The organism is Streptomyces sp. NPDC089799 (assembly GCF_040684755.1).
Taxonomy (GTDB): Bacteria; Actinomycetota; Actinomycetes; order Streptomycetales; family Streptomycetaceae; genus Streptomyces.
This window is the reverse complement of sequence record NZ_JBFBGR010000034.1, coordinates 1-55420: the sequence shown is the minus strand read 5'-3', so window position 1 is coordinate 55420 and position 55420 is coordinate 1. Positions and strand designations below refer to the sequence as shown.

Here is a 55420-nt window from a genome sequence, read left to right as displayed (position 1 = left end):
CACGGCGCCCGCTCTGCGTCCGACGGCCTCGATCTCGTCGAGGGTATCCTCGCAGATGTCACCGAGAACGTAGGCAGGTGGGATACTCCCGGCGTTTTCGCTTCCGGCTGCGAAGATCTCGGATTCGGCGGCGTCGACGATGCGGTCGACGAACTCCGGGGTGCCGTTGGCCGCAAGGTCGTGGATGTTGGCGGCCGCGGCCTGCAGACGGCGTAGCCTGGCGGTCGATTGGATCCGCTCGGCCTGGGCGCTCCAGGACTTCCCGGAGGGTTTGCTGCCAGCGAGGGCATTGATGTACTCCGCGCCGCCGGCCGCCTCGAGTTCTCCTGACTCGGTCAGGTGCTCGCACACGCTGAACGGGGTGGGCGTCTGATTCGCCGCGTAGACGGCCAGCACAGCGTGGTAGATGAGGCTGTGGGCAGGCCGGTGGAAGTCACGGCGACGGAGGATCTCCACGACGTCCGCGATGGCGTCGGTGGAGAACAGCATCGCGCGCAGGACGGCCCTCTCGGCCTGCAAATCGTTGGGCTGGACCTGCTCGATGCCGTCCTCGGCCATGTGAATCCTCCCGCTGTCCGGCACCTTCCGCAGGTCCCCCGTCAGGGTAGCCAGCCAGCGCACCAAGCCCCGACGCTTGTCAAAGACCCCGCCACGCACGGGCGCGCCGCCGCGCCAGGGCACGGACCTTCTCCGATACCGGCCGCTCGTCCGATGCCTCCACCGGGGCGTAGAACGGTGCTGGCGTCGTTTCCTCACCGGGCTGTGCCGCCACGGCCGACATGAGGGGTGTCCGCCCGGCAGGCGGATGTCCGGCTCTCGGAGATCCATAAGCCCGTTCCGCCGGCAACTGGGCATCCTGGGGGGTCAGTACCTGCATACACCGCACCGCCTCATGACCCAGATGCTGGTTCAGCTGCGTAACAAGATGTGGCTCGAGGAGCCGAATCTGAGCCGCCCACGCCTTCGAGTCAGCACGCACCACCAGCTGGCCGCCGTCAACAGCGACGACCAGCAGATGCCCGGCGATCTCCGGCCCGACGATGTCAGCCCAGGCTGCGGCAAGCGGATGCCGGGTTGGCATCCTCCATCCGCGCTCAGCAAGCAGCTCCGACAGCGCCGCTTCCACGGGGACCGCGCCCGACCGGTGCCGTGCCCGGCGTGGCAGAACGCCTCCACCGCGGCGCCGCCGGGCGTCCTCCCGGGCCTGCTGCAGCACAACCCGGGCAAGGTCCAGGCGCTGCTCCACTCACCCTCCTGCCATAGAGCACTGGCAATCCTCCTCAGATCCACAATCATGCTGTACGTGACGGCCGTTGTAGCCGTACAAAGGAGCCTGTGAGCACGCCTGCCCCGTGGGACAGCACCAGCCAGCCGTCGCAGTCCATGCGCCTGCACCCGCATAACCCCTCCAAGGCACTGCGGCGCGACAGCGTGGGCCGGTGTTTGTACTGCTACAACACCATCTGGTGGTACGACCGGGCCGATGGCGGTCGGATCCCGCTGCTGCCCCGGGAGTTCCCGACCGCTCGTGTTCCTGAGAACGTGCAGTGGAGCGTTGATGCTGGCCTCGCCCGGCAGGGAGCCGTGGGCGACTTCTGCTGGATCCCACATCCGGTCGTCTGTCCGGGAATCGAGCACGATGAGTTCAAGGATCCGGGCCTGGCTGACCTGTACCGCCAGTCGTCCCTGAACATGCAGGCCGCAGTTCGCGAGGGGCGCTTCAGCGCTCCCCTGATCGAGACGCCGGAGGAAGAAGGCCCCGAGGCAAGGCCGGTCAATCGGCAGTGCCGGGACATCATCGCTTACCACTCTGTGCACATGGTGGTGCCCACCACTGTCGGCGAACTCCGCTGTGTAGCCCTGTCCGAAGTCACAGGAGAGCGCTGCAGTGGCCTCGTTCTTGATCCGGATGCCATTTACCAGGGCGAATGGGCCGAACAGCAGATCCCCTACCCCAGGGGCCGTCTCGACGAGCCAGCTCTGTGGGAGGGCCAGACCATGTGGGTCTGGAGCCTCAACAACGTCACCTACCAGGACAGTGTCCGCTGGCGCAGCCAACGCTGCCCGTCGCACGGCACCGGCAGCACTGCGCCCGACGCCCACCCCCGTGAATGCGAGCATTTCGACCCCATCGGCCATGGCTTCTGCATCCGCTATATCAAGCCCGTCACCGCGGCGACCTTTACCCCGGAAATCCGCCAGGCTCAGCGCACACGCTGTGCGGAGAAGGGCTGCCTGAATGGCAAGACGGGGCGGGTGCCGGAGCAGGAGCTCGTCGCGGGGGTGGGATGGCTCTGCTGGAAGTGCCGGCCCAAGTACACCAAACGGCGGATCACGCACCGGCGCTGGCAAGCCGATTCGGACGCCTGACCAAGCCAAGCCAGGAGGCGTCGGGCCGCCTACGACCAGGTTCGCCCGCCGGTAGCCGATTGAGGAACCCTCTCCGACGCTGCGCCCGCCCCAAGCGCGCGGAGAAGTGTGCAGCAACCAGGTCACCCGTGCTAGTACTGGGCTGCGGTGGCCTGGTGCGGTAAGCGGGTGAGTCCAGCCTTCTCGCTGCGGGCCCGGGCCAGCGCGCGGGATTCTGCGGTGTTCGTGGCCTTGTTCCGTTCCGCCTGCTCGCGCAGGTGCTCGGCTTCAGCGAGCCCTTCGCGGAAGGCGTGTTCTGGTTCGAGGATCCTGGTGCGGATTTGCTCGCGTGCGGCTTGAGCGATGTGGGCGTCTGCACGATGGGTGAAGCGGTGGGCGTGGTGCAGCGCGAGAGCCTGGCGGTAGCCGGCGGGCTGCTCGTAGTGCGGGGCCTGCTGGACGGGTACTGCAGGTTCTGGGGTGGCGGGGGTTGTGTCGGCTGGGTACGGAGCGGTGGGGGTGATGCCGGGCGGCAGGATCCGGAGAGTGCGGACGGCAGTGGTGGAGCGCATGACGTGGTTGGCGGCGTCGATGATCTGGCGGGTGTGCAGCCGGGCGGCGGTGGCGTACGGGGCGGAGACGGGGCGTACCGCGAGTTCACCGGTGGCCGCGTCGTAGCCGGCGAGAGCGACGTGTCCGGCGAGATCGGTGGCGATGGTCGGCCACTCGTCTACGAGGGAGCCTCCGGCTGCGGGGAGTTCCCAGGCGCGGTCGGTGATGAGGTTGGCCAGGAGCTGCTGGAAGCCGATGGGCTCGCGGCCGTCCGGTTGCCTGGTGGCGCGGGTGCGGTGTGCCTTGCGGGATCCGCTGGGACGCGCGCCTCGCTGCTTGGCTGCGGCGCGGGCGGCGGCGAGGGCCTGGCGGGCGAGGTCGACACCAGATTCCGGGGCCTGAGGGGCGCTGGCCGAGTTGTTGATCACGAAAGGCTCCCTACCGGCGGTGGGCGGTGGTCGTCGGACGGGTGGGTCGGGGGATATTGAGGGCGCGGTGGACGAGCTCCGCACCGAAGATCTGCTCGGCGGCGGGCCGGCCGGAGCTGGTGACGATGGAGCGGACCAGGCTGTTCTGTCCCTGGCGGTACTCGCTCCAGCCCAGGACCCGCATGTCCGCGGCCTCCTGGGCGCTCAGCCCCAGATCGGTGTGCTGGTCGACCACGGTGCCCGCGGTCTTGTCGTAGTTGGCGGGTAGGGCCTGGCGGGCGGTGAGGTAGGGCAGCCAGGCGGCCTGCGCGGCCCGGCTGCGGGGCCCCTGAGGAACTGCTTCGAGCTCCTGGTGGCGCCGGGCAGCAGCGATCCTGGAGTCGCGCCACTCCGACACCATTGAGGCCCGGGCCTCCGGCGTCCGGACGACCTGCTCGGCGCCGTGCAGCAGGGTCGCCAGGAGTCCCGAGGCGCGGTGAACGGTGTCGGCCTCGCCCCGGACGTGCAGCCACGCCTGAACCTCGGATGCGCTCCAGCCCGCATCAGCGACGTGCCGGGCCACCCAGGCGATCCGAGGAATCGACGCGCGGCCCAGCCAGGGGACTTCCCGGATCAGTTCGGTAGCCAGCTGGAAGCGGCGGCCCACGCCGTTGAGGTTCCGGCGGCTGCGCTTGCCCTTCTTCGGGGTGGAGCAATCGCTCTGCCCGCTGGCGAGCTTGCTCTCAGGGGGAAGCGAAGTAGTACTGGTAGAGGGACAGCTAGAGGTACCCACCTGCTTTGGGGTGCAACGGGTCTCACCGGAAACGGCAGTCACAACCGACTGCTCAGCACCCTGGCGGGCACCCTTCGCCGGGGTCCTCGAGGACTTCTTCGCCCGCGGCCGCCGCACCTTCCGGGACGCCTTCTTCGCCAGCTTCGCGATCAGCTCCCGGCCGGACTCAGCGATCCCGGACACCGCCCGCGTGTACGCCGGATCCGCCTCATCCCGCTGCACCGTACGGATCCCCAGCGCGATGTCGAACTCCACCGGGATCATCCGCGCGAACTCGCTCGCCTGGGCCGGACCGCCGGACACCCGGGTGCCCTTGACGATCCACGCGAGTAGCCCGGTCTCCCGCAGCATCTGCAGGTGGTACTCCACCGTCCGCTCCGACAGGCGGGTACGGCGCACCAGGTACTCGATGCCCGGACGGCATGGGAACAGCTCCGCCAGTTCCTGGGCGACCCGCACCGTTGATACGCCGAAGGAGCGCGGCCCGTGTGACTTGTGCTGGCGCGGGTTGTACAGCCCGGACCCGGCGACCCAGTGGACCGCCTGCATCCAGCTGTAGCCCTCGCCCGCGATTCGGCCCGAAGATGTCGAAAGCCACTGCGACGCCTCGGCTACGAACAGCTGGCGCATCACGGCGACCGTGTGGGTGTCGTCGACGGCGCGGCGCGGCGCGGGCAGCATTACGGCGGCCGGCGCCGCCACGGAGCTCACCGGCCCGCCCGGAAGGACGAGATAGAGATCATTCGGGCGGGCCGGTGAGCTCCGTGGCGGCGCCCTGTGGACAGAGCCCGCGAACTGGCGAGAGCCCTGTTCGCTCCCGCCCGGCGGGCAAGAATCTTGAAGCGCGTCCCGCAGGACGGGACGCTGTCGGCGGGCACAAGCAATGCGACACCGGTCGCGTTGTCGCGAGACCAGGCTGTGAATCTGATCAAACTGAAGCCCGACAATGCCTCAAACGGGATGAAACGGGCATCGGTCGGCTTTTCAGTGAACGCCAGATCGTGCACTATGACGGGGACACCAACTTCCATATGCAACCTGACACAGTCCGCGAAGCGGCCTGGTAGGTGAGTGGATGTAGGTGGCAGCCCCCTCCGGGAGGAGCGGGCGGACACCGAACGGCGGGTGGAGATGTCGCCTCTCGTCTCGGTGGAGCTGAAACGCAGAGCCCCTGTGGTGGGGGCGCCGCGGTGAAGCGCGCGTAGCTGGTGCTGACGCGGCTGTGGTGGCCGTGGTGAGTGGCCGGTGTAGCGGTGGCCCTGGTTAGGGGTCGAGTGAGAAATGAGCGGCTCGGTGAGCCGCGGCTCAGGGCCAGCTGTCACTGGGACCTGAGTGGCCGACGCGGGTGGTTAATCCGGTCGGTAGACGGGCCGCGCGAGGAGCGGGTGGTTAATCCGCCTGGCGTGCGGTCGATGGCCTTTAGGTCATCCCGATCCCCTCTCGGAGATCGGCGTCGGCATGCCCTCATCCAGCTGTGCGGCCTCAGGGAAGCGGTCTGCGAGCCGCTTGAGCAGGTGGATATAGACGGCGCGGTGAGGCCGGCGCGGTTGGACCTGTCCCAGCTCCCAACGAGCAATAGCGAGGCGTTGGACGCCCACAGCTTCGGCGACCTCAAGTTGGGTGAGGCCCGCGGCGAGGCGTAGCTGCTGCCGCACCCACGGCGGCGGCAGGACGTCGTCCAGTAGAGCGTTCACCCGCTGCAACGGGTCCGCGTCGGCCATGATCCAACCTCGCATGATCGATGTTGCCCCGAAAGATACACCACGGGAGCGGCCTTTGTGGGCGTCAACCAAACCATCGATAGGGTGGGTTGCATGCTCGCCCTCTTCGACCTGGACGGCACGCTGATCGACCGTCAGGCCGCACTCAGCGACGCCGTAACCGCGCTGTGCCGCGCCCACACCTTCGACACCTCCATCGAGCAGTGGCTGCGCGGGGTGCTGGCCGACCGCGCCAACCCCAGCGACTTCGCCCGCCTGCGCACCGACTTCGGACTGACAGAGCCCGCCGAGCAGCTGTGGCAGGAGTACGTCGATCTGATCGCCGGGGCTGTCACCTGCCGACCGGAGATCCTCGGGGGCCTGAGTCAACTGCGAGCGGCAGCCTGGACCATCGGCATCGTCACCAACGGGGCCGGTGACATCCAGCGGGCCAAGCTCGCCGCAGCCGGCATCGCCAACCTGGTCGACGGCGTCGCGGCCTCCGGCGACCTGGAGATCCGCAAGCCGGCCCGCGAGCTCTTCGAGCTCGCGGCGAGCAGCTGCGGCCGAAGCCTGGCGGATGGCGGCTGGATGATCGGCGACAACCCAGCCGGAGACATCGGCGGCGGACACCACGCGGGTCTGCGCACCATCTGGCTTTGCGGCCGGCCCTGGCCCGACGGCCTTCGCGCCGCAGACCACACTGTCGACGACGCCACCGACGCCATCGCCATCCTGCTCAACGAAACCTCGGAGTAGCACTGTGGACCAGCCCACCGTCGGCATCCTCCACCCCGGCAGCATGGGTGCCGCAGTGGCCGCATGCGCTGCAGCCAACGCCGCCGCGGTCCTCTGGTGTGAGGCCGGGCGCAGCAGCGTGTCGGCAGCGCGCGCCGAACAGTTCGGCCTGACGCCGGTAAGTACGCTGTCCGCGCTGCTCGACTGCAGCGACATCGTCATCAGCCTCTGCCCGCCATCAGCAGCCGAGTACCTCGCCCGCGACGTCGCCCGGCACGGCTTCGCCGGAGTGTACGTGGAGGCGAACGCCATCAACCCGGAGCGGGCGCAGCGCATCACTGCGCTGCTTGAACCAGATGCGACCGTCGTGGACGGCGGTGTCGTCGGCTCCCCACCGATCGGCAGTAAAACACCGAGCCTGTACATGTCCGGGCCGAACGCGGCGACCGAGAGGATCGAGGCCCTCTTTGCGGGCACCGCCGTCCGGACCGTGGTGCTGGGCACGGAGGTCGGGAAGGCGTCCGCGCTGAAACTGGCGTACACGAGCTTCCAGAAAACGTCACGGGTCCTGGTGGCACTCGCGGTCGGGATGGCGCGCGAGCACGGCGTGGACCAGGAGCTCCTCGAGGTCGCCTCGAAGCGCACCGACTCGTACCTCTCCGAACCGCAGTACATCGCCAAGACCGCAGCCCGCGCCTGGCGCTGGGGCCCGGAGCTGGAGGAAGCCGCCGACACGCTCGCCGCCGCCGGCCTTCCGCCGGAGTTGCTGCGGGCGGCCGCATCCACGCTGGCACGGTGGCACGACGTCCAGGACAACGGCGAGCTCACGCTCACCGATGCCCTGGACCGACTTGCCCAGCCGTAGCCCGCGCTCATGCTGTCGATACCCCCGCCTGCAGCAGCTGGTCGATGAGCCGCGCCGCCTCCTGCGGCGACGCCATCGTGGTGTCCACCGTCAGGTCCCAGGCCGTCTCCGGGTGTGCGTCCAGATCCTCGCGGGTTGCATCCCACGCCGTCAGACGCGCCGCGGTGTCCCTGTCTCCCCGGCCGACGGACCGCTCTGCCGTAGCGTCGCGAGAGCACCACAGCAGCACCACGGACCAGCTCGCTGGGTAGCCGTCGACCAGGGCCCGGACACCGTCGACCTGCCCGAGGTGCACCACCGGGACGCCAGCCGCGAACGCGTCGTCCAGCCCGGGCGCGTCGATGACGTAGGTGTTGCCGTACCGGCTGTTCGCGTAAACGACGGCGCCCGCAGCGTCCAGCTCGCGGAGCTGCTTGGCTGTACCCATCCGGTACCCAGCGGACTTGCCCGTGCCGACTTTGAGCCGCGCGAACTGCGCGTACGCCGGACTCAGCTCGGTGAGCGCGGTGGTGACGGTGTCCTTGCCCGCTGCTGGCGGACCGTAGAGGATGACTCCCCTCTTCGAGATCATGCGTACATGGCCCCCATCGCCTGGCGTGCCTGGTCCGCAAGCGTCACCGCGGTGCCCAGACGGTTATCGACGACCAGGTGCGGAACCGCTGGCCGCAGGTCCAGGTCGATCGTCGCCATGTACTCCTCCCACCGGGCGAGTTTCCACGCGTCTCGGGCTGCCGAGCGGAATCCGATGTACTCCCGCATCGACTCCTCGTCGCAGCGCACCCACACCGGGAACACGTCGACGCCCATCGCGTTCGCCCGATTGGACAAGCGCTGCATCCAGGCAGAGTCGGTCATCTCCGCGATGAATGGTGCGGAAAGCACGGTGCTGATCCCGCACCGGATGTTGGCCATGGCCGACTGCATCAGGCAGTCGTACTCCACGGGACGAACCTGGTCTTTGTAGAGGTCGGTGTGGCGGTCGTTCGGGTCGCCGCCAAGTGCAACCAGCAGTTTCTCCACCAGAGGGCGAGTGAGGGGGTCCTTGTCGAGCAGCGGCCAGCCGGTCAGCTGGACAAAGAAGCGGGCGAGCTCCGTCTTCCCCGACCCGGCGTACCCACCCACCAGGATCAGCACCGGACGGTGCGGGTCGCCGCCGGTGTGCCGGCGCTTCCATGCGTCGATAATGCGCTGCTGCAGTGCGAAGTGGTCAGCCTCATCTGTGCCGGGCCCGATTCGGTGGATTGCCCGTTCGACCGCCAAGACATGCGCGCCGTTGACGCGGTCATCAATCGGCGTCAGCTTGAAGGAGGTCTCTTCGCCCGGCAGCGCGTTTCGAAAGCCCAGGTCCGGCTCCGTCGCCCGGTACAGGAGGCAGTAGGCCCGCCGGTAGTGCGGTCCGGGATATACCTCACCCTGCTCGTGCTGCCACAAAGTCTGAGGGTTGGCAGCGGGGATACCTCGGAGCTTTGCCTGCTCGGCGACCTCACGAAGGCGCTCGCCGGCCTTCTCCAGGGTCAACCCATGGGCCTCGCGCTGCTCGCGCAACCGGTCTGGCGTCCACCCCGCTCGATATTTGCCCACCCTGTCCCCCTCCGTCGTCGTCATGCTCGCGAGCCTATGGCGCGGTCCTCAGAACTGGTGTGTACGCAGATGTTGAAAACCCGTGCATGAGGTCGCGTACGTGCTTCGACAAGGCGTTGTGATGTTCCCGCCGCGACTCTCGGGGTGTGATTACTCCAGAGACAAGCAGTCCACGGATGAGGAGGTGACCCGGTGAACCGCGAACTTGCCTCACCCGGCGCACGCGGTCAGCTCTCTCGCTCGCGCTCAAGCGCTTCCAGTCGAGCGGCCATGGCATCAAGCCTGGTCTCGAGCCTCTTGACAGTGGCAACGAGTTCGGCCGTGGTCGGTTGCCCTTCGGTGGGTTCGACGGTCGCTGGCCGGGCCTGTACGAACACGCCCTTCCCGGCCTGTCCGTACAGGAGACCTTCGGCTGTGAGCTCGGTGACGGCTCGTCGGACCACGGTGCTGGAAACGTTGTACTGCGAGCCCAGTTTGGCTGTGGAGGGGATCGGGTCTCCGACTGCGAGATGGCCAGCGGCAATCTGTCGGCGGAGGTCCTCCATGACGCGCTGGTACTCCGGCTGACCATTGCCCACCGCTGCTCCTTCCCTATGTGACTGCTCGCTTGAGCTGCTCCTAGTGCAGCACATGCGCTCGGAGAGCAGTGGGTGCAGGGTCGGGGTCGTCATTGGGAACACCTCCTTGACAACCTTATACACATAGTGCACCTTGTACGTAAAGCTCGTGGCTTTCTGAGAGCAGCGAGTGAGTACCACCGTGAAACAGCGGGAGTCTCTGCCCTCCGGGGCGGGAGGCAGTGGGGTGAGCCGAGCTCCCCCGGCCGAGACGCCTGTACCGAATAGCTCCACCTGATCCACCTCGAACGGCGCTGCTGCGCTGTCTGTCCGCCAGGACCAACCGCCAAAGGTTGGCCTGGCGCGGCAGAGAAGGCAGCACCCGCACCCGATCCACGTCAGGAGGATTCGATGCCCCGCAAGCGTCCCGGCCGCGTCCGGACCAAGAACACGAACCGCCGTGAGGCGCTCAGGCTCAGCAGCATGGCCCCGGAGGACTACAACGTCCGACCCGGCGAAGTGAAGTCGATCGCCTGCCCTGACTGCCGCACCTGGCGCCGGATCACGGGCGACACGGTCCTCAAGATCCGCGAGCACTGCATCTCCGACAAGCTCGCCGAGGGCGAGAAGCACACCCTCTGCCCCGGCACCGACCAGGTCGTCGTCATCGACATCGACGTACAGCGCTGGCAGGCCCGGCAGAACCGCCTGCTGCGCGACGCGATGCCGCAGGAGAACCGGCGCGCCGCCCAGCAGTTCTACAAGCCCCTCCCGGCCCCGGCCGCTCCGGTCTCCCGGATCAACACCGAGGTCACGCTGGAGATGTCCCGCCAGTCCTACCTCGCCCACCGCAAGGGCTGCACGCTCTGCGTCAAGGGCCAGCACTGCACGGACGGCGGCATCCTGGCTCGCCGGTACGTCCTCGCGCTCAACCAGGAGCCCGCCCGCCGCGAGGCCCGCGACGAGCAGGAGCGCCGGGAGCGCCGCACCGTGCGGAAGCTCACGGCGCCGGCTGTCCGCAGGGCGCAGTGGGCCAAGCGAGGCGGCGAGGAGGTCGAGACGGCGAACAACCGCTGTGCGGAGCGCATCGCGGGCTCGCTCTCCGAGTTCCGCGGCCCTCAGCTCCCGCTGGCACCGCAGGACGCCGAGGCGCACGACCGGCGGCAGGCCGAACTGGGCAAGCGGTACGAGCAGAGGAACTCGGCCCCGTCGGCCGCCTGACCCGCAAACCGAGACGATCGACCACGGCCCCGGCCGCCCCGCATGACAGGGCGGCCGGGGCCGTGGCTGCTCGTACAGCAGTCAACTCCCCAGCCGGGGAGTGAACAGCGACAGCCCCGAGGATTGCGCCCCCGGGGCTGTCCAGGACCTGACTCGGAGGACCTGATGCTCGACATGATCGCACGCCCTCTCCCCGTGGACCCGTCAAACGGCGTCTACAGCGACATGGAGGAGGAGGACAACCAGCTCGGCCCGGAGCGGGACGAGACCGACCGCTTCTACCAGCTGGTCCGCCCCCTGATGGCCGACGACCCCGACGAGCTGAGCAGGAAGCTCGCCGAGGTCAACAAGCGCTCCTCACAGGGCAGCGGCCGATGACCGCCCGCCCGACCGACGACCTGTACGTGCGGTACATGAAGGCGTTCGAGGACTCCACGACGCACCTCGGTGCCTGCGCGGCCTGCCAGGCCGAGCAGCCGTGCGAGGTCGGGGCACCGATCCACGAGCGGTTCGCCAAGCTCCAGGACGCCTACAACAACCGCTCCAAGAAGCAGCGCTGAACCCGGCCCTGCCCGTCGTCCCCGCGCCGTCCGGCCGGGGCCGGCGGAGAGCGCCGGGAGCTCCCGCCCGCTCCGGCCATCCGGCCGCCACAACACGCAACAGCCCCGGGGCGGCTACCCCGGGGCTGTCTCTTGCACTGGACCTTCTGGGAGGCCCTGATGAATCGCCCCACCATCGTACGCACCAGCTACGCCCCCTCCGCCGACGCGCCGGTCAACAAGAACTGGCGGGACCGCAGCGCGTGCCGCGAGGAGGACCCCGACCTGTTCTTCCCCATCGGCAACACCGGCCCGGCGCTGCTCCAGATCGAGGAAGCCAAGGCCGTCTGCCGCCGCTGCCCCGTCATGGAGACCTGCCTCCAGTGGGCGCTGGAGCTCGGCGAGGACTCGGGTGTCTGGGGCGGGCTCAGCGAGGACGAGCGCCGCGCCATGAAGCGCCGCGCAGCCCGCAACCGGGCCCGCAACGCGGCCTGACCCCTCCCGCCCGGCGGGAGCGCCGGCCAACTCGCCGCCCGCCCCGCAGCACCACCGCACATCGGCGGCCCGCTCCCCGGGCCGCCCCGTTGATCCGCGACCTGCTCCTGGTGACAGTCCAGGAGCCACACCTTGAAGGAGCCCTTCATGGGGATGTTCGCCCGCATGATCAGCCCGCTGCGCCGCATCGACGCCAAGCCTGACGACCTGGTCGCCGAGGCGTACGACCTGCTCCTGCGCGCCGAGGAGAACCACGGCGTGTGGGCGGCGATGAACGCCTACACCGGCATGGCGAGCGTGAAGATCCAGCTCGCCCAGTACCTCCAGGAGCACCGCGACGGCAAGGCGAAGTCCTGAACCACCCGCCGCGGCCCCGGCCGGAGTCCACCTCCGCGCCGGGGCCGGCGGTTCTCCCGATCCGCCACGACCGACCAGGCCGTGGCGGAGCCGGAGAGCCGGAGATGGCTCGACAAAGCAGAAAGGCCCCGGTCAGGGGGCCTCTCCTTTGTTCTCGCGATCCGCTGACAAGGAGCGATTCGCATGGCCAACGCTACCAGCGGGGGTGCCCGGTGAGTACGACGACCACGACCCCGGCCCCCGACAAGACGACGGACGACACGTACGTGGCGCACAGCCCGCTCACGGCGCTGCTGGCCACGCTCACCGCGCTGGTCGCCACCGTCCTCGCCCTGTTCGACCTGTTCACGAACGGCCTGTGGCCCACCTGCCTGCACCTGACCGTCGGCCTCGCCGTCTTCGGCCTGGTCCGGCTGTGCGTGGGCCTGGCCCTCACCCCGTTCACCTCGACCGACGACCCGGAGACCAGCACATGACCGCCGTCGACTTCCGCAAGCCCGACGTGATCCGCCCGGACGGCGACGACGACCCGCGATCCTGGGACGTCACCGACCCGGCCGACCACCCCGACGACCAGCACGACCAGGACCTCGCGCACGACGCCGACGAACCGGAGCAGGAACAGGAGCGCGGCTACGCGAAGTGGGAGCTGTGGCTCGCCGTCTTCGGCGTCCTGCTTGGTACCGGCGTCGCAGTCCTCGGTCTCTACAGCAGCTTCGGCGCCCTGTACGACAAGGCCGCGCTGCCGGCCTCCCAGGGCGGCTGGGGCTGGGAGGACCCGTGGCTGCTGCCGGTCGGCATCGACCTGTCGATCCTGGCTTTCGGCATCGTCAACCTGCTGCTGATCCGCGCCCGGCGCCCGCTGTGGTGGATCAAGTGGGTGCCCCGCGGCGGTACGGTCCTGACGATCTACCTCAACTGGGAGGCCGCCAACACCCTGCCCGCGCAGGTCGGCCACGCCGGCCTCGCCGCCCTGTGGGTGATCTTCTCCGAGATCGCCGCGCACCTGTACGCGGCCCACATCGGCGAGGTCCACGGCGCGCGCCGCATGGGCAAGATCCGCCTGACGCGGTGGCTGTGCCAGCCGCGGACGACGTGGCGGATCTGGAAGCTGATGCGGCAGGACGAGATCACCGACTACGAGGTCGCGCTCGCCCACCACAAGGAGTGGATGGTTTACGAGCAGCGCCTCGCCTCGAAGTACCAGACCCGCCGCTGGCGCCGGAAGGCCGTTCAGGAGGAGCTGGCCCCCTTTCAACTCGCCAAGGTCGGGCTTTCAGTCGACGAGGCCCTGGCGGTCCCGCTGATGGAGGAAGTCCGGGAGGCCAAGCGTCTCGCGGACGCGGCCTTTCAGCGGACCGCGGCTGAGGTTCAGCGAGTCAAGGCCGATGTTCAACTCGGGGCCGCTCGCATTCAGGCAGAGGTCGACAGGATCCGCTCCGAGGGTCAGCTGAAGATCGCCCGCGCCGAAGCGGAGCGCGAGGCTCAGGCGGAGATTCAGCGCGCCGAGGCCGATGCTCAACTGCGCGAAGCCAAGCGTCAGCACGCGCTCAAGCTCGCCGAGGACCAGGCTGCGGCCGAGGCCCAGGAGCTCTTCGACGGGACCGAGAAGCGGCGCACCCTCGCCCAGATCGACCGGGAGAAGGTGCAGGCCAGCTGGGGTCTGGAGAAGCAGCAGATGGCCACCGAGGCCACCGAGGCCGAGCGCCGGATCCAGGCCGACGCTGCCGCCCGCGCCCAGCGCGACGAGCTCGCCCGCAAGGCCGGCATCGCCGAGCAGGAGCAGCGCCGGGCCGCAGCCGACGCCGCCACCAAGAAGGCCCTCGAAGAGGCCGCTGAACACGAGCGGAAGGAGGCTGAACACCGCGCCGCGACCCTGAACACGACCCGGCAGGAGCAGCGCGACAAGGAGGAGATCGCCGCCTCGAAGGCCCGGGAGGCGGCCGCGGTCGAGGAAGCGGCGCAGCACCGGGCGCGGGCCGCTGAACACGAGGCCCGCGCGGTCGAGGCCGCGGCCCTGGCCCGGATGTCGCAGGTCGACTGGGACGTGCACCGGGTCGTCGCGATGATCGAGGCCCGGGGCGAGAGCACGGTGACCGTCCGCGTCATCGCCGACGAACTGGGCATCTCCACCGGCTCCGCGCAGGACCGCAAGACCCGCGCCGTCGAGCTCCTCAAGGGCGGCGGCAACGAGGCTCCGGAGCAGGCCGCAGCCTGAAACGGAACCAGATCCGAGGGTCCTCCTGGCCCCCACGGTCGTCCCTCGCACCGTCTGCTTGGCACACCGCCGGGCAGAGCGCTGCGGGGGCCGGCCGCGGCCGCCAGGCCGACCGCGTCACACGCTCCACCAGCACGGACCAGGCCGACCTACGGCCCGGAAAGCACCCTTTGCACCCCCGACCCCGCCGTTTACGGAAAGTAGCGGCGAGGCGAGGCGAAGCGAGGCGAGGCGAGGGCGAAACCCCCTCCCAGTCCCCTGCTGAGCCCTCCAAGCGGGGGTGACAGGGGGTCTCTGCCCTCACCTCGCGTCGCCTCGCCTCTCCGCTACGCAATGTGAGGAGATCCGTCGTGGCAGACACCGCGACCGCGCCCCCGGACACCACCACCGCCGAGGGCGCGGACACCGACGAATACACCATCGTCACCGAGCCCTCGGAGGCCACCGACCCGGCCCCGGAGAAGAAGAAGACCAGCCGCGGCCGCCCCCAGGCGCTGCCGCTCATCGTCCACGGCACGAACGCAACCGGAATCGCCACGGGCATCGCCTACGGCGTCGCCGGAGTGCCCGGACTCATCGCCGCCGGCGCGGCCGGAGTGGCCGTCGCCGCTGCCGCGCTCGCCGGGCGGAAGAAGCGCTCGAAGGTCTCCGCCGCCCGCAAGAACGCCGCCGCGAACCGCTCCGGCGGCGGCTCCGGCCGGGCCGGAGGGGGCGCGGGCAAGGGCGGTCTGCTCGGGCGCGGCGGTGGTCGCGGCCGGGGAGGCAGCGGCGCGGGCGGCGGCGGCAAGATGAACAACCGCAGCGGCCGGATGAACAACGGCGGCGGGCGGATGAACGGCCCCGGCTCCACCGGCCCCGGCGGCGGCAAGCGCCCCGGCGGCCGCCACGCCGCAGGCGGCGGCTCCGGCCACGGCACCGGCAGCGGCGGGTCCGGGAAGAACGGGCGCGGCCTGGGCGGACTGCTCGGCAAGGGCGGCCGCGGAAACGGCGGCCAGGGCAACGGCACCAGCCCCAGCGCCAACACCCCCAAGGGCACCGGCAGCGGGAAGAACGGTCCCGGAGGGAAGGCCGGCGCCGGTCAGCAGTCCCGCACCGGGAAGGCGTGGCAGACCCTCAAGGGCTGGGGCAACAAGATGCGCCGCAACAACGGCGGCGCGGGTACCGGCAACGCCGGTTCCTCCGGCGGCTCCAACGGCTCCGGGTCCGGCAGCACCGGCAGCACCACCCCGGCGAAGTCCCGCCTCGGGCGCGCGATGCAGAAGATGCGCGGCTGGGCGGGCAAGCTCCGTCGCTCCAAGAAGAACAAGGGGGGCGGTACCGCCGGCGGCTCCGGCACCGGTTCCGGCACCAAGGCCGGGCCGGTGACGGGCCGCCTGTACCGGATGCGCCGGATCGCCGCCCGCAAGCTCGGGCACTGGGCCCGCTGCGCCGGAGCCGGACTCCTCGCCGGGCTCGCCGGACTCCTCACCCTGCCGCTCGGCATCCTGTGGGGCACCTGGCGCCTGATCACCAAGCACCGCGACCCGCTCCATGGGTTCGCCTTCCCCGTCCGGACCGCCGGACAAATCTGGCGGTTCTTCTTCCGCCGCTCCAAGGCCCGCCACGACAAGGAAGCCAAGGCGGACCAGCTCAACCTCACCGTCAACGACCCCCGGAAGGACACCGACGTGACCGGACCCTCCCTCGCCGCCGGCACCGCCGTGCTGGACGGCAACAACTCCCGCTTCGCCCTGGCCATGCGCGCCACGCACTCCTCGTACACCGGCTACAGCCCGACCAGCATGATGGAGGTCGCCGCCGAGTACGCCGGTCTGCCCAACGGCATCCGCGCCGCGGCGATGGCCCTTCAGCAGATGGCCGTCAACTCCGACCAGAAGTACCCGTGCTCCAAGCGGGCCATCGCCAAGCTCGCCGAGGCGGCGCAGCGGATGGTCAACGCCGCCTCCCGCGCGGAGAACATGGTCGCCCTCTTCCGCTACGCCCACGCGTTCGACATCGAGCGGATCGTCGCACCGAGGACGAACGAGTGGATGTGGAACGTCACCCCGAACGGGGCCTCCGCGGACGCGGCCGCGATGTTCCAGCCCGGCCGGATTGAGTCGGGCTGCGTCCTGATGGCCGTGCTCTACCGGACCTTCGACCCGGTCCACATGATGCAGGTCGGCTCCGAGTACCAGGGCATGGGCTACGGGCTCAACGCCCTGGCCGACGCGATCGAGGCCCTGCACCAGCGCACCCGCGACCTGTACCCGGTCGACGACCGCGTCACCGACGAGCTCGGCACGCTGGTCACGATGATCCGGGCGGCGGCCGACGACGCCGACATGGCCGCGAAGCTCTTCCTCGAGGACCACCAGCTGGAGATTAGCCACAACACCAACCCCCGCAAGGGCCCGGCCGCCGAGGCCATGTGGAACACCCCCCGCTGACCTTCTCCCCCACCCCGAGCGCGAACCAGGAGCCGGTGGCCGCCCCCCAAGGGCCGGCCACCGGCTCCCCTGCTGTTGCCTCGCCCCGCCTTCCTCACCAGGACGGAGAACTTCCCCATGTCCATGCGTCACTGGGACTGGTCGCTGCCCAGCGGCCACACCACCTTCCTCGGATACGCCAGCGAGACCGCCGCCTCGATGGTGATGCTCGCCCCGCTCACCGGACTGCCCTGGCAGGCCGCCGCCATTCCCCTCGGGTTCGCGGCCGCCGCCGGAGCCGTCCACGACCTGCGCGAGGGCACCACCGTCGGCACCCTTACCACCCGCGCCCTGTCCTGGGTCACCGCGGCAGGCTGGGCGTCCTGGGCGCTGGCGACCGCGCCCCTCACCTCCACCGGCTGGGCCACCGGCCTGGGCCTGGTCGCCGTCGGCATCGCCGCGAACGCCTCCGCGACCCGCTCGGAGCCCAACCGCTCCGAGCGCAAGCGCCTGCTGAAGTTGCGCCGCGAGTCGGTCGGCATCCTGCGCGACTGGGAAGACCGCATGAAGCGCGTCGCCCGGCTGGAGAACTGCGTCGGCAAGGACGTGCAGCACTGGCCTGAGAAGGTCGGCTACACCGTGGAGATCGACCTGCCCTCCGGCGGCGCCGACGTGGCGGACCTCAACGGCTACGGCCCGAAGTTCGCCTCCGACCTGCGCCTCGCCGACGGCTGCGGCGTCGAGATCTTCCCCGGCACCCACCGCGGCACGATCCTTGTCGAGGTCACCCTCAAGGACGTCATCAGCGAGGACATCCCCTACCCCGAGGACTTCTCCGAGCTGACGCTCACCGAGCGGTTCCCCTTCGGCCTGCACCGCAACGGCAAGCAGGCCCTGGGCAGTCTCTGCAACGACTGCGGCATCCTCATCGGCGAGACCGACGCAGGCAAGACCAACACCCTGCGCGTCGTCACCGGCCAGCTCGCCCGCATGCCCGACGCGCTGATCTGGGCCATTGACATCACCGGCGGCGGCGTCGCCCTCCCGTGGATCACCCCGTGGGCCACCGAGGGCCTCGCCTCCGCGCCGATCGTCGACTGGATCGCGCACACCGAGGACGAAGCCCGGCTCATGCTCAAGATGGCCGGAGAGATCATCGCCGCCCGCAAGGCCGGCTACCAGCAGCTGATGCGCGAGAAGAAGACCGACAACAAGCTGCCGATCTCCCACGAGATCCCCGGCATCGTCATCATCACCGACGAGACCGCCTCCCTCCCCTTCGACGTCAAGGAGATGCTCGACAAGGTCGCCGAAGAGGGCCGCGCGATGCGCGTGCGCAACCTCGTCTGCGGCCTGCGCGCCACCCAGGACGTCGTCACCGCCACCATGAAGATCCAGGCGAAGTGGCGCGTCGGCATGACCGTCTCCGACGCCGAAGAGCTCGCCTACCTCTTCCCCGGCTACATCAAGATCGACCCGAAGGACGCCCCTGTCGCGGGCGCCGGCTGGACGATGCACACCCGCCTCGGGCCCAAGAAGCCCACCGCGATGAAGGTGTGGCGCCTGGTCGACGAACTCACCGACAAGATCTGCGCCGCGACCGCCGCCCGGCGCCCGAAGCTGGACCAGCTGTCCGCGTCGGTGGAGAGCGGCGCGCACTACCCGCAGCGGTGGGCGCGCACCCTGCCCGACCTCTACAAGGGCCAGACGCTCACCGAGTCCGCGCAGCACGCCATCGACAACGCCGGGGAGATCATCGACGCCGCTACCCTGCTCGCCTCCGACCCGGCCACCGCCCGGGTCGCCGGCCACCCCGCGGCCGCCCCGGCCGTCACGGTGCCACAGGGCTTCGAAGGCTTCGGCGGCGCGGCGGAGCTGTTCGCCGCCGTCAACGCCAGCCTCGACCCGACGTCCGGGCCGATCCCCGTCCCCGCGGCCCCGGCCGCCGCCCCGCAGGCGGTACCGCTCCCCCGCCCCTCCCTCCCGGTCGATGTACGGGAGAAGGGCTGGGAGCTCCTGGTCGCCGCCGGCGAAACCGGGTACGCGCCCAAGGCCCTGCATGAGATGCTCAGGCAGCTGCTCGGCGACGAGGCCACCCCGGCGCCGCGCACGGTCGGCGGCTGGCTCCAGGCGTGGGCCAAGGACGGCAAGGCCATCAAGGACGACTCCGGGCAGTACACCCGCTACATCGCCCGGGAGGCCGCAGCCCAGCAGCCCAGCACCGCCCCGGTCGAGACGGCCGGGACGGAGCTGCTGCCCGAGGGCATCGACGGCGGCCTGGTCCTCCAGGCCGCCGAACTGCTCGTCTCCACCCAGTTCGGGTCCGCCTCGATGCTCCAGCGCAAGCTGCGCATCGGCTTCGCCCTCGCGGAGCAGCTGATGGAACTCCTCCACGGCCACGGCATCGTCGGCCCCGCTGAGGGCTCCAAGGCACGCGACATCCTGGTCTCGACGCAGGACCTGGAGGTGGTAGTGATGAGGCTGGCCGACGAACTCGGCTACAGCGCACGCGACTTGGGCGCGCTGGGCCTCGTGGCCGCCACCGCTTCGCACACCAAGGAGTGACCATGTCCTTCGAGACAGCGGACGAGGAGATCGAGCGCCTCGAGGTCGAACGGCATCGCTACAGCGAGACGTTCAAGAACACCGACCCGGCCGACGCTGTCACCCGCGCGCACCTCCAGGACGAGATGAACCGGCGCACCCAGCGGATCCAGGAACTCCAGCAGCACCAGCCGCTCGGGTTCTTCGCCCGCTGGGGTCTGCGCGGCGTGTCCCTCGCCCTGCTCTGGGGCGCCTGGGAAGTCGGGCCGTGGTGGGCGAAGCTCGGCTGCGTCCTCGCCGCCGCGTTCGTCGCCTTCTACAGCCTCGGCTGACCCCCGCCCCGCCCCCTGCGGCCCGACCCGGGCCTCCAAGGACCCGCCCAGCCACCCCGGCCGGGCGGGTCCTTCGCGTTCCCCCGCCCCCTTTCTCCCGACAAGGAGCACCTCGTGGAACCCTGCGACCTCACCCTCACCGACTACCAGCACCCCGCACCGCAGCCCGGCCTGCCGGTCGAGGGCATGGAGCAGATCTGGGCCCTGTTTCCCGAGGCCCGGCCCGGCACCATCCCGGCCGCTCCCGTCCACGCTGCTTCCGGACTGCCCACGGACGAGGCGTACATGGCGCGCGTCTACGACCTGGTCCGCAGGGAGGAAGCCCTGCGCTATCTCAGCGCGCAGTACCAGCGGGCGGCCCTCACCCCGGTCCCGGCCCACCCCCAGATCATGGCCCCGGCCCCGGTGCCCGCGCTGCCGCCCGCCATGGTCGCGCCGCAGCGCGCCGTGCCGGCCTTCGTCTGGAAGTACAGCGCCCTCGCCCTGTCGACCGGCGGCTCCATCGCGCTCGCCGGGGTCGGCATCGGCGCCGCGGCCCCCACCCTTGCCCAGCTTCCCGCGATCCTCACCGCGACCGGCCAGGTCGTGATGAGCGTGGCGGGTCTGTTCGTTCTCGTCTTCCTCGCCCTCGCCGTGCGCGGAGCCTCGCGCGGCGGCAGCGAGGGCGGCACCACGGTCAACATCCGCAAGGCGGTCTTCCGGCGCAACAAGTTCCACGGATGAGCCGGGCTGCCTGCCTCGCCCCCGCCCCGCCCACCTGGGCGCCGGGGACGGGACAGGCCGCCCGGCCCGCACCGCCCCCTTTCGAACAAGGAGCAGCCACACCTTGGCACCCAACGACCCCACCCCGGCCGCTGACAACGACCGCCCGGCGGCCACGCAGAAGAAGGAGCCCCGCCTCGCCGAAGCCCGCGCCTGGTGGAACGAGGCGTGGGACGACGGCGGCGTCTTCCACGAGATGTGGGAGGACGTACGGCGCGCACCCGAGGCCGGATGGCACGGCATGGCCAACTGGATCAAGGCCCTCGCCGCCGTCGCCGTGTTCTCGTTCGTCGTCCTGCTCTTCGACGGTGCCGTCGACGTCCTCCTGGACGCCGCGCACCGCATCCTCACCGCCGTCCCGAACGTCCAGGTCGGCGACAACACCTCCACCGGCGTGTGGGCCACGATCGACAACCCCGTCCGCTCCTACATCGCCGCCCACTCCGCCGGCCTGCCGATCAGCGCCTCCACCGTCTACACGCTCTGGCAGGCCACCGGCCTGTTCTCCCTGATCGCCGGGTTCATGACCCGCAGCAACGGAGTGCGGCTCACCTGGACGGCCTGGGGGATCGCAGGCATCGCGATGGTCTGGACGACGACCCCGGAGACCTCGCGCACCGTCGCCACCGCCATCGCCGTCCTTGCCTGGACGATCGCCAGCGCCTTCGCCCTGCGGGGGCTCAACCTGCGCCCGCGGGTGTTCGCCACTGTCGGAGCCCCGCAGGTCACCGTCCAGCCCCAGATCCACATTCCCGCCCAGCCCGACAGCCCGGCCCCGGACAACGTCCGCCAGCTCAACCGCTGACCCGGTCGCTCCGTCTGGCCACCGTCCGCCGCCGCCCGCACCCCGGGCGGCCGGCTGCCGGTGACCGGGCAGGCCGACCGGCCTACCGCTCCGCCCGCGCCCGCCGCCCCGCCACCCGGGACGGCGGGCGCATCCACGTCCACGCCACCGACACGGAGGGTTTGATCGTGCTCATCCCCCGGCCCCGCCGCAGGATCGGCCGCCCGCGCCCCACCATCCCCGGCCCCCGCTACCCGCGGCCCCAGCGCCGACTCCCCGGCTCCTGGAGCAGGTGATGGCCGACCAGGACGAGGACCTGGTCGACGTCGACCCGAACGACCCCGGCGACGGCACCCTGCCGGTCTTCCGGTGGAAGCAGGCCGGACGCGAGGAGCTCGCGACCCGCCGCCAGCTGCGGCAGATGGGACTGCGCCCCGGCGGCCAGGAGCCCGTCGCCCGCATCGAATGCCGTCGCGGCCGGCGCTTCGCGTGGCTGTACCGGATCGACCTGGCGAAGCCGAAGCTCCCGATGACCCTCGCGAAGGAAGCCGCGCTCGACAAGGCGATGGCCGTACGCCAGACGTGCCCCGGCCCCTGCGGCCGCCGCTACTACATCTGCCTCCCGCTCAAGACCTTGGGCTTCTGCCTGGAGTGCTACGACGGCACGCCCGCCGACCCCGCCACCTATCCCGCTCCCACGGCCAAGCACTCGCTTGCCGCCTGAACTGAGAGGACCACCACCCATGAGCACCGCCGTCCGCACCTCCGCCTTCACTGAGCCCACCCGCCCCAAGGGCCTGCTGATCCGGTTCGTCACCACCGGCGGCAGCTACGTCGACGTCACCGGCAACGGCGAGCACTTCGACGACAACCGCTGGACGTGCCACGGCTGCGGCGACACCTCCCGCAGCCCGGAGAAGGACTACCTCTTCCGCATCCGGCCCGACGCCAACAACCACGCCACCGCCTGCCGCGCCATCCCGCTGACGTGACCGGCCTGCGCACCACCCTGCTGCTCGCCGCCGCTGTCCCGCTCGCCGCGGCGACGGCCGCCGCCGCACGCAAGGCCAGCCACCTCGCGCTGCACGCCGACCGGCACCGCATCGAGATCACCGCCCGCCCCCGGCCGGACTGCCCGCGCTGCCACGGCGAGGGCGGCTGGTGGGTCGGCGGCGCCTTCCCCGAGATGGAGGCGTGCGGCTGCTGGGCCCACCGCCGCGAGCTGCGTATCCGGCTCTGGCCCGTCCCGGCCTGGGACGAGCCCCCGTTCTGAAACACCACCGCCCCCGGCCGGAGACCGGCCGGGGGCGAAGGCACCACAGGGCGTCCGCAGCATCGGCAAGAGGCCGGCCGCCCCGCATACCCCACCCCGAAATCGAGATGAGGAGCACACCCAGCATGACCGATCGCCTCCGCGCCATCGAGGGCCTGGCCCTGGTCGCCGCGCTCACCGCCGTTTTCGACTCCGTCCACCCTCTCGGCGACCACTGGATTAACGCGGCGAAGGCCGTGTCCACCTTCCATCGTGTCTCGTCCACGAGCCGTCGTGGGGTGTTGGCGGCTGCTGGGGGCCGGGCATAGCTGTCTCGGATATCCGGCGTCCATGTCGCGCTTCCACATGCATCCCTAGGGGTGATGGGCGGATCAGGTTGGCATCCACTTACGCTCGGGCGGCGCTCTCGTCCGGCACCGCACATGGTGACCGCTGGCGCACCAGCCATACTTCCGCTCGGACTTGGGCGACCGACCTGTCCTGAACCCGGACCAAGGGAAGGAACTCCATGGGCATCTTCAATCGCAGCCAGGCTAGGAAGTTCGGAATGCAGACGGACTGGCCCAGCACCGACCCGGACGTACGGCGCTACTACAAAGCGCTGGTAGAGGCACACGCCCGGAGAATCGCCCAAATGCCAAATCACGGCTCTGATAGTGATCAATCCTGGTACTGGGTCGAGGGCGTAGCCCTGCTGCACAAGAACGCCGCCGACTACGCAGCTGTTCTGCTGAGGGAGCGATCCAAGGCGGAGATGGCCCGGGCGAGGAAGGCTGCAGTGAAGCAGCTTGGCAACATGCTCCGAATCCGAGGCACCCTCATTGAGTCCTGGTGGGTCGCAGACCGGATGAACGTCATGCGTATAGGCGCGTCCAGCGGCCTCCCCCTCGGCGACAAGTGGAAGTACGCCTTCGCCTGCACGCTGCACTCGGCGACGCCCGGGAGCCCCAGCATGGACGGCGTCCTCCAGTACATGTGGCCAGAGCACAACTTCCAGCGCGTGCATGTGGAAGAGGGCGAGGAGTTCGAGGCGATCTGGCGGGCCGAAGACGTGATCAGCGTGGAGGGCGACCGCTACGAGGGCTTCGTCCTGAACCTCGACCCCGCCACCGGCTGGTCTAGGGCTGAGGTATGCGGTAGAGCAGGCAATTTCACTCAGGACTTCTTCATGAAGCCCAGCCCCAAGATTGAGTAAGACTTCACGACACCCTGGCCAGGCCAAAGACGTTCTCCACTCAGCCTCGGTGCAGGGGGACGACGCCCGTGGCATCGCCCCCCTGCGGCTGGCCGCGTACTGGCGCCGGAGACGTGCCGCCGAACGTATCCAGCAGGCGGCAGAGCCGCTGGACCTCGTCGTCTTTGGCTGCCAGGACCGACAGCAGCTGCCGGTGACGCTCCTTGAGCTGCGTGAGCTCGGTGTGGGTGCGGGCGAGTTTGCCGGTGATCCGCTGGTTGAGATCACGCAGCCGTGCGATGCGGGCCTCACGGGGGTCGGGCTGTCTGCCCGCCGCCCAGGCGGCTGCCCGCCGCTTCTCGAACTCGTCCTTGAGATGGCCCCAGGTCCGGTAGAGGGACGCGCGGGAGATGCCCGCCTCGCGGGCGAGCGTCTTGACGTCGCAGGCGCCGCCGGGCGGGATCTGCCCGGCCAGCAGCCGGTCGATGGCTGCGCGGACGCGTCGTTCGATCTGGTCGCGCTGCTGGTGGCTGAGTGCCATGTCATCAGGCCTTTCCGGCTGCCGTGTCGATCTGTGCGAGGACCCGCATGGACCGCTCGTGCTCGGCCCGCAGCCGGGCCTTCTCCGTGGGTGAGATACGAGGGCTGGCTAGCAGGACGGCGCCGTTGTCGGCCGCGGTCTTCCAGACGGACCGGTGAACGAGGTGGTGGGTGGCCTGCGGGCAGCGGGAGCTGTCACACAGCCCAGTCAGCGGAGCTGCCGCGGACCGGGTGCCGGCGAGCTTGAGACACAGCGCCTTCGCCGGGTCCTCGAACCAGCAGTAGTTCGCCGCGGACAGGTGCAGGACCGACACCTTCTTCTTCAGCAGCAGCTCGATCTGTCGGTCGGTGACCACCTTTGCCGGGCCCGGCTCATGGTCGGCCAGCTCGCTTTCGACGGCGCGGAACGTGGCCAGCAGGGAGTCGGCTCCCGGTCCGGCGGGCATCTGGCCCTGTTCGAACTGCCGGTATGCCTCGACGGTCCGCTTGGCCTTCTCCTTCGCCTCCTCCTTCTTCCACTCGTGGTGGAAGACAGCCTGGGCGCCGCCCGGCCGACCTGCGTATCCCTCGCTGGTGGCCACCTGGAGATGCTTGAAGTGGACCTTGGTGGCCAGCAGGCCACCGGGACGGGCGGCCATCTCGACAGACAGCGTTCGCCGCAGGCGGCGGGGGTGCACCGGTTCGTCGGGGATCGCCTCCAGGCCCATGCGGCGCCCGGCGGGCGAGGCGACCCACTGCCGCAGCCAGGTCATGGCCCCTCTGGACTCGAAGCCATTGAACGGGCCGAACAACGGCTGTCCGGGCCGGGCGTCGGTGAGCTGCTCGGCCAGAGCGATGACGCGTACGACTTCGTCGATGACGACCCACTCGTCCACCTCGCCGCCCCATAGGCGCCCTTTGACGACCTTGCTGACCAGTCGGTGCCGGGCCAGGCCGGTGCCGTCGGTGTCGTCCGTGCGGCGGCAGCCGACCGTCAGCTCCATCAGTTCACTGGACCGCATCCCGGTCAGCGCGGACGTGGCAACCGTGCAAGCGTGGCCGGCGACGCGGATCAGCGAATCGACGCCCTTGTTCGGCAAGGGCAAGGACCACGGGATGAGCTCGCCGGTGTCCGCTCGTGGGACATCGGGCGCGTCGCGGCACCACACGTACTCGGTGCCGACATTGGCGACCGCCTCTTCCAGCAGCGGCCGGGCTTGGACGAAGAGCGTCTTGTGGATGTCACGGTGTCCCGTCGGCCGCAGCAGATGCTGGAAGTTGGCTGTCAGCAATGGATCCTTCGGGTCCCACCCCAACCGGAGGCGCTTGGTCACCTGGAAGTCCTCAATCCGAGGCAGCGGCTGCCCCGTCCGCAGATGTTCGTCGACGAGGGCGGCAAGCCGGTCGCCATCCCGCAGATGCCTCGACCACTCGGTGTTCCGCCAGGACTCGCGCTCGGCCTGCAGCTCGGTCTGCAAGTCCACGATGTGCGGTCCGAGCACGTCGACCAGGTGCAAGCACATCGTCAGCAGCGGCCGTAGGACGTCGTCGTCCAGGGGCTCGGTCTTGATCACCACCTGGGGCCGAGACGGTGCCCCGGTCACGACGCGGGGCGATCGTGTGCCCCAGGGCCGGAAACCGGGCCGGTGCCGGTCGGCGGACAGCAGCTCGCCATAGTCGGTGATGTCCTGCATGGACGACACCACCGTCCGCAGCGAGCCGCCAGCCTTGTTCCGCAGGACAGCACCGGTCGCCTTGTCCCGGACGACGCCGTACTCGCGCAGGAACGCATCGCAGTGGTCCTGGGTAACCGCGGCGAGCGTGGTGATCCGGCGCTCGTGCAGCCAGTTCAGCCAGAAGGTGAGGTGATAGACGCGGGCATGGATGGTCCGGGGGTGCCGCGGCGCCCGGCGGGCCCTGGGCAAGGCGAGGACGTGCTCGTCCTGGGCGGCGATCCAGGCCAGGGCGAGTTCCTTGACGACCACGCGCCAGGGCCGGTGGGCGATCCGGTCGAACAGCAGTTTCTTCTCCGTCACCTTCATCTGCACCGGTGCATCGGCCCAGCCGACGAACGACCACACATCGTCCTCGAAGCGCGGCCGCGGGCAACCGCCCAGCCAGGCCAGGCGGGCGGTGGCCGCGATGTCCGAGCCGGCGAACACCGACCGGCTCGCAGGCTCCGCCGAGGCAGGAAGCAGGTTCACGACGTGGTCTCCTCTGCTCGCAGCGGCAGCTCGGCGTCCTCGTCACCGACGTCGCGCTGTGCCGCGGCGATGGCGGCCTTCTCGAAACGCGGCAGGATGTCCGCCGACAGGCGGCGCGCGTAGGGGGCGAAGACGGCGGCGAACTGCTCGCGCGGCATCTGACGGAACTGCCGGGCGAAGAAGGCTTTCAGCCGCAGCAGATTCGGCAGGTGACGCGGGGCGAACAGGGCCAGCGGGCAGAGCAGGCAGACCCAGGGCCGGGCCGGACATGGCTGACCTTTCGGCCCGTGCAGGCCGGCGAAATGGTCGGCGCAGGCCCCGCTGAACACGTCCCGCTCACCCGACAGCAACTCGGCCAGGGCTCCCTCGGCCAGACCCAGGCGCCGGACTTCCTCCGGCAGCCCGGCGGCGCTGGCCGCCTCGTCGACGACCAGCGGCGCACTCGCGCGCCGCAGCAGATCGCCCTGCGCGTCCCGTGCGATGTCCTCGACCACCGCCTTCTGCGCCGGGGTCGCGGCCGACAGGTAGTGATCGCCCTCGACCTGCGGCGAGTGGTTCGGATCGACCGTCGCCCGCAAGGACCACTGCCGCTGACCGCGCTGCGCGATGAACGTGGTACGCAGCCGCCGGCGGTCGATGCGCAACCGGTGGCCGTCATCACCGCGCAGGTCATGGGCCTTGATCCACCCGCGCATCATGTACTCCTCGAAGGCGGCGCGGGACGACCTTCCTTGCCGCGTCACCAGCCACACATGATCGGCCAGCTCGGCCGGGGCATACCTGCGCAGCAGGGCGCTGTGCTGCAACCACTGCTCCAGCAGCCGTGACGCCCGCGGCGACAACACCAAGCTCTCCTCCGCCGTGCGGCCCTTGGTGTAGGACAGCAGCGTCGCCTGCCTCCCGGCCCAGCGGATCCCGGGCACCTCCAGGCCTGTCAGCCCGTCCGGGACGATGCCGGTCCAGGCCGCCAGCAGCAGCATGTATGGAATCGCATCCCTATGGGACGGGAACAGTCCCGCACGGACCTCCTCGATGCCCCGGTGCCTCCTGGTGAACTCATCCGGCGAGATGCCCAGGTGAGCGGCGGCCTCCGTCCGCGTCACCGGCCCCATCCGAAGCATCAGCCAGGCCGCGTTCGCCCTGCTCCAGCCACCGGCTGCCGGATCCTGGCCTCCCTCAGCGAGGGCGACCATCGCCCGCTGGGCGTCCCCGAGGCGGTGTACCTCCTGCTTGCAGAGGTCGATCAGCCGGTTCCACTCGGCCGGCGCGTAGGGCGGAAGCGGCCCGTTGACGGTGGGTCGCTTGTAGTTCGTGCCGAACACCATCTGCCGCACGGGTTCGGGAAGCACCCGATGCCGGGCGTCGAAGGCGCGCAGGATGGTGCGGGTGCGGTATTCGACCAGGTAGTGCGACCGCAGCCAGAACGCCCCGAGCACGGCCCTGGTCAGGTCGGCCGCGGAGCCGGTGAAGCCGTCCTGGTCCAGTTCGCGAACCATCCGGCGCAGGTTGTAGGTGAAGCTCTTCACCGTGGCCAGCTTGGCGAGCGGCCCGTCCGGATGGACGGAGGCCGCAAGGCCCTCGGTCAGATCGGCCGCCAGCCGCGGATTGGGCAGGTCACCGATGACGATGACCGTCGCCGTCTCGCCGGGAAGGGACAGCTTCAGCGCGAGTGGATCGCGCAGGACTTCGGCCGGCATCAGAACTCCTCCGCGAACTCGGCATCGGCCTCGGCGAGCGCGGCAGCATCGACAACGGCGCGGCTGTTCTCCCAGGCCGCGCGGTAGATCCGGTGGACATCCAGGCGCTTGAGGTAGACCTCCGTGGTGACCACGCTGGAGTGCCCCAGCAGATCCCGCAGGATCAGCAGCGGATCCGCCTTCAGCAGGTAGAGCGCGAGCCCGGACGCATCTCCGGTCGCCGCGGCGAGCTGGGCGGCCTGCCGGTAGTGGCCCTCCACCAGCTTCTCCAGGGTCGCCATGGCGAAGGTGTGCCGACACCGATGCGGTGCGACATCGGGAAACCGCGGTTCGAACCTCTCGCGGATCCGGCGGGCCGTGCGGCGAAACAGTGTGCCCCAGTCCACGAAGGGCCGCCCGTCGTAGCTCAGCGCCAGCAGCAGCGAGCCGCCTTCCGGGCCGACCAGCCGCAGCCGTTCCTCCGGCCGAAGCGCCGACCAGCGTGTGCGCCGGCCGTTTACCCGCCCGCCGTAGAAGTCCGCGTCCTCCACCACCAGCGGCCTCCTCGGCCGCCACGATCCTTGCGACATCTCCCTGTCCAGGGCGACGTAGGCGTGCACCGCCGCCAGCGAGGCGTAGTCGATCCAGGTCGTGCGGTACTTCCGCCCCTTGGCCCCCAGCTCCGGGACCGCCCACGGGATCGGCACCTCGGTCGGCTCGGCGGGCAGCGGCGGAACCTCATGGACCAGCAGGTGGGTGAACTCCCGGCTCCGCATCCCGGTGCCCAGCACCAGACCGCCCATCGCCGCGTTCCGGCCCGGGAACCGGCCGCGGAACGTCGCGTCCTCCAGGCCGTCCGGGCCCAGCCCGGCCAGGCCGTGGCGAAACAGACCGGCCAAGTCCGACTCCAGGTACTGCACCTTCACGTGCGGCTTCGGCCGCCGCAGCCGGGCCCGGTTCCGCCGCGTCTCCACCAGCCGGCCCTGCACCATCCGCTTGCCGGTGGCCACCGTGAACGGCACCGCCGCGGCCAGGCCCTCATCCTCGGCCCAGTCGTAAAACCGGCTCAGCGCCGTGACCTGCAACTCCCACGACGAGGACTCCAGCCGCTCGTCCAACGGGCCCGACAGCCGACGGTCCGCGTACGTACCGAGCGCGGCCACCAGCTCCTGCCGCGTACCGAACACCGCGACACGGTGCCGCCGCAGATGCATCAGCCAGTCCCGGGCCGCCAGCGCGTACGCCCGCCACGAATTCGGTGACGGCGCCCCGCTCGACGGCAGCGTACGAAGCCACGCGTTCACCGCCCGCGTCGCCCGCGGGCCGCCCCCGTCCTCGAACAGGAAGTCGTCGTCGACCAGCACCGGCATCCGCTCGGGGATCAACGGCTCGCCATCGAGCCCCCAGGACTGCCAGCCCTCGGCAGAGAAGAAGTGCACCAACACGAGCCGGGACGGTAGGTCCGCGACACGTCCGACATCAACTGCTAACCCCACGCCTGATCAACGGGAGTTGAGGAATGTGAGACACGCCAAGAAAGCAGCGACAAAGTTCGTCCAGAACTCGCACGACGCGTCGACCAAGGGCATGCACGGCTCACACCTGGTCTACAAGAACGACGGCTCCCCGGTGGAGGAGAACCCCTGGCGCACCGGCAAGGTGGGTCGCACCTGCACCGCCAGCGCGTACGGCCGCCGCAGCGTGAGCCGACACGTCGCCAGCTACAGCGCCCTGCAGCTCGCCTCCACGATCGCCGTCACCCGCACCCTGGGCTACCGCGTTCCCCCGGCCGCGCTCCTGACCGGCGCCGCGATCAATGCCGTCACACACGGAATCCTGGACCGCCGCGACCCGCTGCTCTGGCTCGCCGAGAAGGCTGGCAAGACCGGCTACATCAAGCACGCCACCGTCGTCCGCAAGGCCGGCGGCGAGGGCACCGAGTACCCCGAGGCCGTCCAGGACGTCTCCGGTCCGGGTACTGCGCTGATGGAGCTGGACCAGGCGGCTCACCGAGCGATCGGCGTGGCCGCCGCTCTGGTCACCACCTGGCTCACCCTGCGCAAGGGAGACCGCCGGTGACCCCCGCCGCCCGTACCCGTCTGGAGCGAGTCCGCGCCTCGGCCGGGATCGTGAAGCTCGCCGTCCAGCAGATCGAGGACGAGCTGGGCGGGCCGATCGACGCCGAGTTCCTCGCCGAGACGCTGCGCGAGCTGTTCGACGAGGCCGACCCCACGGGCGGCGTCCTCGGCTCCCTCAACCAGCTGCTGACGATGGCCTCGCGCGCCGCCGCGCTCACCCCGCTGGACGGCGAGGACTCCGAATCCGCCGCCTGCGCGATCGACGAGGCCGCGGCCTTCCTCCTCGACTCCGCCGGGATGCGCCTGCACCTGGCCACCTCCACCCTCGACCCGCAAGGAGAACGCTAGTGAAGACCACCTTCGAAGGCACCATGCAGCCGATCGACACGACCATCCCCGACCCGGCGCTGATCGTTCTCATCGGCGCTGCGGGCAGCGGCAAGAGCACCTGGGCGAGCACCTGGCCCTCCACGCAGGTCCTGGAGCTCGACCACTTCAGGGCCATGGTCTCGGACGAGGCCGGAGATCAGTCGGCCACCCTGTCCGCGGTGAACGTGATGCACACCGTGCTGGAGGCCCGCCTCGCCCGGAAGAAGACGACCGTCATTGACGCCACGAACACAGAGGAGCGGGTGAGGGCCGGCCTTGTGCAGATGGCCCGGAACTACGCCGTGCCCACCGTCGCGTTCCTGGTCTCCACCCCGGCCTCGGTCTGTGTGAAGCGCCAGGCCGACCGGAGCCCGGACCGCGCGGTGCCCGAGGGCGTCGTACGCCGCCAGCACGCCGAAGCCGTCGCCGCCTTCCCCCAGCTGCGCAAGGAGGGCTTCGACCACGTGGTATTCGCCGACAACATCCACCGCCTGGAGCCGCTCCTCAAGCGCGCCAGCGACACCCGGCGCCGCGAGCTCGGCTGGGACGGCGGCGACGGCCTGGGCGGCCTGCTCCTGGTCCGCCGCACGTTCGGCGCGGAGGTGCTGCCGCTGTGGCGGTGGCGGGACAACTCGCCGCTCGCCGGCGGCGACCGCGTCGGCGAGATCCGCCTCGGGCCCGACCGCCTGGTCCTCGCCCTGCGCACCGACGTCGACGGCGAGGGCGACTTCGGGTTCGACCTGCTGGTCGGCTGCCCGCACGACGACGACTGCAACGCCCCGGCGTGGCAGCCGGTCTTCTCGGTCACCGACCTGCTGAGGGCCCACACCAGCGACACGGGGCTGCACCCGGACGCTGTCTGCTCCATCCACGGCGGCCCCGACGACGTCGACCAGGAGGCCGACGACCACACCCGCGGCATGGACGACGACGCCGACGGGCGGGCCGACCTGGAAGAGCAGTTCGCGGCGGCGGTCCGCGAGTGAGCCGCGCTGCCGACGGCCCGCACCCGCACGCCCTCACCCCGGCGGAGCTCCCCGCTGGGGACCGATGGCTCTACGGCTGCGACGAATGCCAGCTGCCGGTGCAGGGCGGGGCCGCCGGCCTCGCCGCGCACCGCCGCACCGTCCACAACCCCCGCCGTGACTACGGCGACCCGCGTACCCCGATCCACATCCAGCTCTGAGCGGCCCGGCCGCTCCCACCCGAAGAGGACTCGTCATGCAGGACTGGAACACCCCCGACCACACGACCGCCGACACCGAGCACGGCACCCTGCTCTTCGCGGGCGACGTCCCGCTGGTCATCGCCGACTGGGAGTTCACCGAGAACGCCCCCGACCGCGACGGCCGCGTGTACGCCTCGGTGCGCGGCTGGCTTGTCAACGGCGGGGGCACCGGCCGCCTCGTGGATCCGTACACCGAGCCGATCGAGGCTGGCCGCGCCCGCCTGGTCTTCGCCGAGCTCCGCGGCCGCCAGCCGCTGACCGACCTGGACGTCCACGTCGACTACCACTCCGTCGGCAAGCCGTACCCGAACACCTGGGACCACCGTGGCTGCCAGGTCACCGTCTCGTGGATGGACCGCCGCATCGACGCCGACGGCCGGCCGGTCGACGAGGACGAGATCGGCCGCACCGAGTGGACCAACCCCGCGACCGGCCAGGTCTTCGACCTGACCGAGGCGTACGTCCCGGCGGGCGAGTGCTACTACGACGACCCCAAGCACCCGGCCTTCACCTGGCAGCACTTCGACCGGTGGAGCGGCGGCGTCCCGGTCCTCCACGCGTTCTACGGCGACCACACCACGCCCGCCCACGGGGCCAAGCGCATCACCGACGGCGAGTGGGTCCGCATCGCCGACGCCCCGAAGTTCTCCGAGCGCATGGCCGCCCTCCCCACTGGCGCCTGACCTCCCCCGCCAGCAGCGCGGCGTTCCTCCGTGCCGCCCCGGCCTCACCTGGCTGGGGCGGTCGCGGTGTTCCGCCACGACCAGCACACGAACGGAAGGGAGAGGGGCCGTCATGCCGATCCGCGTTTTCGAGGTTGACGTCCCGATACGCCACACCACCAACCGGCAGCTGCACGGCGTCCACGTCTTCACCGGCGAGGCGTCGTCGACGAGCGAGGCCCTGCGCCGCGCGCACGAGGCGTACGACGCCGCGCTCGCCGCGCAGGCGGCCGGACTCGCCAACCCCGGCAAGCAGGCCGGGGGCTGGGGAGCGCGCGGGCTGCGGCCCGACTGGGCGCTCGACTGGCCCGCCGCGAAGGCCGGCCTCTGGCACAACCCCTACCGCTGACCCCGGCCTCCACCGGCCGGGACTCGGCTCTGCAGCTCTGCCCCGGGACGGACGACAAGGCGTCCAAACCAACCGACCGTCCCGGGTCCACCCCATCCCGCACAAGACGAGAGGGAGACCCCAAGTATGGACTCCGCCACGCGCGCTGGGCAGCGCGCACTCATCATCACCACCCTCGCCGTCCCGGTCACCGGCTGGGCCGTCCACGCGCTCACGCTCCACCGGCGCCTGGCGGCCGAACGCCGCGACCCGCTCACCGGAGCCCAGCGCCGCGCCGCGTTCGAGCGCCGCGCCCAGCGCCTGCTCGCCCGTCACCAGAAGGACTCCCTGCTCTGCCTGGTCGACCTCGACAACTTCAAGGGCCTGAACGACACCCACGGCCACGCCGCCGGTGACGCAGCCCTCGCCGCGACCGGTGAGCGCCTGGCCCACTGGGCCGGGCCGCACGGAGTCGTCGGCCGCCTGGGCGGAGACGAGTTCGCCGTCGCGACCCGCGTGGACACCCAGGCCGGCGACCACGCGATGGAGGAGCGCCTGGAACAGCTGATGGGCGCGCTCCGCGAGCCCGTGCCCACCGAGGCCGGACCGCTCCCGGTCGCCGCCTCGGTCGGCACCGCCGTCCCCGACTACCTCGGCATCCGCGCCCTGCCCGCCCTGCTGCGCGGCGCGGACGTCTCGATGTACCGGACCAAGCACTCCGGCCGGTACGGCTGGGCGGAGATCGAGGACCTCCAGACGCCGACCGTCAACGGCCGCCGGCAGGGCCGCCCCGGCACCGCACTGGAGCGGGCTGCATGACCGGGCTCGACGGCGGCGACTGGATCCGCGGCATCACGATCCGCCAGCCCTGGGCCACCTGCATCCTCGCCGGGAAGACCACGGAGAACAGGCCCGCCCCCTGGCCCTGGCGCGGATGGGTCCTCATCCACGCCGGGAAGGCGAAGCCGGACCCCGCCCTGCTGCGCGACCCGCTGGTGGCCACCACGATCCGCGGCCGCGAACTCCACCGGGGAGCGGTCATCGGCGTCGCCCGGCTCACCGACTGCCACCTCGACCAGGGCCCCGAGCGCTGCACCAGCCCCTGGGCGCAGCGCGAGGCGCACCACCTGGTCCTCACCGACGTCCACGAACTGCCGCTGCCCGTGCCCGCCACGGGCGCGCTCCCGGCCTGGAAGCCCACGCAGGCCCTCGTGGACCACGTCCTCCAGCAGCTGCCCGACCTGCGGCCGTGACCCGCAGGTCCCGCAGGAAGCCGCTGTGGGAACCGGGCCTGATCCCGGTCCCCGGCGGCCTGCTGGACTGGCGCGACGCCCAGCACTACGACCGCTGGACCGACCGCCCCTGCGCGCTGTGCGCGCGGCCCACGCCGATGCGCTCCCACTACGGGGAGCCGGTCCACAAGGCGTGCGCCGAATCCTGGATCGCCGCGAACCCCACCGAGGCACGCCTCGGCCAGTTCGCCTCCGACCTCCAGCCCAAGCGCCGGCGCGACGACGACCACGCCTGAACCCCTCCACCCGGAGGCCCTCATGGCCCACACCACACCCCACGACGTCGACCACGCCCTGGCCTACCCCGAACCGCCGGCCTCGCCCCTCTGGCACCGGCACTGGGCGAAGGCCCGCCCGCTCACCCCCGAACAGCAGCGCCGCAACCGCGAGCTGCTGGACATCGCGCAGCGCACCACCCGACCCCGCTCCCCTCGCCCCACCGAGACCCTGGCGGAGGCCAGCTGATGGAAACCAAGCACTGCGCCGTCGACGGCTGGGTCGACGCGATACCCGTCCCTGGCCCGCGCGGCATCGTCTCCTTCGACCTGGTCGTCCGGCCCGTCGACATCGACGCGCTCGACGACGACGCCCCCGACACGATCGTCACCTGCACCAGCGGCGACCCTCGGATCACCCACGAGCTGCTGAACGGCATCCAGCCCGGCGACCTGCTCCGCGCGACCGGCACCCTGGTCCAACCGCCGGCGCCCGGCGAGCCCGCCCGGCTCGCCGTCGACGCCCTCGAAGTCCTGGACACCGCGCTCATCCCGGTCCTGCGCGACATGGTGCTCGACCGGTACGGCGACTACGTCGTCATCTTCGACGCCGACACCGACGCCGTCCCCGTCTTCACCGCGCACGGGGCGTGGGTCGGCCTGGCGGACAATCCCGATGCCGTTGCTCGGCTCATCGACATCCACGAGCGGGTGACCGGCAGCGACGTCTGATGAGCCACCAGCGCGGAGGCCAGCAATGACCTCGGGCGGTTCCCGCCGGAGGCCTTGCGGAGCCGATGCCCATATGGCAGCCCCGGCGGCTGCGCCAGTCGCTGGACAGAACGGAACCGAGCTGCTGGCGCCCCGCCGTCCCACCGTCGTGGGTTCCACGAGGGCCATGAGTCTGTGCTGCCCGAGCGCCACTTGAGTCAGGTGAAGGCCCAGGCCACCCGTCGTCGGGTGGCCTGGGCCTTCTTTGTTATTGGGGGAAGATGGCCGGCGAGCTTTTACCGCGGTAAAGAGTCGCCGCTCGGACTCTCGGGGTACGTCGTGTCTTCGGGGGATCGACGAGGAGGTCAGGGAGGGGCGTCCCGATCCTTTACCGCGGTAAAAGCTGTCAGCTGTGCGTGCGCGGATCGAGCCGCAGTGAGGCGGTGCCGTAGTGGGCCTCGTAGTAGCCGGGATGCCGCACCACCGTGACGCTGGCCAGTCCAGCCGCAGGGTGGGTGAGGGCCGCGACGAGATCGTCGGGGTGAGGCCATGAAGTCCAGGTCAGGCTCCAGTGATCGCCGGCACCGTCCAGTCGGCGGTAGTGACGCAGCGCCCGTTCATCGTCGTTCCGGCTGGCGGCGGGGCAGAACCAGCCGGCGAGGTCCCAGTCAGCGGATCGCATCCACATGCGTACGAAGACGGCCGCCAGTAGCGTCTCGGTGTCCGCGGTCAGGTGGGGGAGTGACGCGAGCAGAATGGATTCCCGGTCCGTCATGGGGTGATCCGTCGTCCAGTGGCTGTGCCGCTCGTCTGCGAGGTCGTCCAGTGTGCCGTCGCGGCGGCTCGTAGCCAGAACCACTGCTCCAGTGGGCAGATGGAGCATGGCAGCCCCGTGCTCAGCCAGGCGCAGCAACCGCATGCCGGGGAGACAGAGAGTCTGTTTGTCGTCGCGTGGCAGCAACCTGGTGGCGATGTTGTCGGGCGCGTTGGAGATCAGGACGAGCTTGTCGCGGCGTGGCGACATGACCACCGTGTAGGCCGACAGGTCGGCGAGCGAGGTGGTCCACAGGCCGGCGCTGAGTGGGCCGGTGTTGAAGACTGCCAGGGCGAGGAGCGCGCGCAGTCGGCGCTGGGCGGGGGAGCAGTCGTCGATTCCGAGAGACCCGGATCGAGTTGTTTCTGCTGCTGCCGTTGCGGGGGTCTCGCCTGTGAAGAAGGCGCGTTCTCGGGCGAGTGCGCGGTGCTGGGTGTGGGGCATGGTCGCTTCTCCGTGCTGCCCGGTCAGCGGAGGGTCGGCTCGGAACGCATTGGCGACGTGAGTCTCGCGCGGAGTGGGCGCACCACACCCTCTGTTGGGAACCGTGGATTTCCGGGATTCATCACGGCCCTCGGTGCAGCCCTCCGCGGGCCGCTGGGAGCAGCCTACCGATCGGGTGGGGCGGCGAGGGCAGGAGAGCTGGTGTGTCTTCCTGTGCCTATGGGACCCGGACTCTTTACCGCGGTAAAGAGTCCGGCTGGCGCGGCAGCGGTGTACCCCGGTATGGCTGCTGCGCGTCGCCCTTGGGTATGCGGCCTTTGACTGAAGGGGTGCTGCTGCCCGCTCAGGCACAGCGTTCAATCCGAGCCGCCAGCTTGAAGCGGTCGGCGGGTGCTGAAGAGCGGACGTGGCCGGGGTTGCTCGGCCCCCTTTGCGGACCGGACGCCGCAGATGGGGTGTGTTTCGGCGTGTTGGCCTTTCCACACCGGCAATGGTGAGTAAGGTAATCGCATGACCGCCCCGTACGACCCTGAAGACAGGGAAAAGGTAGTAGCCAAGCTGCCGACTGCGCTCCGCCAAGAACTCAAGGTGCGTGCCGCGCAGTTGGGCATCGACATCAAGGACGCTGTGACCGAAGGCGTCCACGCCTGGCGTGAAGACGCCTCGGCCGCCGTCCAGGTAGACACCTCCGGCGGCGCTTCCTTCGCCACCTACCTGCCGACCGGGCTGTACGCGGAGTTCAAGGACGACTGCAAGGCCCGGGAGATCGCCTACAACCAGGGCATCGCCCAATCCATCCGCCTGTGGCTCGACACCCACCCGGTTACCGGCCGCCGCCGCCCGGAAGCCGAGGGTGCCCGCCGCATCGTGGTCTGCAACCAGAAGGGCGGCGTCGGCAAGAGCGCCATCAGCAACGGCCTTTCCCAGGCACTCGCCGAGACCGGCGCCCGCGTCTGTGTGATCGACTTCGATCCGCAGGGCCACCTGACCCGTCACCTGGGCCAGGACATGCTCGGCATCAAGGACCCCAGCCTGGCCAAGCACATGCTCGGCGAGGCTGACGGCCGGATCAGGGACCTGCTCGTCCCGATCGAGCACGGTGCCCTCGCCGGCCGGCTCTTCCTGTTGCCCTCCTGCAAGGACGCCTTCCTCCTCGACGCCAAGCTCGCCACCACCAGGCACGTGCGTACGAAGGAAACCGCCCTGGAGAAGGCCCTGGAGGAGCTGGAGAAGGAGTTCGACTACGTCGTCGTCGATTGTCCTCCCAGCCTCGGGTACACCATGGACACGGCGCTGTATTACGCCAGGACCCGTGACGGGGAAAGCCCCCGGGCATCCGGCGTGATCATCCCCGTCCAGGCCGAGGACACCTCAGCCGACGCCTACGACATGCTCAGCGAACAGATCGAAGACCTCGTCGACGATCTCGACATCGACATCGTCCAGCTCGGGTTCGTCGTCAACCTTTACGACGGTCGCAAGGGCTTCGTCGTCACCTCCTCCCTGGACAGCTGGAAGTCCTTCGGGGACCCGCCCGTCATCACCGTCATCGGTGACCTGAAGGAGCAGCGCGAGGCAGTGCGCCTCAAGCTGCCCCTCCTGCACTACGCGCCCGACTGCGAGCAGGCCGAGTCGATGCGCGAGATCGCCCGGGCGGTGACGGCATGAGCAAGAGCGATCTTCTCGGCACCGGTGCAGCCTTCGCCAGCGCCCGCCGTCCCGGCGGCCGCAGCGAGCGCGGTCGCGCCAAGGCCATAGCGCAAGGCGACCTTCCCGACTACGAGCTAATCCGGCTCCAACTCGACCGGGTCTCCCCCACCCCGCACAACCCGCGCCGGAACTTCGGCACCGACGAGGAGAAGACCCGCTTCGGAGAGGAACTCCGCGACGCACAGCTGTCCGCCTGCGCAGTCGTCTCCCGCTCCCTCTACCTCAAACTGTGGCCCGAGCACGAAGTGCACATCGGCGACGCGGACTACGTTCTGATCAACGGCGAACGGCGCTACCGCAGCGCCCGCCACGTCGCACTCGAAGCCCTCGACTTCGTCGTCCGCGATGACCTGGCTGCAAGCCGCGAAGAGTTCATCGACCACCTGCTGGCCGAGAACCTCGACCGCGAAGACTTCGACGTCATCGAGCGCGCGCGCGGTGTCCAGCAACTGGTTGCCATCTGCGCCGAGGACAAGGAACACGGAGCGAAGTCCCGCGCCGCCGAGCGGCTCGGCAAGTCCCCGGGCTGGGTGACCCAGCAGCTCGCACTGCTCCAGCTGCCCGAGGAGATTCAGCAGCTGCTCAGCGCCGGCGAACTCCCCGAACGCGACGCACGCCTTCTCGTGCGTGCTCTCAAGGATGAGCCGCAGTCCACCCCCACTGAACTGCTTGCCCTGCTGGAACAGACCAAGGCGCAGGATGCCGAGAAGAGGGCACAGCACAGGGAGATCCTCGAGGTCCACGAAGCGGCGAAGGCAGCCGAGCCCAGTGCCCGACCTTTTACCGCGGTAAAGACTTCCGCGACCACGGCCCCGGCCGACGTTGTCTCAGACTCAGCGGAGAAGCCCGCCCCTGCTCCCGTACCGGAACAGCGGTTCGGGACGGAGCCGACAGCCGAGCCCGGCGTCGCATCCTCGGCGGAAGATGCGTCGGCGGAGGCAGTCGAGCAGGGCCCGTCGACATCGACTGTGGCCGACCCGAGCACAGCGTCCGGCGAACAGGCGGACGCTTCAGTCACCACCGTCACCGACCTTGCCCCCGGGCAATCCGGCTGGATCGACGGACGGCAGCGCGTAACCAGGATGCCGTGGCACGACGGGCGCGAAGTCGCTGAGCTCGTCATCGAGAAGATGAACAAGGAGCAGCGCACGGTGCTCCTGGAATGTCTTCTTGCTGTTCACGACGCCTGAGCGGCAGTAGGCGAACCTCGTGGCTCCGTCTCGCTGACTGCGGGACGGAGCCACCGTGTGTTTTGCGGCCGTGCAACTGGTGGCCTGCGGCCAGCACCCGGGGCGACGCAGTGCAGCCTCGCCGCCATCCTGATCTGGGCCCGGCGATAGCCTGGGCCCACCCACCCACGACACTCAGCAGTTGCGGCGATGGTTCACTTACCGGACTGCTTGTGGCTGGTTGGGGAGGGTGTGTGGAAGAGCCAGGATTTCGTGTGCTGGTGACGGAAGCGGGAGACCGCAAAGTGGAGGCAGTCCGTGCGATACGGACCGTCACCGGCCTCAGTCTCTGGAACAGCAAGCTTCTGCTCGCCGGCACACCCGTCGAGATCGCCGTGTCCGGATTGCTCGATGGAGCGGAAGAGGCGGCTCGGGTCCTTGAAGAGGCGGGCGCCCGCACGACACTGCTCTGCGATTGCTGCGGCCGCAGCATCAGGCGGGGAGCCTTCCCCATCAACTCAACACGGCACAACGAACCATGGTCCCTTGAAATCTGCTGGGCGAGTGGCCAACCCTCAGCAATCTGAAGCACGGCCAGTTTGGTCTGGGAGACACGTCCTACGGGCGCCACGACTACACCGGGTCCCCGACCGTCTGAACTGCTGCCTTTGCTCAATCACCGAGCGGGCATGCCTTCCTGGCCGTGGCGCAGGATCGGCTGGAGCGTCTCGGCGGCGTCGCACTTGGTGCACGCCGCCGAGACGGGTCGTGCCAGGGCACATCGAGCGCGGCCGTCGTCTTCACCGGCACCGAGCGGTTGGCGGCCAGCTGGCACCCAGCTCGCACGTCCGGAGGGCGTGATTCACTGCAGAAACACGTCTGCGCCGACGGGCCAGGGCGGGATGCTGCCCTCAGGAGATCAGCTTGTGCTCAGCTTGCTGCGCGGGCGTGAGGTGTGGGGGTGTCGAAGTAGGAACGGATCTGCTGGCAGAAGTCGCGCAGCTGGTCAGTCGGCTTCTGATACCAGCGGTCTTGGCCATTGAAGACTTCGGCCAGCCATGCGGCCTTGTTCCCCTGGGGAATGCTGCGGACCCACTGCTCCAGTTCGCCGCAGGGAACCAGGAAGAGTCCGTGGGCAGCGGTGTTCTTCAGCAGGCGTTCGGCGGCTGCGTACTCGGTGCCGTTAAGTGCGGCCAGTCCGCTCTTCTTCAGGGCGCCCCACCCGGACGATCCCTTGATCACGTTGTTCATCGCCGTGATCATGGCTTCGGTGAGGGGGCTGCTCCCCGGGCCGGTCAACACCGCGGCCATCGCATTGCGGAAGCCGTTCACGGTGGGGACGCTGCGCTCTGAGTTCGCGTGGTCGTTGAGAGTCTTGATGTCGGCGGTCATGTCAAGCACGGTGCCGCCGAGAGCGGTCATGGCGTTTCGGACGGTGCCGTGGTTGTTGAGGAGGTCGAAGTCAGCGATGACCGCGGTGGGGATCCCGAACGCACGGAGCCTTCTGGCAGTATCGGCAAGGCGGGCCTTGCCGCTGGTGTGGAGGAAGATCGTGTTCTCGTGCGGTGCCGAGGTCTCACGGGTGACGTCGAAGGTTGCAGCGTAGAACTGGCAGTCTCCCTCCGATTCGCAGAGCACCACCCGGTCGTAGAAGAGGCCTGAGGAGATGTTGGAGTACCGCAACAGCGGGGTACGCAGCAGCTCGGCGACTTCGTCCGGGTTCAGCTGCATTGCCCGGGAAACGCCGGAGGACCTGTCCAGGCGGACGATCGAGAGCGGTCGGGCGTCCTGCGCGTCCATGACCCCGGCTAGGAAGTCGGCGCTGTGCGTGGCCACGAAGACCTGCGTCTGTCCAGGGAGCTGCGCCAGGATCCGGCCCAGGAGCCGGGCCTGGGGCGGGTGGAGGAACGCTTCAGGCTCGTCGATCACGATCACTGGCGTGGGCCGCAGCACGGTGTGCAGCAGGATCTGCACGAACGCCTTGAAACCGTCGCCCTGGACGGACACCTCGGGAAGCCGCCGGTAGGCCGCGACAAGCTCGGCAGGGGGTGGCGTCTGGTCCACCATGCCAGTGGCGCCCACCCGGAGGGCGAAGCGAGGCGCGGTCCAGTCCAGGGCGATCTCCTGACCGAACGCCTCGACGGTGTACCCGGACAGCGCAACCAGCAGGTCTGGGTCCTCATAGAGAAACTGCACCGGGTCGCCGGCTGGCTCAGCGTGATCCCAGCGCTCCGCCTGCGCCCTTACCTGCAGCCGCGCTTCGGTCCATTGGTCCATGACCAGCATCGACCGGAGCTCCGCATACATTCCGAGGGTCCACCATTGACCCGCACCCGCTCGCGACACCGAGCTCAGGGGGCTCTGCCCGCCTCGGAGGTGGGCTTGGCCGTTGACCGACCAGGACCGGTGACCTCGACTGGTGAGCCATTCCAGAAACTCCTGCTCACTGCCTTCGTGAGTCGGGAGCACCTGACGGACCCAGTACGCGTTTCCCGTGGTGTTCGGCTCGGTGATGCGGGGAGAGAGCTCCCGCAACATGGCTGACTTGCCGCTGTTGTTCGGGCCGATGAAGAGGGTCATGCCGTTCGCTGGCGGGGTGAGGACCGTGTCGTCGATCAGCGTGATCTCCGAAACGGCGAAGGAGACAGCCATCGGGCCCCCAGACATCTGTGCGGAGCCTCGGCGCAGCACCGCAAACGGTGCAGCCTAGCAGCGCGGACGCTGTGGCATGAGGGAGAGAGGCCGCCTGCGCAGGCTGGGGTGCCCCACGAGGTGCGGGTGAGCCTTGCGGAAGGCGGTGGCGGCGTTGCGCTCCTCTGAGTGGCTTCCGCTGTCCCCGGATGCGCTGTGCCGGTACGTCTCCGAGTAGACCGCGACCAAGCTGCGCTGGGGCGCTGGCCGTGTACGAGGCGGAGCGGGACCGGTTGCTGGTCATCGAGGCCGGCTGCGGTGACACGGACGTGGAGTTCACCGCTCCCACCTCGCCCAGGCAGCCTAAACCGGCCGTTACTCGGCCGCAGCCTGCGGGCAACTCGCCCGGCAGACCTCCGCAGGCCGTGGCAACTCGTTCGACTTGCCACGGCTTCGGCCGAGCCACCCCACACCGCCGGATCGGCAGTCCCGCAGCGATCCAGCCACCCCGAAGATCGTTTCGTTAGGAGTTTTTCCAGTCGGCACAGGGTGAGGGTGAGGGGCTGGCGAGACGGAACGGGCGCGAAGAGGACCGACTTCATTACAGCGTAATGAAGCACCACCTGCGTGGTGCGGGGAGAAGGGAGGAGGTCTGGGTGTTCTGAGTCAGGTCCAGTGTTGGCGGTTTCCTTCGGCGAGTTTGATGGTGAGTTGGACGACGCGTTGGGGTGTCATGTGTGCTCGGATCAGTTGAATGACCGCGTCGATGTCGTCCCAGACAAGGGTGCTCTCCGTGAGGTTGGCCGGCTGGCTCGGGACGACCGGAGCGGCCGGGCCGGGGGCGGCCTCTGGGTACGCAGGCCTGTCTGGATTCGTCATTACGCCGTAATGGTCGCGCCGCGGGCCCGCGGCTGCGGTGGTGGAGGCTTCAGTTACTCCAAGGGCCGTAGCGTTCGCGGTTGCTGGGCGAACCTGCTTCCTGGCGGCTTTCTGCCGTTTCAGCTGCTCCAGGTGTGCGGCCTGTTCCTCGGGTTTCTTGTTCCCGACACGGCGGAGCAGTTCAGCTGGCTCCTGCCCGGAAAGGAGTTTCTCTTGCAGTTCGGGTGTCAGGCTCAGTAGGGCAAGGCGTTGTGAAACCCAGCCCTGGGACCGGTGCAGCCGGGCGGCGAGTGCCTCTTGCGTGCCGGCCGCCTGGAGCAGCTGCCGCAGGGCGCGGGCCTCGTCCAGGGGATCGAGGTCCTGCCGGTGGATGTTGGCGACAAGGGCTGACTGGAGGATCTCGTCGGCAGTGCCGCCCAGTTCCTCGTCGATCATGACTTTGATTTCGTCGAGACCGGCTTCCCGCGCCGCGGCCAGCCGGGAGTTCCCGTCGATCACGACATACTCCGTCCCGTCCTCAACCTCGCGCGCTTGATCAGGGTGGGCTTGAAGGTAGGAGGCCCGCGACATGACCGTGATGGCCTGCTTCTGCCCGTGATCGCGGATGCTGGCGGCAAGACTGCCGAGGTCACCGAGGGAGCCGCGTGGGTTCTTCGGATTGAGACTGATAACGCCACAGGCCAGCCTCAGCGGCGGCAGCGCCCCCTTCACGCTGGCGACGGCCGCCGCCTGTTGGCGGGCACCGGACGTCTGGACAAGAGCGAACGCCACGCCAGCTGCCGGTTCGGATGTCTTACTGCTCATGAGATCTCCCGTGCGGGTGTGTACAGCGCAAGGGCCTGCGATGGGCGCTGAGGTGTGGTGTTAAGCAGAGGCTGCTCCGCCCGTGTTGTCTTCGTCTGCTTCACGACTCTGACGGGGCCAGCGTGATGGGGACGGCTATGGCCGTCCCGCCCGCCCCGGGCGCGACGCGGTGACGCACAGGTGCGCTCTGCGCTGGCGGGGCGGGCCAACAGCTGCGGGGTGTCTTTTCATACCTGGGCCAGTGGACTCATGGGAGCTGTGCTGGAGAGAACCTGGGTGATGATCTCTTCGGTGGCGTCGTCCAGTGTGATGTCGTAGGTCCGTGCCATCTGCTGGATGCGGGCGACGCCCCGGCGGACTGCGACTGTGTTTCCGGTCGCCCATTCGATGGTCAGCAGGTCGCGGTAGAGGACTTCTGCGGTCTCCTCGACGTCCAGGCCTTGCTCGATGGTGCGGCGGGCGGCGTCCAGGTCGAGCCGGTCGCCGTCGGTGTGCCAGCGTGCGAGGGTGTGGGCGATGTCGGTGATCCTGGACAGCATGTCCTGGACAACCGGGTCGGCCCAGGGTGGGGTCCGGCCGGCGAACGGCTTGCCGCGGACCAGCACCATGGCCGCCTCCAGGTACTGGATCCCGGCCGGCGGACCTGCGGCCAGGCCCTGGGTGGCGAGGTTCTGGAAGTGGTCCCAGTCCGAGGTGACAGCACGGTGGAGCGCGTAGCCGGAACCGGCTTTCGGCCGGGGGAGGAGCGGCTGGCCGTCGGTGTCCTGTCCCAGGACGCTGCGGAGCTCGGACAGGCGTGATTGCAGGGTGTGGGTGGTCCAGGGGGTGACGGGGTCCATGGCCTGGCACAGGTAGTCGCTGGTGCGGCCGGGGCGCAGGTGGATGAGTGCGGCCAGGGCGGCTGTGCGCGGATTGCGTGCGGCGCTGTTCCCGCCGCGGATGCGCAACGGCCCCAGCACCTCGATCCGTACGCCCTCGTCCTCGCCGACAGCCGGCCCGGGGAGCAGTGCAGGCTCGGTGCCGGTAGCGGCTTCTGGTGCCGGCGGGGCCTTCGGCGCAGCGCCGCCCGGCTTCCCAGCCGCGCCCCCGCCCTTGGCCCTGGCGTCGCCGCCATTGTCTTCGGCGGGGCCGGCATCCGTGTTCGCGTCCGTGCCGGCGGGGGCGGGGGCGGGTGTGGGGGTGAGTCCTGCGAGCAGGGCGGGGAAGGGGTTGCCCGGGTCAGTGGCCCCTTTTCCGGCTGCGTGGAGAGTCAGCGGGGTGCCGCTGCCTGCGGCCTGGCCGTGGTCCTCGGCCTTCTCCCACGGCTCCGCGGCGGGTTCGGGGTCGGTCGTGGAGACCTGGAGGGCGTGGACGTACTGCCGGTACTGCTCGTCGGTGATGCGCTGCAACTCCACCGCCGTCTCCAGCATGCCGACGTCGGCGTGCTGGTCGTGGGCGGTGGTGATGATGTGGGCGTGGGGGAAGGCGTGGCGGGCGGCCGCGCTGGCGGGCAGGACCACGCCCGTGGACAGATCCCGCCCGGCGGCGAGGGCGTCGGCCAGCTGTACCAGGTGTTCCTCGTCCATCTCTCCGGCGCCGACGGCCAGCCAGGGCAGGACCTGCTCGCCGCTCTGGTGGGCCTCCAGCATGAGCTCGCCGAGGTCGGTGGCCACGGACGGTAGGTGGGGCATGCTCCGGATGCGGCCCTGGGGCAGCAGGCCGGCAAGCCGTGCGCCGAGCCCGGTGGTGAGGATCTCGCTGTAGTCAGTCCAACCGCACGTGCCGAGCTCCAGCGCGAGGGCCCGTGCCACCTCGAGCACCTCCTCCGGGGTGCCGTCCAGGAGCAGGACCTGGCAGGTCATGAGGTCGATCAGGACTAGGCCGTCGGCGTCCGCGCCCAGGGTGACCAGCCCGGGGTAAGGGGCATGGACATCGGCAAGCTGCTTCGCGGAGAGCAGCCCGGCCTGCTTGTCGAGCGTCCACATCCGCGGGGACGGCCCCGCCGTGAACGGCTCGATGACGGGCTGCGCGGGTTCGTCCAGCAGCAGGGTCACCTCGTTGCCGTCAAGGCGCGCGCCGCGCAGTACGGGCAGGTTGTGGCCGCCGGCGGCGGCGTGATGGGCGAGGGTACGCAGCACCCGGTCCAGCAGCTCGATGCCGGCGGGCTCCGACGTCGCGGCCAGTACCTGCTCCAGCTGTGTGGGGTCCTCATCCTGGGCGATGGTCTGCCCGGCACGGCGCTCGCGCTGCTGCAGGATGCGGCGGACACCGAGGGCGGAGGCGAGGGACGCGGCCAGCAGCGCCCCGATCCCGGAGACCAGCGCCGTGTTCACCTCCCGGCTGTCCACGGGCTCTGCCTCTGCCGGGGCCGGGGCTGCGGTCACCGACGGTGTCGGCTGGGGGATCTGGGGCGATGCCGGTGTTGATGGCGAGGCTGTCGCGGGGGCGGACGGCGCCACGGCCGCGGGCTGGCTCGCTGTTGAGGATGGGACGGGTGACGCCGGGGTGGCCGGTGCAGTCGCCGACGGTGCCGGGACGGGCTTCGCCTCGGGCTCCGGTGCCGGGGTCGGCGGCGTTGGGCGGGCCTCGTCCTGGGGTCCGCTGTTCTGCTGGGGGAGGGCGAGTTGCTGGCCGGGGCGGATCAGGTCGGGGTCGGTGAATGTCCCGCCGCCGGGGAGCTGGCTGCCCTTGTTCAGGTCGAAGATTTCGCCGTATCGGTCGGCGCTGCCCAGCTTGTTCTGGGCGATGCCGGTCAGGCTGTCGCCGGCCTGCACGGTGTACGCGGCTGCGGACGTGCCACCGTCCTGGTCGGCGGGCTTGTCCGGCTGGGCGCGGGGCTGGGGGCGGGCGTCGTCGGGCAGGTGGAGGACCCATCCGGGCTGGATGGACCGGTCCGCGTGGAAGGTGGAGCCGTCGGTCATGCTGCGACCCTCGTTCAGGGCGGCGATTTCACCCCACCGCGTACCGTCGCCCAGCCGTGCCTCCGCGATCGACCACAGACTCTCGGCGGGCTTTGCGTCCCGCACCGTGTGCGTCACCGCCGAATTTCCGGCGGGAGTGGCGGCGGCGTGGACCGTACCGGCGCCGGAGGTCTGCGGGTTGCCGGGGACGGCGCTGGCCGTGGCGGTGGTGGGGGCGGCGGCGTGCGCGGGGGTGGCGGGGGTGGCGGCGAGCGCGGTTCCGGCGGGCAGAGCCAGCAGCACCGCGCCGACCAGGGATGCTGCCGCGCGTTGTCCGACCAGTCCGCGGATGTGCGGGGCGGCGCGGCCGCGGAGCTGGGCTGGGATCTCGACCAGGACTGCGCAGGCGAACAGGGCCCAGCCGATCCAGCCGGCCACGGCGAGGGCGAGGAGGAACACCTGCCCGGAGTCGTCGGTGGACAACAGTGCGGACAGGGCGGCCAGTCCGGGCGGGCCGACCAGGGTGGTTGCCCACCACAGCAGGATCGGGAGTCCGGCCAGCAGCCCGAGCAACAGCGCGAGGCTGGCCAGGCCGCGCACCACGGCGGCCGCGGTCGCAGCCGGGCCGCGCCCGGAACGGGCCGTCTTCTTCGCGGCCGGCTTGGTGTTCGGCATGAACGGGTCCTTCTCGGTCGGGGCCTATTCGGGGGCGGTGACGCCGTGCAGCAGCCGGGCGGAGCCGTGTCCGGACACGCTCAGGGAGCCGATCCCGGCGGCAGCCAGGAACGTGGTGGGGTAGGTGTCGTTGACGGTGACGGTCAGCTGCGTGCCGTCCGCGGACAGGGCCACGGTCCCGGCGACTCCGGCGCGGGCCAGGTACGCGCGCGCGGCGGCCGCGGCCGCTTCGGGGTCGACGCGCACACTCTGGCCGGTGACGGCCTGGGCGGGGTCGATGGATTGTCCGGCGGCGCGGGCGGCTTCCATGGCCACGGCATCGGCGCGTTCGGTGGCGCGGAGTTTTCCTGCGCCGTCGATGGCCAGCCCGATGATCGCCAGCAGCGCCACGGTCACGATCGCGCTGTAGACGGCGATCCCGCCCTCGTCGCCACGCAGCCGCCGTGTGCGCCTGGTGCGCAGAGAATGCATGGGTCAGCCCTCCCTGGAGCGGTAGGCGTCCACCACGGACGTGAAGCTGCTGGTCATGGTCTTGGCTCCGGGCACCCCGGGCAGCAGCAGGTCGGACAGAGGCACGGTGCAGGTGATCGTGACGGTGACCGTGCCGACCTGCCCGAGCGGCACGGCCAAGCCGGAGGCGTCCACCCGCGTGGACGTCGAAGCACACTGGATGCCCTGGTCGGTCAGGGACCGGGCGGCCGCGGCGGAGGCCTCGGCCTCAGCTGCGGCGTGGGTACGGGAGATCGACGCCGCCCGGGCCGCGTCCTCGGCCGCGGCGTCGATCTTCGCGCCGGAGGTGCTGATCCGCCCACCCGCGATCGCCAGGCAAATCAGCGTCAGCAGCAGCGGGGTGACGATCGCGGCAGCGATCGTCTCGCTGCCCTGGTCGCTCCCGCCCGGTGCATGCCAATGAACGCGCAGTACGCGAAGGAGATTCACGCGCTTCACGGGGCGGTCCACCTCTCCCGGGGAGCGGAGGCCGACTGTGACACGCTCAGCCCCGAGATGCCGGGGATGAGCGAGGGCGCGGTGCCGCTCACGGTCACCCGGACCGTCGTCGCAGTGGTGCCGGAGGTGCTCACGCTGCTCCCGGCGAGGCTGTCGCCGGCGATCCGGGCGAGCGTCTCCCGGGCCCGGGCCGCACCGGCCCCTTCGGGGGCCTGGTAGGTGCGTGCGGCCGCCACGCCCTCCCGGGCCGCCGTGAGCGCGATGTTCCGGGCGTAGGCCCACATCGCGGCCTGCACCACGGCCACGGTCAGCAGGACGACGAACGGGAACAGGATGGCCATCTGGATGGAGGTGTCCCCCCGGTCCCGGCCTCCCCGCCCGGTGACACCGCCGTTCCTGATCCGGGGGCTGCGTCTCCGCGGCACCGGCGCGGCCAGGCAGGCTGCGCGGACATCCCGGCGCATCACCACCTCGCTCCCTCCCTTCCCTCGTGCTGCGCGCGGTAGTGACTCAGATGCCGTTCAGCAGGTTGGTGTACCGCGTTGCCAGGAGTGCGATGCCTCCGGCGATGGCGACGGCGGCGGCTGCGGAAGCCACCCAGATGATCACGGTGGTGATGGAGATGTCGCCCCGGTCACTGGCTCCGCCCTCCTCAAGACGGGACTTGTACCAGCGCACCGCGGAGTGGGCTGCGGTCGTGGCGTGGACGGCGATCTTGGTCATCATGGCTGTGGTGTCTCCTTTGGTCAGCTGTTGATCATGCGGATGACGGCGGGGAAGGCGATCAGGAGCATCACCAGGACGGCGAGGAGTGCGCCGGGGGCGGTCATCTTCTCGCTGTCGGCGTTGGCCTCTGATGCCTGCTGGGCGAGCAGTTCGGTGCGGAGGTTCTTGGCGCGGGAGCGCAGGGTGGCGTACACGCTGGCGCCGTCGTCGGAGGACTGCCGCATGATCGCGGCAAGGTCGTCCAGGACCGGCAGGTCGAGTTCGGCGGTCAGGCGGGCCAGGGACTCCCACGGTGGGACCTTGTCGACGCGGGATCGGGCGAGTGCTTCCTGGATCCGCCCGAATGCCCAGCCTTCGCCGACCTGGGCGGCCTGTTCCATGGCCTGTTCGGCCGAGACGTTGCCGGCCCGGCGCAGGGCGACCAGGTCGAGGTAGGCGGCCATGGCGTGGGCGAACTCCGCGCGGGCCCGGCGGGCCTTGTCCCGCAGCGCGAGGTCGGGCGCGAACCACAGCACCACCCCGGCCAGGAGTCCCACGATTGCGGGCAGTACCAGGGACATGCCCAGCAGGAGTAGGGGGACGGTGGACAGCGGCGGCAGCAGCAGCCCCGCCCCGGCCAACGCCACCTTCTGCAGTAGGAATTTCGCCGGGGTGGACCGGGTCAGTGCCAGGTCCTTGTAGGGGATGCGGACGCCGGGGACATCGGCGAGGCGGTCCAGCAGCCACTGCCCCCACTGTTCGTCCCGGCTCACCGGCCCCTCGGTGGCCGGGCTTGGGGCGGGGGCGGGCTGGTTGAGGCGGCGCAGCGCCGGCCCGAGCGCCGGTGCGGGCCGGAGGACTTCACGGACCAGGAGTGCTGCCCCGGCGCCGATTGCGGCCCCGGAGATGATCGCGGCAATGGGCATCATGCGGCTGCCACCTCCTCTTTCTCCTCGGGCATGGGCGCGGGGGTGGGGGTGACGGCGCTGCGTGGGTCGGCGACCAGGAAGCGTGGGACCGGTTTGACGTCAGCGATCTGCCGCATCATCGCCAGCACCCCGACGAACGCGGCTGCCAGGAATCCGAGCACCAGCTGGCCGAGCAGGGTGCCGTAGGGGGCGGTGTAGGAAGGCACGAGGAAGCCGGCTCCGGTCACGGCGAGGGTGATGATCGTCATCCATCGCATGGAGGTGCGGGGCTTGGCGCGGTCGGCCTCGATCGCCCGGCGCCGGGCGACTTCCTCGTGGACGGACTCGGCGAGGTCGTCCAGTGCCTGGGCGAGCCCTGGGCCGCGGTCGGTCGCCGACAGCACCAGGGCGGCGACCACCTTGTCCGCAGTCACGTCGCCCAGGGCGTCGCCGAACCGGCGCAGGGCGTCGGTGGGCCGCCACCCGACTTGGAGGCGGTCGACCAGGTCGCCGACCTCGTCGGCGATGTCCTCGGGGCAGCCCTTGCGGGAGATCTGCAGGGCTTCGTCCAGGCCGCGGCCCAGCCGCAGGGTGGAGGCAAGCCGCTGGGTCCAGTCGCCGAGGGCCTCCAGCTTCCCGATCCGGGCGGCCGCCGACTTCGTCGGCGCCAGCAGCCACGGCACTCCCACCACCGCCAGAAACACCAGGGCCCCGCCGACGAACACCCCGGTTACGAGCCACAACACGATGCCGCCCAGAGCTCCGGCGGTCAGCCGGGTGCGGCGCTTCATCGCAGCGTCACGGCCGGCCGCCTGCCGCCCGGCGCGCAGGCGCGCGGCCAGCGACGGCCCCGCGGGCGCCGTGGTGCCCACGATCCCGGCCACCACGCCGACCAGGCCAGCGGAGACCGCCAGTCCACACAGCACCCACAACAGCAGCGTCGTCACAGGGCGGCCTCCGTCACCAGCAGCGGCAGCGGCGCCGTCCACGCTCCGCTCGCCTCACCGAGCAGCGAGGCATCAAACCCCGCCCGGCGCAGGTCGTTGATACAGCGCGGGTTCATCAGCGGCACCGCCCGCGGCTCAGACCACTCCGGCTTGGGCCCGAAGATCGTGTTCGTCTCGGGCCGTCCGCCTTCGCCGATGCCGGTCACCTCGAGGACGTGGGAGATGAACCGGTGCCGGTGCCCGCCGATCTTCGTCTCGTCCACGGAGGACACGAACACGATGAAGTGCAGCCCGTTCGCCGCCTGCCGGTACGCCAGGGACTCCGACATGTTCGCCTGGGCCAGCAGGTACAGCTCGGCGATCCGGTCGAACACGACGCTGGGGTGGATGGCGTGCAGGGTGCACAGGTTGCCACCCGCACCGTTCGTCATCGCCTGCAGCATCGCCACGATCTCCGGCCCGCGGACCTCACCGACCACAATCCGCGTCAGCGTCATGCGCAGGGCTCGGTACATCAGGTCCATGAGCGTGATCTCACCGGCCGCCTGACCGCCGACCATTTCGCCGTTGGACTCCCGGGCCTCCATCGGCACGACCTGCCGGTGGTGGCCGTTCTCGTGGGCGAACAGCTCGTACTCGGTCTCCAAAGTTGCGAACCGCTCGTCCGGGTCGATCTCACGCAGCAGCGCCCGCAGGAGCGTGGTCTTTCCCGCGGCCTGTCCGCCGACGATCATCACGTTCTTCTCCGCGCGCACGCACGCCCGCAGGAACGCCTCCAGAGTGGAGTCGAGCATGCCGCGGCCGACCAGCTCGGTCAGGTCCGCGTGTCGCATGGTGTGCCGGCGGATCGTCACGTACGTGCCGGGAGTGACGTCGATGACGGCCTGCAGGCGGGAGCCGTCAGACAGGCGCAAGGCCAGGAACGGGTCCGCCGTGGACAGGCTCCGCTCGTTCTGTCCGGTGGTCCGCCGGGCCAGATCCCGCAGCAGCTCCCGCAGCTCCTCGTCGGAGTCGGCCACTGGTGCGACCCGCACCCGGCGCCCGTCGGTGAAGTCCAGCCACACATCCGTGTGGGTGTTGATGAAGATGTTCTCCACCGCCGGGTTGTCCAGGTGCTGCTGCAGGCGCCCGGCCCGGAACTGCAGATCGAACACAGCCTGCGCGATCGCCGCGTCCTCCGCGGCCGACGTCGCAGCCCCCCGCTTGACGGCCTCGGCGTCGGACCAGATGGCCACCTGCTGGTTGATGAGGTGCCGGCCCTGCTGCTCCTGCGCGGCCGCGTCCATCCCCGGCCGGGCACGCAGCAGTTCGGTGAGGCGCTCGCCGACCTCTTTCTTGATCAGGCGCACGGCGGCGTAGTCGACCAGCGGACCGCCCGACGGTGTGGGGGCCGGTACGGGCAGCGCGTGCCGGGGATCGGCCGACGCTGAAACCTGCGGCACCCCGCCAGGGCGGGTGACGGCCAGGCGGGCATGCACGGAGGTGTCGGGTACGCCCGGCTGGTGGTGCAGAGGAGTGGCGCGCATCGGCTACACCCCCACCGGGCGGGCGCCGGGCGGGGCAAGGCGGGAGCGGCGGATCGCCACCAGCTCCTGCACGCGCACCGCGGCCGAGCGTGCCGCCCGCATCAGCTCGCCCGACTCGAACCGGCGCGGCGGCTCCGCCCCGTCGGACAGAACCCTGGCCTCCTTCGGCCGCCACGGCAGGACCGCCGTCACCGGCACCTCCAGCCGTTTGCGGACCTCCTCCCGGGAGTAGGGGCCCTCGTCGACCAGGAGCACGCCGACCTCGGCGCCGCCGCCCACTACTTCCTTCAGTGCGTTCAGACGTACCTGGGCGCTCTGCAGTCCGCGCAGGGTGTTGCGGGCGACCAGCACCACCGCATCGGCGCGCTGCGCGAGCACGGCGGAGGCGCCGACGGCGCCGCGGCGCCCGAGGTCCACCAGGACGTCGTGCCCATGCTCCTCGATCCCGGCGAACATGCTGGCGAGCGGCTTCCACACCGGCTCCATCGCCGAGGCATGGGCCGGGTCATACAGGCCGGGCAGGACCAGCCTGTCCCTCGTGCCAGCGTCGGTGACGTCCACCAGCTGCCGCCAGAACGCCTCACCCAACTGCCCCTGACGCCCAGCGACGGCGAGGTGCCGCAGCCCGTGGCTGTTCCCCAGAGTGCCCTGCAGGGCACCCGGAAGGATCGCCCCGCCGTCCGGGTCTGCCTCGGCGAGCACCACCCGGCGTCCTTCGGGCAGCGGCCACGTCATCAGCAGCGCCATGGCCGCTGTGGTCGCCCCCGGCGCGCCCAGCCCGCCCGCGATCGCCACGACGGTCATCTCAACCCTCCCGCGCGGCGAGGATCAGCGCCACCGCACCGGTGGCAGCACGGGCGGCCAGCGCCGGGCCGTCGCTTGCCGGCACCGCCACATCCACCACCACAACCCCGGTCGCCGGCGCAGGCTGCCCCACCGCAACCACCGTGGCCGCCAGGGTCTTCGGAGACGCAGACGGCTCGCCCTGCTTCCCCTGCCCGGCCGCCGGCGTGTTCGGGTCCGGTGTCGAGACGATCAGCACCTTCTGCCCCGGGGCCAGCCGGCTCGCAGGAAGCTGCGACGGCTTCAACGCAACACCCACCAGCTGCTCACCCGGCTTGATGAGTGAGGCGTCGGTGACCTGGGCCGGCGCGAGAAGGGCGCCGGCCTTCAGGGCCACTGCGGCCCGTTGTCCGACCAGGTCCGACTTCCTCGACACCGGGACCGTCTTTACCGCCGGGTCCAGCGCCATTGATGCGGGGGCGAGGTCGGCAGCGGTGATGGCGGCTCCGACCGGCACGTCATGCGCCACCACCAGCACAGCCGTCCGCTGCCCCGACGCTGTGAACAACAGCGCCCCGGACAGCCCTCCGGCGGCGATCAGGGCGACGGAGAGAGCGATCAGGCCCGGCCGTCGGCGCCGCTGCCGCAGAACCCGCGGCGCGGCCGCCGGCCCCGCCGCCGCAGTGGCGGGCGGCGGGACGGACGCCTGTCCCGGCAGGGAAGGAGTAGTGGTGCTCACGCGCAGTGCCTCCAAGGGGAAACGCGAGGAAAAGGGTGTGCGGCCGCCGGTGACCGCGCGCTGGTGTGGGTCGTCCTGTGGCCCGACCCCGGATGTGTGGCGCTACTGGCCGACGACCTGCAGCTCACCGACACGCACAGGGATCTCGGATGTGCGGGTGGCGGTCAGATCGCCTTGGGCGCCCCCGCCGGCCCAGTGCACGTCCCACGTCGTGGTCGCGGTGACCGTGTACTGTCCGGGCCGGGCGTAGCCGGGGAAGCCGCACTGACCGGCCGAAGCCTGCGGCGCATTCAGCCCGAACGCGGCCGTGTACGGAGTGCCGGGGAACGCACACGTCACGGTGGTCCCGTTGCCGAAGCTCCACACGACCTTCTGGACCGTCGCGGTGGCGGTCACGGTCACCCCGAGCGCTGTTGCGCTGGCCGATGTTGGCCCGGTGGTCCGGGGGCTGGGCCGGTTCCACACCCACACCGGCACACCGACCGTCCCCGTGCCGCCCTGCTGCGGTGCGGAACCGATGTCCGCACCCAGCAGCCGCATCTTGCTCATGGCTTCCTTGGCGAGCGCTTCCAGGTCCGGGCCGCCCCCGAACCCCGGCGGCGGGTTCTGCCGCCACTCGAATCCACCGAGCAGCGGCTGGCCGGGGCACTCACTGTTGTAGACCGCCCCGTCCCCCGGCTCGTGGCCCTCCCATGCAGGGTCACCGGCGGGTGGCTGAGGCTCCCACAGCTTCCAGTAGCAGGAGGTGCTTTCATCGAACCACCAGCCCTCCTTCTGGTAGCACGGCACCTCGAACGTGCCGCCGGAGCCGTCGCGGGCGTGGCACTTCCTGGAACCGCCACCGCCCCCTCCGCCCTTCCCGCCCCCTCCGCCGCCCTTGCCGTCGTCACCCGGCTTCTTGCCCGGCTTCCCCGGCTTCTGACCGCCAGAGTGGATGTCGCAGTCGACTACAAACGGAGGGCATTCTGTGCCGGGCCCTGAGGCAGAGACAGCACTGGCAGGCAGACAGACCGCCGACGCTGCGAGCAGGAATGCAAGCAGCGGTCTACTTCGGGTCAGCATGTGCGGTCCCGGTCAACTTCAGCGTCGCGGACCTGCCAGGCGCCGCCGATCTTAAGCATGCGGGAGGTGATGATGTGACGGCGGTTGGCGTCCAGGGTCTCGACCGGTTTCCCCGAGTCCTTGTAGACCTGCACGTAGTTGGTCGTGTCCACGCAGTCCGTGATTGTGGCGGCTGGCGGTTGTGCCGCCATGTCGATGGCCGACACCTTCGGAGACAATGCTGGCTCGCCCTTCATGATGGTGCCGTTCTGGACGTAGTACTTCCGAGTCGTCTCGGCTTTCGAGTACGCCTTGTCCGTGGCCACCTTCTCCAGGCCCGTTCCCTCCATGGACCCCGAGCCGAACACCTTTCGCTGCGCCTCCCAAAAGGCTTGGTAGGTAGCGATAACGGATGCCTTCTCCGCTGCTTGCGGGTCGACGGAAGAACTCGGCGACGGCGTGGCACTGGGGGACGGCGCGGCTTTGGGCGCGGGGTCGCTGCTGCATCCGGTGAGTGCCGTGACGGCGAGGGCGGTACCGGCCAGGACGGCGAGTGCGCCGCGGGCGGTGAAGGTGTGGTGCGGTCCTGCTGGTGCCACGAGAGTCCCTCCGGTGCCTGCCCCCGGACGGGGAGACCACTGCCTCCGCCGGCTCCGGGTGATTACTGCTGCAACGTCTACCTGATCGCTGTGCGTGCTGTGCGCACCCTATGACGTCAACGCCCTAGTTCCCATGGGGTTCTTGGGGCTGCAGTGCGCGATCGTGCATGTTTGAGTGCATATGCCGACCGAACGCGTTCCAATCTGTAGGAATGTGCGGTGACCTGC

61 protein-coding genes (1 of these 61 cut by a window edge) are annotated in these 55420 nt (G+C 70.3%); 34 read left to right on the top strand and 27 right to left on the bottom strand.

The features are described 5' to 3' along the window. Window positions 1-558, bottom strand: partial view of a replicative DNA helicase gene (dnaB, locus tag AB0O36_RS29550; RefSeq protein WP_365115458.1) — the 5' portion only. The gene continues 789 nt to the left of window position 1, outside the view; only the first 558 of its 1347 coding nucleotides appear in the window; its start codon is at window positions 556-558; its stop codon lies beyond the left edge, outside the window. A 79-nt stretch (window positions 559-637) separates the two neighbouring features. Further along, on the bottom strand, window positions 638-1081 hold the full coding sequence (locus AB0O36_RS29545; RefSeq protein ID WP_365115519.1) for a DUF721 domain-containing protein: 444 nt from the start codon (window positions 1079-1081) through the stop codon (window positions 638-640). A 254-nt stretch (window positions 1082-1335) separates the two neighbouring features. Between AB0O36_RS29545 and AB0O36_RS29540 the strand changes: the two genes are divergently transcribed. Then, entirely contained in the window at window positions 1336-2370 is a 1035-nt protein-coding gene (locus tag AB0O36_RS29540) for a DUF6083 domain-containing protein (RefSeq protein WP_365115456.1), read from the top strand. A gap of 131 nt (window positions 2371-2501) precedes the next feature. Here the strand turns inward: AB0O36_RS29540 and AB0O36_RS29535 are convergent, their stop codons facing one another. From AB0O36_RS29535 to AB0O36_RS29525, 3 genes are all read right to left on the bottom strand, one after another. After that, window positions 2502-3329: a DciA family protein gene (locus AB0O36_RS29535; RefSeq protein WP_365115454.1), complete on the bottom strand. Its 828-nt coding sequence runs from the start codon at window positions 3327-3329 to the stop codon at window positions 2502-2504. A gap of 10 nt (window positions 3330-3339) precedes the next feature. Beyond that, window positions 3340-4812, bottom strand: coding sequence for a transcriptional regulator (locus AB0O36_RS29530; RefSeq protein ID WP_365115452.1), 1473 nt, complete (start codon window positions 4810-4812; stop codon window positions 3340-3342). Window positions 4813-5525: 713 nt separating this feature from the next. After that, complete coding sequence (locus tag AB0O36_RS29525) at window positions 5526-5822, bottom strand: helix-turn-helix transcriptional regulator (RefSeq protein ID WP_365115451.1); 297 nt, start codon at window positions 5820-5822, stop codon at window positions 5526-5528. 93 nt (window positions 5823-5915) lie between these two features. Here AB0O36_RS29525 and AB0O36_RS29520 point away from each other — a divergent pair, with 93 nt between their 5' ends. Together AB0O36_RS29520 and AB0O36_RS29515 are read left to right on the top strand one after the other, a co-directional pair. Next, the gene (locus AB0O36_RS29520; RefSeq protein ID WP_365115449.1) at window positions 5916-6560 is read left to right on the top strand and encodes an HAD family hydrolase; all 645 of its coding nucleotides are present in this window, start codon (window positions 5916-5918) and stop codon (window positions 6558-6560) included. Window positions 6561-6564: 4 nt separating this feature from the next. Continuing rightward, window positions 6565-7404, top strand: coding sequence for a DUF1932 domain-containing protein (locus AB0O36_RS29515; RefSeq protein WP_365115447.1), 840 nt, complete (start codon window positions 6565-6567; stop codon window positions 7402-7404). A 7-nt stretch (window positions 7405-7411) separates the two neighbouring features. Here AB0O36_RS29515 and AB0O36_RS29510 read toward each other — a convergent pair whose 3' ends face one another. The 3 genes from AB0O36_RS29510 to AB0O36_RS29500 all read right to left on the bottom strand — a co-directional run bounded on the left by AB0O36_RS29510 (window position 7412) and on the right by AB0O36_RS29500 (window position 9686). Next, the gene (locus AB0O36_RS29510) at window positions 7412-7975 is read right to left on the bottom strand and encodes a guanylate kinase (RefSeq protein WP_365115445.1); all 564 of its coding nucleotides are present in this window, start codon (window positions 7973-7975) and stop codon (window positions 7412-7414) included. Further along, the gene (locus AB0O36_RS29505) at window positions 7972-9009 is read right to left on the bottom strand and encodes an AAA family ATPase (protein ID WP_365115443.1); all 1038 of its coding nucleotides are present in this window, start codon (window positions 9007-9009) and stop codon (window positions 7972-7974) included. The genes AB0O36_RS29510 and AB0O36_RS29505 overlap by 4 nt, the downstream gene beginning before the upstream one ends. Before the next feature lie 203 nt (window positions 9010-9212). Continuing rightward, window positions 9213-9686 (bottom strand): GntR family transcriptional regulator, encoded by a 474-nt coding sequence (locus AB0O36_RS29500; protein ID WP_365115441.1) that lies wholly within the window; start codon window positions 9684-9686, stop codon window positions 9213-9215. Window positions 9687-9953: 267 nt separating this feature from the next. On the opposite strand from AB0O36_RS29500, the gene AB0O36_RS29495 reads away from it, so the two are divergent. The 17 genes from AB0O36_RS29495 (at window position 9954) to AB0O36_RS29415 (ending at window position 23670) form a co-directional block, all read left to right on the top strand. Next, window positions 9954-10763, top strand: a complete 810-nt coding sequence (locus AB0O36_RS29495) for a hypothetical protein (RefSeq protein ID WP_365115440.1) — start codon at window positions 9954-9956, stop codon at window positions 10761-10763. Window positions 10764-10937: 174 nt separating this feature from the next. Next, window positions 10938-11141 carry a hypothetical protein gene (locus tag AB0O36_RS29490; RefSeq protein WP_365115438.1) on the top strand — a complete coding sequence of 68 codons (204 nt, stop codon included), beginning with the start codon at window positions 10938-10940 and terminating at the stop codon, window positions 11139-11141. Next, window positions 11138-11323, top strand: coding sequence for a hypothetical protein (locus AB0O36_RS29485; protein ID WP_365115436.1), 186 nt, complete (start codon window positions 11138-11140; stop codon window positions 11321-11323). The genes AB0O36_RS29490 and AB0O36_RS29485 overlap by 4 nt, the downstream gene beginning before the upstream one ends. Window positions 11324-11482: 159 nt before the next feature. Further along, window positions 11483-11797: a WhiB family transcriptional regulator gene (locus AB0O36_RS29480; RefSeq protein WP_365115435.1), complete on the top strand. Its 315-nt coding sequence runs from the start codon at window positions 11483-11485 to the stop codon at window positions 11795-11797. Between the two features lie 147 nt (window positions 11798-11944). After that, a complete protein-coding gene (locus tag AB0O36_RS29475; RefSeq protein WP_365115434.1) occupies window positions 11945-12154 on the top strand; it encodes a hypothetical protein in 210 nt (69 codons plus the stop codon). A 212-nt stretch (window positions 12155-12366) separates the two neighbouring features. Then, complete coding sequence (locus AB0O36_RS29470) at window positions 12367-12630, top strand: hypothetical protein (protein ID WP_261993732.1); 264 nt, start codon at window positions 12367-12369, stop codon at window positions 12628-12630. Then, entirely contained in the window at window positions 12627-14372 is a 1746-nt protein-coding gene (locus AB0O36_RS29465; protein WP_365115433.1) for a DUF2637 domain-containing protein, read from the top strand. Before AB0O36_RS29470 ends, AB0O36_RS29465 begins: the two co-directional genes overlap by 4 nt. Before the next feature lie 350 nt (window positions 14373-14722). Continuing rightward, window positions 14723-16801 carry a hypothetical protein gene (locus AB0O36_RS29460; RefSeq protein WP_365115431.1) on the top strand — a complete coding sequence of 693 codons (2079 nt, stop codon included), beginning with the start codon at window positions 14723-14725 and terminating at the stop codon, window positions 16799-16801. 123 nt (window positions 16802-16924) lie between these two features. Next, entirely contained in the window at window positions 16925-19345 is a 2421-nt protein-coding gene (locus tag AB0O36_RS29455) for a DNA translocase FtsK (protein ID WP_365115518.1), read from the top strand. A gap of 2 nt (window positions 19346-19347) precedes the next feature. Continuing rightward, window positions 19348-19656: a hypothetical protein gene (locus AB0O36_RS29450; protein ID WP_365115430.1), complete on the top strand. Its 309-nt coding sequence runs from the start codon at window positions 19348-19350 to the stop codon at window positions 19654-19656. 114 nt (window positions 19657-19770) lie between these two features. After that, window positions 19771-20379 (top strand): hypothetical protein, encoded by a 609-nt coding sequence (locus tag AB0O36_RS29445; protein WP_365115429.1) that lies wholly within the window; start codon window positions 19771-19773, stop codon window positions 20377-20379. A 103-nt stretch (window positions 20380-20482) separates the two neighbouring features. Beyond that, on the top strand, window positions 20483-21223 hold the full coding sequence (locus tag AB0O36_RS29440) for a hypothetical protein (protein ID WP_365115427.1): 741 nt from the start codon (window positions 20483-20485) through the stop codon (window positions 21221-21223). A 274-nt stretch (window positions 21224-21497) separates the two neighbouring features. Then, window positions 21498-21926: an RRQRL motif-containing zinc-binding protein gene (locus AB0O36_RS29435; RefSeq protein WP_365115425.1), complete on the top strand. Its 429-nt coding sequence runs from the start codon at window positions 21498-21500 to the stop codon at window positions 21924-21926. 19 nt (window positions 21927-21945) lie between these two features. Then, the gene (locus AB0O36_RS29430; RefSeq protein ID WP_365115424.1) at window positions 21946-22194 is read left to right on the top strand and encodes a hypothetical protein; all 249 of its coding nucleotides are present in this window, start codon (window positions 21946-21948) and stop codon (window positions 22192-22194) included. Then, on the top strand, window positions 22191-22475 hold the full coding sequence (locus AB0O36_RS29425; protein WP_365115422.1) for a hypothetical protein: 285 nt from the start codon (window positions 22191-22193) through the stop codon (window positions 22473-22475). Before AB0O36_RS29430 ends, AB0O36_RS29425 begins: the two co-directional genes overlap by 4 nt. Before the next feature lie 125 nt (window positions 22476-22600). Continuing rightward, window positions 22601-22783 (top strand): hypothetical protein, encoded by a 183-nt coding sequence (locus AB0O36_RS29420; RefSeq protein ID WP_365115420.1) that lies wholly within the window; start codon window positions 22601-22603, stop codon window positions 22781-22783. Between the two features lie 200 nt (window positions 22784-22983). After that, entirely contained in the window at window positions 22984-23670 is a 687-nt protein-coding gene (locus AB0O36_RS29415; RefSeq protein ID WP_365115419.1) for a hypothetical protein, read from the top strand. Between the two features lie 40 nt (window positions 23671-23710). Here AB0O36_RS29415 and AB0O36_RS29410 read toward each other — a convergent pair whose 3' ends face one another. The 4 genes from AB0O36_RS29410 to AB0O36_RS29395 are packed head-to-tail and all read right to left on the bottom strand — an operon-like array spanning window position 23711 to window position 29493. Then, complete coding sequence (locus AB0O36_RS29410) at window positions 23711-24190, bottom strand: hypothetical protein (protein ID WP_365115418.1); 480 nt, start codon at window positions 24188-24190, stop codon at window positions 23711-23713. Between the two features lie 4 nt (window positions 24191-24194). Then, window positions 24195-26372: a hypothetical protein gene (locus tag AB0O36_RS29405; protein WP_365115416.1), complete on the bottom strand. Its 2178-nt coding sequence runs from the start codon at window positions 26370-26372 to the stop codon at window positions 24195-24197. Next, window positions 26369-28069, bottom strand: coding sequence for a hypothetical protein (locus AB0O36_RS29400; protein ID WP_365115415.1), 1701 nt, complete (start codon window positions 28067-28069; stop codon window positions 26369-26371). Before AB0O36_RS29400 ends, AB0O36_RS29405 begins: the two co-directional genes overlap by 4 nt. Further along, window positions 28069-29493 (bottom strand): site-specific integrase, encoded by a 1425-nt coding sequence (locus AB0O36_RS29395; RefSeq protein ID WP_365115413.1) that lies wholly within the window; start codon window positions 29491-29493, stop codon window positions 28069-28071. The genes AB0O36_RS29400 and AB0O36_RS29395 overlap by 1 nt, the downstream gene beginning before the upstream one ends. Before the next feature lie 76 nt (window positions 29494-29569). On the opposite strand from AB0O36_RS29395, the gene AB0O36_RS29390 reads away from it, so the two are divergent. The 11 genes from AB0O36_RS29390 to AB0O36_RS29340 all read left to right on the top strand — a co-directional run bounded on the left by AB0O36_RS29390 (window position 29570) and on the right by AB0O36_RS29340 (window position 35012). Beyond that, a complete protein-coding gene (locus tag AB0O36_RS29390; protein WP_365115412.1) occupies window positions 29570-30127 on the top strand; it encodes a hypothetical protein in 558 nt (185 codons plus the stop codon). After that, window positions 30124-30474: a hypothetical protein gene (locus AB0O36_RS29385; RefSeq protein WP_365115411.1), complete on the top strand. Its 351-nt coding sequence runs from the start codon at window positions 30124-30126 to the stop codon at window positions 30472-30474. Before AB0O36_RS29390 ends, AB0O36_RS29385 begins: the two co-directional genes overlap by 4 nt. Further along, window positions 30474-31481 (top strand): ATP-binding protein, encoded by a 1008-nt coding sequence (locus AB0O36_RS29380; RefSeq protein ID WP_365115409.1) that lies wholly within the window; start codon window positions 30474-30476, stop codon window positions 31479-31481. Before AB0O36_RS29385 ends, AB0O36_RS29380 begins: the two co-directional genes overlap by 1 nt. Then, window positions 31478-31681 (top strand): hypothetical protein, encoded by a 204-nt coding sequence (locus AB0O36_RS29375; RefSeq protein WP_365115408.1) that lies wholly within the window; start codon window positions 31478-31480, stop codon window positions 31679-31681. Before AB0O36_RS29380 ends, AB0O36_RS29375 begins: the two co-directional genes overlap by 4 nt. A gap of 35 nt (window positions 31682-31716) precedes the next feature. After that, window positions 31717-32406, top strand: coding sequence for a hypothetical protein (locus AB0O36_RS29370; RefSeq protein ID WP_365115406.1), 690 nt, complete (start codon window positions 31717-31719; stop codon window positions 32404-32406). Between the two features lie 112 nt (window positions 32407-32518). Next, entirely contained in the window at window positions 32519-32794 is a 276-nt protein-coding gene (locus AB0O36_RS29365) for a hypothetical protein (RefSeq protein WP_365115404.1), read from the top strand. Between the two features lie 126 nt (window positions 32795-32920). Further along, complete coding sequence (locus tag AB0O36_RS29360) at window positions 32921-33592, top strand: GGDEF domain-containing protein (RefSeq protein ID WP_365115402.1); 672 nt, start codon at window positions 32921-32923, stop codon at window positions 33590-33592. Further along, window positions 33589-34026, top strand: a complete 438-nt coding sequence (locus tag AB0O36_RS29355; protein ID WP_365115401.1) for a hypothetical protein — start codon at window positions 33589-33591, stop codon at window positions 34024-34026. Before AB0O36_RS29360 ends, AB0O36_RS29355 begins: the two co-directional genes overlap by 4 nt. Next, window positions 34023-34301, top strand: coding sequence for a hypothetical protein (locus tag AB0O36_RS29350; RefSeq protein ID WP_365115399.1), 279 nt, complete (start codon window positions 34023-34025; stop codon window positions 34299-34301). Before AB0O36_RS29355 ends, AB0O36_RS29350 begins: the two co-directional genes overlap by 4 nt. A gap of 22 nt (window positions 34302-34323) precedes the next feature. After that, window positions 34324-34530: a hypothetical protein gene (locus AB0O36_RS29345; protein WP_365115398.1), complete on the top strand. Its 207-nt coding sequence runs from the start codon at window positions 34324-34326 to the stop codon at window positions 34528-34530. Then, window positions 34530-35012, top strand: a complete 483-nt coding sequence (locus AB0O36_RS29340; RefSeq protein WP_365115396.1) for a hypothetical protein — start codon at window positions 34530-34532, stop codon at window positions 35010-35012. Before AB0O36_RS29345 ends, AB0O36_RS29340 begins: the two co-directional genes overlap by 1 nt. 385 nt (window positions 35013-35397) lie before the next feature. Here the strand turns inward: AB0O36_RS29340 and AB0O36_RS29335 are convergent, their stop codons facing one another. Next, window positions 35398-36249: a hypothetical protein gene (locus AB0O36_RS29335; RefSeq protein WP_365115395.1), complete on the bottom strand. Its 852-nt coding sequence runs from the start codon at window positions 36247-36249 to the stop codon at window positions 35398-35400. A 510-nt stretch (window positions 36250-36759) separates the two neighbouring features. On the opposite strand from AB0O36_RS29335, the gene AB0O36_RS29330 reads away from it, so the two are divergent. The 3 genes from AB0O36_RS29330 to AB0O36_RS29320 all read left to right on the top strand — a co-directional run bounded on the left by AB0O36_RS29330 (window position 36760) and on the right by AB0O36_RS29320 (window position 39715). Next, the gene (locus AB0O36_RS29330; protein WP_365115393.1) at window positions 36760-37917 is read left to right on the top strand and encodes a ParA family protein; all 1158 of its coding nucleotides are present in this window, start codon (window positions 36760-36762) and stop codon (window positions 37915-37917) included. After that, complete coding sequence (locus AB0O36_RS29325; protein ID WP_365115391.1) at window positions 37914-39149, top strand: ParB/RepB/Spo0J family partition protein; 1236 nt, start codon at window positions 37914-37916, stop codon at window positions 39147-39149. The genes AB0O36_RS29330 and AB0O36_RS29325 overlap by 4 nt, the downstream gene beginning before the upstream one ends. A gap of 254 nt (window positions 39150-39403) precedes the next feature. Continuing rightward, the gene (locus tag AB0O36_RS29320; RefSeq protein ID WP_365115390.1) at window positions 39404-39715 is read left to right on the top strand and encodes a ribosomal protein L7/L12; all 312 of its coding nucleotides are present in this window, start codon (window positions 39404-39406) and stop codon (window positions 39713-39715) included. A 343-nt stretch (window positions 39716-40058) separates the two neighbouring features. Here the strand turns inward: AB0O36_RS29320 and AB0O36_RS29315 are convergent, their stop codons facing one another. The 14 genes from AB0O36_RS29315 to AB0O36_RS29250 form a co-directional block, all read right to left on the bottom strand. Further along, window positions 40059-41780, bottom strand: a complete 1722-nt coding sequence (locus AB0O36_RS29315; RefSeq protein WP_365115388.1) for an AAA family ATPase — start codon at window positions 41778-41780, stop codon at window positions 40059-40061. Window positions 41781-42425: 645 nt separating this feature from the next. Then, complete coding sequence (locus AB0O36_RS29310; protein WP_365115387.1) at window positions 42426-43442, bottom strand: ParB/RepB/Spo0J family partition protein; 1017 nt, start codon at window positions 43440-43442, stop codon at window positions 42426-42428. Between the two features lie 227 nt (window positions 43443-43669). Then, on the bottom strand, window positions 43670-46996 hold the full coding sequence (locus AB0O36_RS29305) for a LysM peptidoglycan-binding domain-containing protein (protein WP_365115386.1): 3327 nt from the start codon (window positions 46994-46996) through the stop codon (window positions 43670-43672). A 24-nt stretch (window positions 46997-47020) separates the two neighbouring features. Further along, the gene (locus AB0O36_RS29300) at window positions 47021-47467 is read right to left on the bottom strand and encodes a hypothetical protein (RefSeq protein ID WP_365115385.1); all 447 of its coding nucleotides are present in this window, start codon (window positions 47465-47467) and stop codon (window positions 47021-47023) included. Between the two features lie 3 nt (window positions 47468-47470). Then, a complete protein-coding gene (locus AB0O36_RS29295; protein ID WP_365115383.1) occupies window positions 47471-47944 on the bottom strand; it encodes a TadE/TadG family type IV pilus assembly protein in 474 nt (157 codons plus the stop codon). Beyond that, window positions 47941-48285: a TadE family protein gene (locus AB0O36_RS29290; protein WP_365115381.1), complete on the bottom strand. Its 345-nt coding sequence runs from the start codon at window positions 48283-48285 to the stop codon at window positions 47941-47943. Before AB0O36_RS29290 ends, AB0O36_RS29295 begins: the two co-directional genes overlap by 4 nt. A gap of 169 nt (window positions 48286-48454) precedes the next feature. Further along, complete coding sequence (locus tag AB0O36_RS29285) at window positions 48455-48670, bottom strand: hypothetical protein (RefSeq protein WP_365115379.1); 216 nt, start codon at window positions 48668-48670, stop codon at window positions 48455-48457. Window positions 48671-48690: 20 nt separating this feature from the next. After that, the gene (locus AB0O36_RS29280; RefSeq protein WP_365115377.1) at window positions 48691-49578 is read right to left on the bottom strand and encodes a type II secretion system F family protein; all 888 of its coding nucleotides are present in this window, start codon (window positions 49576-49578) and stop codon (window positions 48691-48693) included. Beyond that, a complete protein-coding gene (locus AB0O36_RS29275) occupies window positions 49575-50504 on the bottom strand; it encodes a type II secretion system F family protein (RefSeq protein ID WP_365115376.1) in 930 nt (309 codons plus the stop codon). Before AB0O36_RS29275 ends, AB0O36_RS29280 begins: the two co-directional genes overlap by 4 nt. Continuing rightward, complete coding sequence (locus tag AB0O36_RS29270; RefSeq protein ID WP_365115374.1) at window positions 50501-52030, bottom strand: CpaF/VirB11 family protein; 1530 nt, start codon at window positions 52028-52030, stop codon at window positions 50501-50503. The genes AB0O36_RS29275 and AB0O36_RS29270 overlap by 4 nt, the downstream gene beginning before the upstream one ends. 3 nt (window positions 52031-52033) lie before the next feature. After that, window positions 52034-52834, bottom strand: coding sequence for a hypothetical protein (locus AB0O36_RS29265; protein WP_365115372.1), 801 nt, complete (start codon window positions 52832-52834; stop codon window positions 52034-52036). A gap of 1 nt (window position 52835) precedes the next feature. Next, window positions 52836-53552, bottom strand: coding sequence for an SAF domain-containing protein (locus tag AB0O36_RS29260; RefSeq protein ID WP_365115370.1), 717 nt, complete (start codon window positions 53550-53552; stop codon window positions 52836-52838). Between the two features lie 102 nt (window positions 53553-53654). Next, entirely contained in the window at window positions 53655-54614 is a 960-nt protein-coding gene (locus AB0O36_RS29255; RefSeq protein ID WP_365115369.1) for a hypothetical protein, read from the bottom strand. Then, entirely contained in the window at window positions 54608-55192 is a 585-nt protein-coding gene (locus AB0O36_RS29250; RefSeq protein ID WP_365115368.1) for a hypothetical protein, read from the bottom strand. Before AB0O36_RS29250 ends, AB0O36_RS29255 begins: the two co-directional genes overlap by 7 nt. Window positions 55193-55420 lie beyond the last annotated feature (228 nt).

Excerpts from the sequence above, each read along its gene's own strand:
- AB0O36_RS29545 (WP_365115519.1), bottom strand. The coding sequence starts at position 1,081 with ATGCCAACCCGGCATCCGCTTGCCGCAGCCTGGGCTGACATCGTCGGG.
- AB0O36_RS29525 (WP_365115451.1), bottom strand. The coding sequence starts at position 5,822 with ATGGCCGACGCGGACCCGTTGCAGCGGGTGAACGCTCTACTGGACGAC.
- AB0O36_RS29520 (WP_365115449.1), top strand. The coding sequence starts at position 5,916 with ATGCTCGCCCTCTTCGACCTGGACGGCACGCTGATCGACCGTCAGGCC.
- AB0O36_RS29510 (WP_365115445.1), bottom strand. The coding sequence starts at position 7,975 with ATGATCTCGAAGAGGGGAGTCATCCTCTACGGTCCGCCAGCAGCGGGC.
- AB0O36_RS29505 (WP_365115443.1), bottom strand. The coding sequence starts at position 9,009 with ATGACGACGACGGAGGGGGACAGGGTGGGCAAATATCGAGCGGGGTGG.
- AB0O36_RS29495 (WP_365115440.1), top strand. The coding sequence starts at position 9,954 with ATGCCCCGCAAGCGTCCCGGCCGCGTCCGGACCAAGAACACGAACCGC.
- AB0O36_RS29490 (WP_365115438.1), top strand. The coding sequence starts at position 10,938 with ATGATCGCACGCCCTCTCCCCGTGGACCCGTCAAACGGCGTCTACAGC.
- AB0O36_RS29485 (WP_365115436.1), top strand. The coding sequence starts at position 11,138 with ATGACCGCCCGCCCGACCGACGACCTGTACGTGCGGTACATGAAGGCG.
- AB0O36_RS29480 (WP_365115435.1), top strand. The coding sequence starts at position 11,483 with ATGAATCGCCCCACCATCGTACGCACCAGCTACGCCCCCTCCGCCGAC.
- AB0O36_RS29475 (WP_365115434.1), top strand. The coding sequence starts at position 11,945 with ATGGGGATGTTCGCCCGCATGATCAGCCCGCTGCGCCGCATCGACGCC.
- AB0O36_RS29465 (WP_365115433.1), top strand. The coding sequence starts at position 12,627 with ATGACCGCCGTCGACTTCCGCAAGCCCGACGTGATCCGCCCGGACGGC.
- AB0O36_RS29455 (WP_365115518.1), top strand. The coding sequence starts at position 16,925 with ATGCGTCACTGGGACTGGTCGCTGCCCAGCGGCCACACCACCTTCCTC.
- AB0O36_RS29450 (WP_365115430.1), top strand. The coding sequence starts at position 19,348 with ATGTCCTTCGAGACAGCGGACGAGGAGATCGAGCGCCTCGAGGTCGAA.
- AB0O36_RS29435 (WP_365115425.1), top strand. The coding sequence starts at position 21,498 with ATGGCCGACCAGGACGAGGACCTGGTCGACGTCGACCCGAACGACCCC.
- AB0O36_RS29430 (WP_365115424.1), top strand. The coding sequence starts at position 21,946 with ATGAGCACCGCCGTCCGCACCTCCGCCTTCACTGAGCCCACCCGCCCC.
- AB0O36_RS29420 (WP_365115420.1), top strand. The coding sequence starts at position 22,601 with ATGACCGATCGCCTCCGCGCCATCGAGGGCCTGGCCCTGGTCGCCGCG.
- AB0O36_RS29415 (WP_365115419.1), top strand. The coding sequence starts at position 22,984 with ATGGGCATCTTCAATCGCAGCCAGGCTAGGAAGTTCGGAATGCAGACG.
- AB0O36_RS29410 (WP_365115418.1), bottom strand. The coding sequence starts at position 24,190 with ATGGCACTCAGCCACCAGCAGCGCGACCAGATCGAACGACGCGTCCGC.
- AB0O36_RS29400 (WP_365115415.1), bottom strand. The coding sequence starts at position 28,069 with ATGCCGGCCGAAGTCCTGCGCGATCCACTCGCGCTGAAGCTGTCCCTT.
- AB0O36_RS29370 (WP_365115406.1), top strand. The coding sequence starts at position 31,717 with ATGCAGGACTGGAACACCCCCGACCACACGACCGCCGACACCGAGCAC.
- AB0O36_RS29365 (WP_365115404.1), top strand. The coding sequence starts at position 32,519 with ATGCCGATCCGCGTTTTCGAGGTTGACGTCCCGATACGCCACACCACC.
- AB0O36_RS29360 (WP_365115402.1), top strand. The coding sequence starts at position 32,921 with ATGGACTCCGCCACGCGCGCTGGGCAGCGCGCACTCATCATCACCACC.
- AB0O36_RS29355 (WP_365115401.1), top strand. The coding sequence starts at position 33,589 with ATGACCGGGCTCGACGGCGGCGACTGGATCCGCGGCATCACGATCCGC.
- AB0O36_RS29345 (WP_365115398.1), top strand. The coding sequence starts at position 34,324 with ATGGCCCACACCACACCCCACGACGTCGACCACGCCCTGGCCTACCCC.
- AB0O36_RS29340 (WP_365115396.1), top strand. The coding sequence starts at position 34,530 with ATGGAAACCAAGCACTGCGCCGTCGACGGCTGGGTCGACGCGATACCC.
- AB0O36_RS29335 (WP_365115395.1), bottom strand. The coding sequence starts at position 36,249 with ATGCCCCACACCCAGCACCGCGCACTCGCCCGAGAACGCGCCTTCTTC.
- AB0O36_RS29330 (WP_365115393.1), top strand. The coding sequence starts at position 36,760 with ATGACCGCCCCGTACGACCCTGAAGACAGGGAAAAGGTAGTAGCCAAG.
- AB0O36_RS29325 (WP_365115391.1), top strand. The coding sequence starts at position 37,914 with ATGAGCAAGAGCGATCTTCTCGGCACCGGTGCAGCCTTCGCCAGCGCC.
- AB0O36_RS29315 (WP_365115388.1), bottom strand. The coding sequence starts at position 41,780 with ATGGCTGTCTCCTTCGCCGTTTCGGAGATCACGCTGATCGACGACACG.
- AB0O36_RS29310 (WP_365115387.1), bottom strand. The coding sequence starts at position 43,442 with ATGAGCAGTAAGACATCCGAACCGGCAGCTGGCGTGGCGTTCGCTCTT.
- AB0O36_RS29305 (WP_365115386.1), bottom strand. The coding sequence starts at position 46,996 with ATGCCGAACACCAAGCCGGCCGCGAAGAAGACGGCCCGTTCCGGGCGC.
- AB0O36_RS29300 (WP_365115385.1), bottom strand. The coding sequence starts at position 47,467 with ATGCATTCTCTGCGCACCAGGCGCACACGGCGGCTGCGTGGCGACGAG.
- AB0O36_RS29290 (WP_365115381.1), bottom strand. The coding sequence starts at position 48,285 with ATGGCCATCCTGTTCCCGTTCGTCGTCCTGCTGACCGTGGCCGTGGTG.
- AB0O36_RS29285 (WP_365115379.1), bottom strand. The coding sequence starts at position 48,670 with ATGATGACCAAGATCGCCGTCCACGCCACGACCGCAGCCCACTCCGCG.
- AB0O36_RS29280 (WP_365115377.1), bottom strand. The coding sequence starts at position 49,578 with ATGATGCCCATTGCCGCGATCATCTCCGGGGCCGCAATCGGCGCCGGG.
- AB0O36_RS29270 (WP_365115374.1), bottom strand. The coding sequence starts at position 52,030 with ATGCGCGCCACTCCTCTGCACCACCAGCCGGGCGTACCCGACACCTCC.
- AB0O36_RS29265 (WP_365115372.1), bottom strand. The coding sequence starts at position 52,834 with ATGACCGTCGTGGCGATCGCGGGCGGGCTGGGCGCGCCGGGGGCGACC.
- AB0O36_RS29255 (WP_365115369.1), bottom strand. The coding sequence starts at position 54,614 with ATGCTGACCCGAAGTAGACCGCTGCTTGCATTCCTGCTCGCAGCGTCG.